Source organism: Vibrio sp. A1-b2, from assembly GCF_021726015.1.
Lineage (GTDB): Bacteria > Pseudomonadota > Gammaproteobacteria > Enterobacterales > Vibrionaceae > Vibrio > Vibrio diazotrophicus.
The window spans coordinates 1-57,671 of the sequence record NZ_JAKKCI010000009.1; the positions used below are offsets into that span (position 1 = coordinate 1).

At 43.2% G+C, this 57,671-nt stretch carries 52 protein-coding genes and 2 pseudogenes (1 of these 54 running past the window's edge); 32 read left to right on the top strand and 22 right to left on the bottom strand.

Annotated elements, in window-relative coordinates; translation table 11 throughout:
* Both L3V23_RS16780 and L3V23_RS16785 read left to right on the top strand, forming a co-directional pair.
* A pseudogene (locus L3V23_RS16780) lies at positions 1–120 on the top strand (IS5/IS1182 family transposase); the annotation flags it as partial.
* A gap of 338 nt (positions 121–458) precedes the next feature.
* Positions 459–793: pseudogene (locus L3V23_RS16785) on the top strand (ISNCY family transposase); the annotation flags it as partial.
* Positions 794–992: 199 nt separating this feature from the next.
* Here L3V23_RS16785 and L3V23_RS16790 read toward each other — a convergent pair.
* Positions 993–1,199: a helix-turn-helix transcriptional regulator gene (locus tag L3V23_RS16790; RefSeq protein WP_237292600.1), complete on the bottom strand. Its 207-nt coding sequence runs from the start codon at positions 1,197–1,199 to the stop codon at positions 993–995.
* A gap of 126 nt (positions 1,200–1,325) precedes the next feature.
* On the opposite strand from L3V23_RS16790, the gene L3V23_RS16795 reads away from it, so the two are divergent.
* The 7 genes from L3V23_RS16795 (at position 1,326) to L3V23_RS16825 (ending at position 5,192) form a co-directional block, all read left to right on the top strand.
* A complete protein-coding gene (locus L3V23_RS16795) occupies positions 1,326–1,562 on the top strand; it encodes a hypothetical protein (protein WP_102942297.1) in 237 nt (78 codons plus the stop codon).
* A gap of 49 nt (positions 1,563–1,611) precedes the next feature.
* Positions 1,612–2,766 carry a tyrosine-type recombinase/integrase gene (locus L3V23_RS16800; RefSeq protein ID WP_237292601.1) on the top strand — a complete coding sequence of 385 codons (1,155 nt, stop codon included), beginning with the start codon at positions 1,612–1,614 and terminating at the stop codon, positions 2,764–2,766.
* Entirely contained in the window at positions 2,763–3,101 is a 339-nt protein-coding gene (locus tag L3V23_RS16805) for a hypothetical protein (protein WP_237292602.1), read from the top strand. Before L3V23_RS16800 ends, L3V23_RS16805 begins: the two co-directional genes overlap by 4 nt.
* A gap of 8 nt (positions 3,102–3,109) precedes the next feature.
* Positions 3,110–3,580 carry a hypothetical protein gene (locus tag L3V23_RS16810; RefSeq protein ID WP_237292603.1) on the top strand — a complete coding sequence of 157 codons (471 nt, stop codon included), beginning with the start codon at positions 3,110–3,112 and terminating at the stop codon, positions 3,578–3,580.
* Positions 3,577–4,266 carry an ATP-binding protein gene (locus tag L3V23_RS16815; protein WP_237292604.1) on the top strand — a complete coding sequence of 230 codons (690 nt, stop codon included), beginning with the start codon at positions 3,577–3,579 and terminating at the stop codon, positions 4,264–4,266. Before L3V23_RS16810 ends, L3V23_RS16815 begins: the two co-directional genes overlap by 4 nt.
* A 75-nt stretch (positions 4,267–4,341) precedes the next feature.
* On the top strand, positions 4,342–4,713 hold the full coding sequence (locus L3V23_RS16820; RefSeq protein ID WP_237292605.1) for a hypothetical protein: 372 nt from the start codon (positions 4,342–4,344) through the stop codon (positions 4,711–4,713).
* Positions 4,714–4,907: 194 nt separating this feature from the next.
* Complete coding sequence (locus L3V23_RS16825) at positions 4,908–5,192, top strand: hypothetical protein (RefSeq protein WP_237292606.1); 285 nt, start codon at positions 4,908–4,910, stop codon at positions 5,190–5,192.
* A gap of 841 nt (positions 5,193–6,033) precedes the next feature.
* Here the strand turns inward: L3V23_RS16825 and L3V23_RS16830 are convergent.
* From L3V23_RS16830 to L3V23_RS16840, 3 genes are read right to left on the bottom strand one after another with little or no spacing between them, the layout of a single operon-like run.
* Entirely contained in the window at positions 6,034–9,210 is a 3,177-nt protein-coding gene (locus L3V23_RS16830) for a tyrosine-type recombinase/integrase (RefSeq protein ID WP_237292607.1), read from the bottom strand.
* A gap of 1 nt (position 9,211) precedes the next feature.
* Positions 9,212–11,710, bottom strand: a complete 2,499-nt coding sequence (locus L3V23_RS16835; RefSeq protein ID WP_237292609.1) for a hypothetical protein — start codon at positions 11,708–11,710, stop codon at positions 9,212–9,214.
* A 20-nt stretch (positions 11,711–11,730) separates the two neighbouring features.
* Complete coding sequence (locus tag L3V23_RS16840) at positions 11,731–12,285, bottom strand: hypothetical protein (protein ID WP_237292611.1); 555 nt, start codon at positions 12,283–12,285, stop codon at positions 11,731–11,733.
* A 698-nt stretch (positions 12,286–12,983) separates the two neighbouring features.
* On the opposite strand from L3V23_RS16840, the gene L3V23_RS16845 reads away from it, so the two are divergent.
* The 3 genes from L3V23_RS16845 (at position 12,984) to L3V23_RS16855 (ending at position 15,521) form a co-directional block, all read left to right on the top strand.
* Positions 12,984–13,310 carry a PilZ domain-containing protein gene (locus tag L3V23_RS16845; protein WP_146029431.1) on the top strand — a complete coding sequence of 109 codons (327 nt, stop codon included), beginning with the start codon at positions 12,984–12,986 and terminating at the stop codon, positions 13,308–13,310.
* 295 nt (positions 13,311–13,605) lie between these two features.
* Positions 13,606–14,565 carry a response regulator gene (locus L3V23_RS16850; RefSeq protein WP_102967039.1) on the top strand — a complete coding sequence of 320 codons (960 nt, stop codon included), beginning with the start codon at positions 13,606–13,608 and terminating at the stop codon, positions 14,563–14,565.
* The gene (locus L3V23_RS16855) at positions 14,565–15,521 is read left to right on the top strand and encodes a GGDEF domain-containing protein (protein WP_102967040.1); all 957 of its coding nucleotides are present in this window, start codon (positions 14,565–14,567) and stop codon (positions 15,519–15,521) included. Before L3V23_RS16850 ends, L3V23_RS16855 begins: the two co-directional genes overlap by 1 nt.
* 69 nt (positions 15,522–15,590) lie before the next feature.
* On the opposite strand, the gene L3V23_RS16860 is transcribed toward L3V23_RS16855, so the two are convergent.
* Positions 15,591–16,493: a DMT family transporter gene (locus L3V23_RS16860; protein WP_102967041.1), complete on the bottom strand. Its 903-nt coding sequence runs from the start codon at positions 16,491–16,493 to the stop codon at positions 15,591–15,593.
* Positions 16,494–16,719: 226 nt separating this feature from the next.
* Here L3V23_RS16860 and pxpB point away from each other — a divergent pair, with 226 nt between their 5' ends.
* The 4 genes from pxpB to L3V23_RS16880 all read left to right on the top strand — a co-directional run bounded on the left by pxpB (position 16,720) and on the right by L3V23_RS16880 (position 22,774).
* Positions 16,720–17,409, top strand: a complete 690-nt coding sequence (pxpB, locus tag L3V23_RS16865; RefSeq protein WP_102967042.1) for a 5-oxoprolinase subunit PxpB — start codon at positions 16,720–16,722, stop codon at positions 17,407–17,409.
* A complete protein-coding gene (locus L3V23_RS16870; protein ID WP_102967043.1) occupies positions 17,406–18,341 on the top strand; it encodes a biotin-dependent carboxyltransferase family protein in 936 nt (311 codons plus the stop codon). The genes pxpB and L3V23_RS16870 overlap by 4 nt, the downstream gene beginning before the upstream one ends.
* Positions 18,342–18,617: 276 nt before the next feature.
* Complete coding sequence (locus tag L3V23_RS16875) at positions 18,618–20,858, top strand: EAL domain-containing protein (RefSeq protein ID WP_102967044.1); 2,241 nt, start codon at positions 18,618–18,620, stop codon at positions 20,856–20,858.
* A complete protein-coding gene (locus tag L3V23_RS16880) occupies positions 20,855–22,774 on the top strand; it encodes an ATP-binding protein (protein ID WP_102967045.1) in 1,920 nt (639 codons plus the stop codon). Before L3V23_RS16875 ends, L3V23_RS16880 begins: the two co-directional genes overlap by 4 nt.
* A gap of 81 nt (positions 22,775–22,855) precedes the next feature.
* Here L3V23_RS16880 and L3V23_RS16885 read toward each other — a convergent pair whose 3' ends face one another.
* Positions 22,856–23,791 (bottom strand): DMT family transporter, encoded by a 936-nt coding sequence (locus L3V23_RS16885; protein ID WP_102967046.1) that lies wholly within the window; start codon positions 23,789–23,791, stop codon positions 22,856–22,858.
* A gap of 386 nt (positions 23,792–24,177) precedes the next feature.
* Between L3V23_RS16885 and kduI the strand changes: the two genes are divergently transcribed.
* The 7 genes from kduI to L3V23_RS16920 all read left to right on the top strand — a co-directional run bounded on the left by kduI (position 24,178) and on the right by L3V23_RS16920 (position 29,869).
* On the top strand, positions 24,178–25,014 hold the full coding sequence (gene kduI / locus L3V23_RS16890; RefSeq protein WP_042482701.1) for a 5-dehydro-4-deoxy-D-glucuronate isomerase: 837 nt from the start codon (positions 24,178–24,180) through the stop codon (positions 25,012–25,014).
* A gap of 33 nt (positions 25,015–25,047) precedes the next feature.
* A complete protein-coding gene (locus L3V23_RS16895) occupies positions 25,048–26,037 on the top strand; it encodes a TRAP transporter substrate-binding protein (RefSeq protein WP_102955409.1) in 990 nt (329 codons plus the stop codon).
* Positions 26,038–26,112: 75 nt separating this feature from the next.
* Positions 26,113–26,640, top strand: coding sequence for a TRAP transporter small permease (locus L3V23_RS16900; protein WP_042482693.1), 528 nt, complete (start codon positions 26,113–26,115; stop codon positions 26,638–26,640).
* A gap of 9 nt (positions 26,641–26,649) precedes the next feature.
* Positions 26,650–27,957: a TRAP transporter large permease gene (locus tag L3V23_RS16905; RefSeq protein ID WP_042482691.1), complete on the top strand. Its 1,308-nt coding sequence runs from the start codon at positions 26,650–26,652 to the stop codon at positions 27,955–27,957.
* Between the two features lie 194 nt (positions 27,958–28,151).
* Complete coding sequence (locus L3V23_RS16910) at positions 28,152–28,919, top strand: IclR family transcriptional regulator (protein ID WP_042482689.1); 768 nt, start codon at positions 28,152–28,154, stop codon at positions 28,917–28,919.
* 125 nt (positions 28,920–29,044) lie between these two features.
* Positions 29,045–29,482 carry a hypothetical protein gene (locus tag L3V23_RS16915; RefSeq protein WP_042482686.1) on the top strand — a complete coding sequence of 146 codons (438 nt, stop codon included), beginning with the start codon at positions 29,045–29,047 and terminating at the stop codon, positions 29,480–29,482.
* A 144-nt stretch (positions 29,483–29,626) separates the two neighbouring features.
* On the top strand, positions 29,627–29,869 hold the full coding sequence (locus tag L3V23_RS16920; RefSeq protein ID WP_102967047.1) for a hypothetical protein: 243 nt from the start codon (positions 29,627–29,629) through the stop codon (positions 29,867–29,869).
* A gap of 339 nt (positions 29,870–30,208) precedes the next feature.
* Here the strand turns inward: L3V23_RS16920 and L3V23_RS16925 are convergent, their stop codons facing one another.
* The 10 genes from L3V23_RS16925 to L3V23_RS16970 all read right to left on the bottom strand — a co-directional run bounded on the left by L3V23_RS16925 (position 30,209) and on the right by L3V23_RS16970 (position 40,971).
* On the bottom strand, positions 30,209–31,720 hold the full coding sequence (locus L3V23_RS16925; RefSeq protein WP_102967048.1) for a tripartite tricarboxylate transporter permease: 1,512 nt from the start codon (positions 31,718–31,720) through the stop codon (positions 30,209–30,211).
* A gap of 9 nt (positions 31,721–31,729) precedes the next feature.
* A complete protein-coding gene (locus L3V23_RS16930) occupies positions 31,730–32,167 on the bottom strand; it encodes a tripartite tricarboxylate transporter TctB family protein (RefSeq protein WP_102967049.1) in 438 nt (145 codons plus the stop codon).
* Positions 32,168–32,261: 94 nt separating this feature from the next.
* The gene (locus L3V23_RS16935; RefSeq protein ID WP_102967050.1) at positions 32,262–33,218 is read right to left on the bottom strand and encodes a tripartite tricarboxylate transporter substrate binding protein; all 957 of its coding nucleotides are present in this window, start codon (positions 33,216–33,218) and stop codon (positions 32,262–32,264) included.
* A gap of 54 nt (positions 33,219–33,272) precedes the next feature.
* Entirely contained in the window at positions 33,273–34,205 is a 933-nt protein-coding gene (locus L3V23_RS16940; RefSeq protein ID WP_102967051.1) for a dihydrodipicolinate synthase family protein, read from the bottom strand.
* A 32-nt stretch (positions 34,206–34,237) separates the two neighbouring features.
* Positions 34,238–35,470, bottom strand: a complete 1,233-nt coding sequence (gene rbsK, locus L3V23_RS16945) for a ribokinase (RefSeq protein WP_102967052.1) — start codon at positions 35,468–35,470, stop codon at positions 34,238–34,240.
* A gap of 260 nt (positions 35,471–35,730) precedes the next feature.
* Positions 35,731–36,357 carry a bifunctional 4-hydroxy-2-oxoglutarate aldolase/2-dehydro-3-deoxy-phosphogluconate aldolase gene (locus tag L3V23_RS16950; protein ID WP_042482680.1) on the bottom strand — a complete coding sequence of 209 codons (627 nt, stop codon included), beginning with the start codon at positions 36,355–36,357 and terminating at the stop codon, positions 35,731–35,733.
* A gap of 9 nt (positions 36,358–36,366) precedes the next feature.
* A complete protein-coding gene (locus tag L3V23_RS16955; protein WP_102967053.1) occupies positions 36,367–37,296 on the bottom strand; it encodes a sugar kinase in 930 nt (309 codons plus the stop codon).
* Positions 37,297–37,507: 211 nt separating this feature from the next.
* On the bottom strand, positions 37,508–38,146 hold the full coding sequence (locus L3V23_RS16960) for an RpiB/LacA/LacB family sugar-phosphate isomerase (RefSeq protein ID WP_102967054.1): 639 nt from the start codon (positions 38,144–38,146) through the stop codon (positions 37,508–37,510).
* A 209-nt stretch (positions 38,147–38,355) separates the two neighbouring features.
* On the bottom strand, positions 38,356–39,117 hold the full coding sequence (kduD, locus tag L3V23_RS16965; RefSeq protein ID WP_112404019.1) for a 2-dehydro-3-deoxy-D-gluconate 5-dehydrogenase KduD: 762 nt from the start codon (positions 39,115–39,117) through the stop codon (positions 38,356–38,358).
* Between the two features lie 363 nt (positions 39,118–39,480).
* On the bottom strand, positions 39,481–40,971 hold the full coding sequence (locus L3V23_RS16970) for an alkaline phosphatase (protein WP_237292613.1): 1,491 nt from the start codon (positions 40,969–40,971) through the stop codon (positions 39,481–39,483).
* 201 nt (positions 40,972–41,172) lie between these two features.
* Between L3V23_RS16970 and L3V23_RS16975 the strand changes: the two genes are divergently transcribed.
* On the top strand, positions 41,173–41,718 hold the full coding sequence (locus tag L3V23_RS16975) for a DUF3299 domain-containing protein (RefSeq protein ID WP_102987280.1): 546 nt from the start codon (positions 41,173–41,175) through the stop codon (positions 41,716–41,718).
* 80 nt (positions 41,719–41,798) lie between these two features.
* Here the strand turns inward: L3V23_RS16975 and puuE are convergent, their stop codons facing one another.
* Positions 41,799–42,728 carry an allantoinase PuuE gene (puuE, locus tag L3V23_RS16980; protein WP_237292615.1) on the bottom strand — a complete coding sequence of 310 codons (930 nt, stop codon included), beginning with the start codon at positions 42,726–42,728 and terminating at the stop codon, positions 41,799–41,801.
* A gap of 41 nt (positions 42,729–42,769) precedes the next feature.
* Positions 42,770–43,432 (bottom strand): GntR family transcriptional regulator, encoded by a 663-nt coding sequence (locus L3V23_RS16985; protein ID WP_042482665.1) that lies wholly within the window; start codon positions 43,430–43,432, stop codon positions 42,770–42,772.
* Positions 43,433–43,731: 299 nt separating this feature from the next.
* Here L3V23_RS16985 and L3V23_RS16990 point away from each other — a divergent pair, with 299 nt between their 5' ends.
* From L3V23_RS16990 to L3V23_RS17010, 5 genes are read left to right on the top strand one after another with little or no spacing between them, the layout of a single operon-like run.
* Positions 43,732–44,727, top strand: a complete 996-nt coding sequence (locus tag L3V23_RS16990; protein WP_102942072.1) for a bile acid:sodium symporter family protein — start codon at positions 43,732–43,734, stop codon at positions 44,725–44,727.
* A 25-nt stretch (positions 44,728–44,752) separates the two neighbouring features.
* Complete coding sequence (locus L3V23_RS16995) at positions 44,753–45,955, top strand: amidase (RefSeq protein ID WP_237292617.1); 1,203 nt, start codon at positions 44,753–44,755, stop codon at positions 45,953–45,955.
* On the top strand, positions 45,952–47,517 hold the full coding sequence (locus L3V23_RS17000) for a gamma-glutamyltransferase family protein (RefSeq protein WP_237292619.1): 1,566 nt from the start codon (positions 45,952–45,954) through the stop codon (positions 47,515–47,517). The genes L3V23_RS16995 and L3V23_RS17000 overlap by 4 nt, the downstream gene beginning before the upstream one ends.
* Position 47,518: 1 nt before the next feature.
* Positions 47,519–48,769, top strand: a complete 1,251-nt coding sequence (locus L3V23_RS17005) for an alanine--glyoxylate aminotransferase family protein (RefSeq protein ID WP_102955021.1) — start codon at positions 47,519–47,521, stop codon at positions 48,767–48,769.
* A 10-nt stretch (positions 48,770–48,779) separates the two neighbouring features.
* On the top strand, positions 48,780–50,021 hold the full coding sequence (locus tag L3V23_RS17010) for an allantoate amidohydrolase (RefSeq protein WP_102966622.1): 1,242 nt from the start codon (positions 48,780–48,782) through the stop codon (positions 50,019–50,021).
* Positions 50,022–50,090: 69 nt separating this feature from the next.
* Here the strand turns inward: L3V23_RS17010 and sbmA are convergent, their stop codons facing one another.
* Positions 50,091–51,362, bottom strand: coding sequence for a peptide antibiotic transporter SbmA (gene sbmA / locus L3V23_RS17015; RefSeq protein WP_102964297.1), 1,272 nt, complete (start codon positions 51,360–51,362; stop codon positions 50,091–50,093).
* A gap of 318 nt (positions 51,363–51,680) precedes the next feature.
* On the opposite strand from sbmA, the gene L3V23_RS17020 reads away from it, so the two are divergent.
* A complete protein-coding gene (locus L3V23_RS17020) occupies positions 51,681–52,679 on the top strand; it encodes a branched-chain amino acid aminotransferase (protein WP_102966621.1) in 999 nt (332 codons plus the stop codon).
* A 93-nt stretch (positions 52,680–52,772) separates the two neighbouring features.
* On the opposite strand, the gene L3V23_RS17025 is transcribed toward L3V23_RS17020, so the two are convergent.
* From L3V23_RS17025 to L3V23_RS17035, 3 genes are all read right to left on the bottom strand, one after another.
* Positions 52,773–54,158 (bottom strand): TRAP transporter large permease subunit, encoded by a 1,386-nt coding sequence (locus L3V23_RS17025; RefSeq protein WP_042482646.1) that lies wholly within the window; start codon positions 54,156–54,158, stop codon positions 52,773–52,775.
* Positions 54,145–54,687, bottom strand: coding sequence for a TRAP transporter small permease subunit (locus tag L3V23_RS17030; RefSeq protein WP_042482643.1), 543 nt, complete (start codon positions 54,685–54,687; stop codon positions 54,145–54,147). Before L3V23_RS17030 ends, L3V23_RS17025 begins: the two co-directional genes overlap by 14 nt.
* Positions 54,688–54,754: 67 nt before the next feature.
* Positions 54,755–55,825: a TRAP transporter substrate-binding protein gene (locus L3V23_RS17035; RefSeq protein ID WP_102955026.1), complete on the bottom strand. Its 1,071-nt coding sequence runs from the start codon at positions 55,823–55,825 to the stop codon at positions 54,755–54,757.
* Positions 55,826–56,029: 204 nt separating this feature from the next.
* Between L3V23_RS17035 and L3V23_RS17040 the strand changes: the two genes are divergently transcribed.
* Positions 56,030–57,415: a cache domain-containing protein gene (locus L3V23_RS17040; protein WP_102966619.1), complete on the top strand. Its 1,386-nt coding sequence runs from the start codon at positions 56,030–56,032 to the stop codon at positions 57,413–57,415.
* A protein-coding gene (locus L3V23_RS17045) for a response regulator transcription factor (RefSeq protein ID WP_042482636.1) crosses the window boundary here: on the top strand, positions 57,412–57,671 show its start. 370 nt of this gene lie beyond the right edge of the window; only the first 260 of its 630 coding nucleotides appear in the window; it begins with the start codon at positions 57,412–57,414; the stop codon falls past the right edge of the window. The genes L3V23_RS17040 and L3V23_RS17045 overlap by 4 nt, the downstream gene beginning before the upstream one ends.

Consider the following 57,671-nt stretch of genomic DNA (forward strand, 5'->3'; position numbering starts at 1 on the left):
CTCGGTGGGACATTAAGTTTAAGAAATTACAATGCTCAGGTTGGTGAGACTTACGCCATGATAAAAGCGTTAAACAAGCTCACAGGGCTAGGTATGCCTGAAACGATGGTAATCGCCTAACAATTAGCCATGTTAGGGGCGTTTTTAACTGAAAGCGAATTAGGAAACAAAGCCCATGCCTCGCATTTTTAATGTGGTTAAAGTGGTTGTTTATTTTTGTTCAAAGTAACAACTTTGTACTTACCCTCTTTAATTGCCAATTTACAGGCTTGGGTCAATTTACGCATTGATTCTACCTTGCGGTGATTTGTGATTATGGTTTTTCGTGAACCCATGCTTTTACCTATATAAAATAACCACTTTATTATTGAATAATACTAGATGATCACAAGCTGCCTTACCAGATATTTATAGCGCTACAAACTTTAGGTGGTTTGTAAGCTTTGTTTGTCGAACAGTTGGGGAGTATATCCAAAGCAGCCCGTATCCTTGGTTGCTCCCGTCAATCCCTTTACACCTAAAAATAATGACAGAAGAAGAGCCATTATGTCTGAAGCGGATTAATAAGCCTCTGAAACGCAGTAAGAATCGTATCCCAAAGCACGTAGAAGACAAGATTATAAAGCTGACGTTACAGAATAAACACTTTACATTGATGCAACTAATGATGGAGTTAAAACAACACGGCATCAATGTGAGTATCGGCACGATTAAAAATATCTGGAAGGAAGAGAAACTCAATACCAGAGAGTTTAGGATTATGAAATCACAATCGCTGAATATCGATGTGTAATGAGAGAAGTATTAATCCAGACCAGAATGTAAAGGCATGGCAGAATCGGCTGGTACTTATCCCGTAATCTTCCCTCAGTAATGCCAGTACCGTTGATCAGATTTGGTCATCCGATAGGCTGGGTTTATAAGCTGAAATTTTCTTCTAGAAGAAGACAGGGAGAACTATTACGACAATGCAAACACTGACTTCTGGCAAATCAAAACTCATCACTATCGGGTAAATACTCGATCACATCTTCAATCTTACAGTCAAAGAACTTACACAAGGCTTCAATGGTGGTGACGCTGGTATGGTATCCGGTATTATTAGCAATTTTTGACATAGCTGAACTTTGAATACCTACTTGCTCAGCCAAAAAAGATAAAGTTATACGTCTCCCTTCGCGCTTAGACTTCTCTGCCACTAATTCTCTAATCTTATATCTAATCAAATTCTTATTACCAAATGTTCGAATAAATGTCTTGATAAGACGAAAAATGACCCGTATATTTGTCTTGAGAAGACGAAAACAAGTCAAAAGGAGGTCTCTATGGACCAGACACTATTAACGGTGAAAGAGCTCGCAGTTCGGATCAAATTTAGCGCCAACTACATTAATGCAAAACTGCGAGACTCAGTATTTATCGAAGGTAAACACTACATTCGACCTTTCCATGGTAGAAAAATTCTATACATATGGGAAGAGGTAGAAGTGGAATTATACCAGAGTGCGACACGAAATGCGGTTTATATTCCGATGGCAGCAGGGAGAGTATGTTATGGGTAGCGTTAATGTAAGGGGAGACAAGCTATATATCGATTTTCGGTATTGTAACGTGCGGTGTAGAGAACAAACGTTACTCAATAATACTGCTGCTAATCAGAGGAAACTCACCAAACTGTTAAATCAGATTGATGCGGATATCAGGTTAGGGTGTTTCGTTTACAGCGAATATTTTCCTGAGTCGAATCTTGCATCTAAGTTCGTCAAGCAAGACATCCTGGCTCGGCGGAAGAAAGAAGAGTTGCTCGGTGCTTATAAAACGGTTTCTCAGGAGCTGCAGGGAATTACCAGTATTCCCTTTGAAGATTTTGCCCACGAATGGTTCGGTGAAAATGAGGTTCGATGGAAAACCAGTTATGTGAACAGCATGAAAGTGTATTTGTTTGGTTATCTCGTACCTGAGTTCGGCGATGTGAATGTCGATCAAATTCAGCGGCCAGATATCCTCAAATACCGAGCAAAGTTAATGCAGACCAAACCGGATGGAACGAAGCTCTCAACCGATTTTGTCAATCATGTCATGACACCTCTTCGCATGATATTACGTGAAGCGGCTGACCGCTATGGGTTTCGGTGCCAGTTTGAAAACATCAAACCATTGCGGGTAGAAAAGCGCGATGTGAATCCGTTTACTTTGGAAGAAGTGATGGATTTCTTAAATGTGGTGAAAAACGAGTATCGCAATTACTTTCTGGTACGTTTTTTTACCGGCATGCGCACCTCAGAAATCGATGGTCTGAAATGGCGATATGTGGATTTTCGTTTAGGGGTAATTAGTGTCCGTGAAACCTATGTTCAGGGGAAGATGGATACCACGAAAACCTTGGGTTCTGCTCGTGATATTCATATGTCGAGTATAGTGGTGGAAGCGCTCAATGCTCAGAAAGAAGTGACTGGTGCAGGAGAGTATGTCTTTTGTAATGCCGAAGGTAATCCTTTGGATAAAGGTAACATTCGCGACCGGGTTTGGAAGCCAACCTTAAGGAAAATGGGCTTACCTTATCGTCGCCCGTACGAAACTCGTCATACTGCCGCGACACTCTGGTTAGCGGCTGGTGAGGCACCGGAATGGATTGCCCGTCAGATGGGGCATTCCAATACCAAAATGTTGTTCGAAATCTACAGCCGTTATGTTCCCAACCTAACTCGTCAGGATGGCTCAGCATTTGAACGCTTACTGACCCAGGTGAAGGAGAAAAAACAATGAAATACAACACCATGACCGTTCATTGTGCCAGCTTATGTCTAGACGTATTAAATCAGGGACACTTCTTTCGTTACACCACGCCCGATATTCTGGCGTTTAAGTCGGAAGTGAAAATGCAAATTCGTGTGCGACTAGAGCCGGTATCCAGTGTCATACCGGATGAAGAGGGAATGATTGATGCGTTGGCGTCAGGGGTGATGAATGTACTGCTTCATTATCACTTCACTGCGGGGCGTGTATCACCGGATTTAATTTTGGGCTTGATACAACATCGATTCGATGATTTTGTCAAAGAGCGGAAAGCTAGACGTGATACTCAGGGTACTTTGGGATAGGTGAACGCATGTTGGACTACTTAGACCGTCCTATTGCTTTCCATCGTGCGTTTGTTCAGTTGGGCATCGGTATTACCGGTGCTTTACTGCTCAGTCAGGCGTTGTACTGGTCAAAACGGACTAAAGACGCTGAACGATGGTTTTATAAATCGATTGAAGAGTGGGGTGAAGAAACGGGTATGACCCGCAGAGAGATTGATACGGCTCGTTCAAAGTTAAGAAAACTGGGTATCCTGGTGGAGAAAAAACAAGGGGTGCCGTGCCGAATTTACTACCGGATTAATGAGCCAAACTTGATTGGCTGTTTGGGGCAAACTAGTATGGCGGATTGCGCCAATCCAGAGTTTATCCATCCGCCAGACTGTAGTGGCGAAATCCGCCGACCTATTACAGAGAATACACAGATATTACCAAAGACTACAACAGAGACTGCTTCGCCGAAGAGTGAATTTGGTTTACCTTGGAGGTTAAAACGATGAGTCACTTCACGTCGATTCTCAAACATATTCCTGCTCATATCACGCCAAAGACGGTTGAAGAGATGGAGCACATTCGTCGCCATAGTCAGTCGAGTGTTGATATTACAGCCTCATCACGTTCAGTGATTGGTGAGGTAAGAGGGGTAGGTGCCCGTTTTAAACAATGCCGTTTGGAGAACTATAGGAGCCACACTCCAACTCGGGCAGACGCGGTCAGTACCATACAACGTTGGATTGAATGGGTTAACCAAGGTATGGATACCAACTTGGTATTGGCTGGTTATCGTGGATCTGGAAAGACGCATTTGGCAACGGCGGTGATGTATTCACTGAGTGATTTGGGACTAAGCAGTGAAATTATTTCTTTCCATGATTTGATACTAGAAATTCGCAGTACTTATCGCTCAAGTACCACCCAATCAGAATGGCAAATACTTCAGCGTTTAACTCAGAGCGATGTGCTGGTGGTGGACGACTTAGATAAATCCCGCCATTCAGCCAGTGAGCAGCAGACGCTTCAGACATTAATCGATAAACGATACCGCAATCAATTGCCTACGGTGTTAATTACTCCGTTACCAGGTCAGGCATTTTGCTCTTTGGTCGGAGAAGTGGTGTTAACTCGATTACGACAAGGTCAGTTAGTGTGGATTGAGTGTGTTTGGGAAAATCATTATTTCCCCTGATAAATGAGATAAATTTTTTTACTCCTGTCCATCTCCTTGCTATCTTTTAACTGTATAAATACACAGGTGCTGTAAATGAACGACGATATCATTGAAACGTATCTTCCTGGTTATACCCAAGCGGATGAAGCTACTCGTCAAATGCTTTGGGATGAAGCTTCAGCGGATACGCTCTATCAACTCAACGCTGAGATTCAACTGCACCGGGGAAATGGGGCGGATAAACTGTCGATGTGTGAATGGGGTAGAGAAAAGCAGGAAATTGGGCTATATGGCGACTTGCTCAGCTATGACATTGAGTTTTGGCATCAACAGCAGCGTGCTATAGACAACCAATATACCCCTGATGAACCTGAGCAAAATCCACAAGGGTTGCGGGTTATGTCAACTACTCCCCACGATTATCTGAGTTTGTATCGTGGAGATTGGATCCGCTTGTTTTACTAGGGCCAGTTTACTTACGGTAATCTCTATTCCACCACCAATTTTATTCTCGAAGAAATGGAAGAGCGGATCGAGCAGTGGCTGGAAACGCACTATCCCTACCAGGTTACTATAACGGTAGAGCAGGGTAGTCAGGCACATGATATCGAGCAACGTTCTCCAATGATAATCCAGTTCACCAGCGACACTACTTGGATGTGAAACGCTATCTTCAGGATCATCATGCCCAATTTCAACACCAATTAACGAGCAAGCTAAACAGAGAACCGGTAGCGACGTACCTTATCGAGCGCAAAGATGACGGTGGGCATCCAATTGTGGATTTTATCTGCCATAACGATACCACTTTACGTTTAGTCCGGCCGTGTAGTTTTGTGAAGGATATGATGCGCTATCAGAAAAACGTTGATACGCTGACTCCTTACATCGACGAGCTTGAACGTACGTGTTTGCAATGGATTGATGAGCAGAAATGGTCTTAGCAGCAGAACGACTATGAAAACCGTAGAAAATGGCGCTAAGTTTATTGAGCATCCCGAATCCAGCGGTGATTGACCGAGCAATTTTATAGCGTTCCCCATGATAACTTGACTTGAATTCATGATCTCATTTGTTTATTTGGAGTGTTAATTAATTATAAGTTCTAGGAAGTATTAATCGTCTGAGATACACCCTCGAATTTTTCACTGTCATTAACACGTTCAAATATCAATGCAGTATCGGTACTCTCAGCAAGACTCACCTTAAAGATACCTACATATCTCAGCAAATTAAATCCAAGAGCACCCCGTCCTTTTGCAAAGACAATCATCTTTCCGTTAGGGCATTTACTAACATCTTCTTTTTACTTAATTATTGATAGCTTGGCATCCTCATTATCATTTAAGGCCTGCTCATGAATTCTTAATCCATCCGCACTCAATTCGTTATGCCAAATACCGTTTTCGTAAAGTCTTGGAAACCAAATTTACACACTCCATGTATGCCGTTTGGATAAATGGCCTGAAGAAGTTGTTCGTACATTTGATGCTATGGATGAAGATCCAACGTTTTATCATGCCATGAATGGTCCCAATTAGTTCCACGTTATTGGTTCGATGAAAAATTGGGATGTGATCCCCCGTTTAGGCAAAATTCAGGTACCAACACTACTTATTTCGGGGCACTACGATGAGTCGGCCCCTGAGTGCGAACAACCGTTTTTCAACCATATTCAAGATTGGAATGGACAGTATTTCCTAAATCGTCTCACATGCCTCATGTTGAAGATTCATGATATAGGCAATGTATTTTATGCAAGCAAACTGCAAATCATTGGCGCCATCATTCGATAGTGATTGAACTGTCCTTAGCCTCTTTGGTTTTTGTATAAATTGCTAACAATCGTAAAAATGTAACAAACGCCCTGGTTCTTTGCGGCGTTTCAATGATGTTACCTTCACTATCAATGCGTTGATTATCAAATTTGCTTTGTAACAGGTGAATACTGACTGTGCCTGGTGGATAATATTTGAGGAATCTACCAGCATCACTGAGAGTGGTTGTAAATTTGGCGGATGTCTTTATATATTGCTCCAGAGCTTTCGGTACTAGGACTTCAACCGTTATATTGGGGAAAATTCGACTTCGGATAGTATCGTCCCAGAATAATAGATGTTTTTTGTACGTATCTATCTCATTCGCATCGAAGTAGGCCTCGCTCGGGAAATACCACTTGAGTTTGACGTGACGTTCTTTTAAGCCAATCAGTTGGATTAGCTTAAGTAGGAGTAAGGCTGCTTTTTGATTATGGGTTCGGATCAACGAATCTTGTGCCCCTACCAGATCGTTTAGTATTTCACTAAGCGTCGTAAAATTGAAATCTTCTGGAATCGCATTGTTTTCAATGGCGTTTTCAAACATCTTGATAAGACTTTCAATCGTTTTTACATTCCCTCGGTTTAGTTTGGCATAGTTAGCCAGTGGTGGAAGTGTATACTTTGATCTGCACAATGATGATCGCACGATAGATTCATCGGATTTGACGATGGCCTCGACCGCTAATGTATCAATACCGGTTAAGCTGGCGACATCAGAAGATTGTTGATCCTCGGCTAATAATTGAATGATTTCCCAAACTGCACTTAAAGAAACGGTTTGTTTCATTTCAATCGACTTAGTTAGCCCGAGTTGTGTGATTGCTTCATCAAGGCTTGAAACCAGCGATGCTGGTTCATACGTGTCTGGAACGGCGGCCATGAGATTGTGTTTTGATGTGGGTACCGACTGGAGCCTACCTTGATCACTAATTCGTATCCCTTGGCCCCAATATCGACGTAGCAAAGTATCGGATGGTTGGTGGTTGGAAAATTTAGTTCGTTGAATAAATTCACTCAGATGAAAATATGATGAGGTAGTGACTTCTGGTGAAGAATGACCTAGTAAGCCGGATAATGCCCAGAGCTTTTTACGTGAGAACGGAGCGATGGCGAGACGTTGACATAATCGTTGGTGATTGTCTTGGGCGAAAAATTTATGCTGGCTGAATGAAAAATCGGCTAATTGTGAATGATCGGCATAGTTGAGGCGAATCCAGGTCCAGTTGCAGAAGGAATGGCGACAATGGTGGTATCGAATTTCAGGTTCACCGGTAACAATTTTCATAATTTCTGTTAGCAGCGAAAATGCTTCATTTAATTGCCTGGTATCTTTAAAAATGAGTGATTTCTCCTGGGTAAATTTGGTTTTGGTCACGTTGAGATAGCCAGTTAACTCAAGTAGAGATTTTTCAGGCCATAGACAATCAAGCGGTAGGTTTCTGGAGCTTTCACTTGATTTGAGTTCTCGATATTTGTTGGGCCGTACGTGAAGATTGGCATACCGAACGCCCTTAATCGTGAAATCGGCAAACTGCAGTCCGGCGACTTCACCGCGGCGTAATCCGCTATAAAATCCTAGGTAAAAACACAATTTGGCGATTTTGGCCGTAGGAGTACCGATTGAATTACAGGCTTCAATGATACGCTCGGCTTCGTAGTGAGTGATTAAATTGGCATTAACACGATGGCCAATTGAGGGAATATCGATATCAGATAAACACAGGTTTGTAACAATGTCACTTTCAATTAAGAACTCAGCGAAATAGAGAACGAAAGATTTTTTGGTTGAGGCTATTTGTTCCGCCACAATATTGAGTTTTTCCGCCCAATCCAGGCTCTCCATTTTTTTTGGTGCACAACCGGAAAACTCTTGAATGAATGGAGCTGCAACATAACTAATATAGGATTTGATAGTAGTTAGACGTAGACGCTTTTTATGTTTTCCACCAAACTTAAGTAGATGATACATCCATGAAAGCACTATCCAGCCCCAGGGGGCACTTGCTGCTATATCATTACTTTCTAACCTCGGTCGAAGTTCATTTTGTAACTTGGTACTGATCCGAATGCTTTCGCTTAACGAAGTTTTAATGAGTTTGCCAGTATAATGTTCGATTACCTCAATTTGCTCAGCAGTAGTGAGTTCTTCTTGTTCTAGAATGGCTTTCTTTCTTAATTTTTCAGCCGATGTCGAACCAGTTGAAAGCCATGCGACCTTTTGCCGAATCGGCATTTTTCGTTGTTCATAGTCCTCTTCATCTTGTTTAACTCGTTGGTCGGTCAGTAGCCTATAGAGTGATGTCTGAGTTAATGAGGTTGTGGGTAGTGCTGCTTGGCAAATGGAGTATTCTGCCGGACTGACAGTAAGGACGAATTCATTTTTAAATGCGGAGCGAAGATCGACAAACCGTAGGTTGTATATTCTAGGCAATAGTCTGTACGCATGAAGTAGAGCATTTATCTCTGACATGACATTGATCCTGACTTTTGAGCTGTCGTTCCAATAAGCGGTTAAGAATAATTCCGCCATTGGGGACAACCAGTAGCGTTGTCCCTTGGTTTCAACTAACCAGTGTTCACCAATTCGATAGAATGTGCTCTTTTTCGTGAGTAACTGCTCTATATCTTTTGATTTTCTGATTCCTTCTTTTAGTACTAGCCATAACATAAGAACGGCTTGGTTTTGCTTTGGATGATCCAAATAGCGGGCAGTCAATGATTCATTTTCAACCAGCTCATAGATTCTGACCTGCAGTCGCGACATTAAAAAGTCATCGGGCTTGAGCAGCGGAAAATCTTGCCTGATATGGCAAGTCTGGCTAATCGGTGGGGCGGTGATGCCTGTCTGTTTTTCTATGATACAGAGTAAAAGTTCCAACAATTTAAGCTGGAGATTGTGATCTTCGAACCCTTTGCGAAAGGTCTTCTGAATGGTATTTAGTGACTCGGATTGTATTTTTCCGTTTTCGACCAAACCATGTTTCTGGGTCAATGAATAAACATCATTAGTAATGTTTAGTTTGCTGGGCAAATCAAGCTTTTCATTGTTGGTTAACTTGAGATATTCGCCCGTTTCTGATTGAGCCGCCCGTAAATAAGCGTTTTGTATCTCCAAATTGAGTACGTCACTTAATCGGCGCATATCAACCTCTCTTACGTGTTATTAATGACGGAATGGCCTCCCAGCTGAGTTCTTCCAGCATTTCGTCCAAAACCGGTAGGAGCTGTTCTATTGCGACTTTATGGCTTAGAGAGGAACATTTTTCGAGTGGTGTTTCACCGTTTACCCAATGGCCCAATTGGAATTTTACTAATTCCTGATGGACATTCGATAGTTGTAGATAACGGCGCACGTAATGTCGCCCGAAATTCAGTGGCAAATCGATATATTCACTGAGGTAAGATGGTCCTGAATTTTTCGTCCGGAAAAAGGTGGGATCATCTTTATCCTGGATAAATAAAAAGAATAGTCCATCATTTGCGTGTGAATTCTTCGCGGTAAGGAACCATTCGATTCGGTCGTTTTTATGGGGAAGATCTATTAATTGGTGATCGCAGGTTTGCGCATAAAGTTGCGTTGATTGAGCCGGGTATAAATGGCTAATGAGATTTGCCAGTGTTTTCGTATGCCGTTGATAGTGCAGTAACTGCGATTTGAGAACGGTTGGGCACACGACGACTCGGGTATGAGAAAACGTCTTTGATGAATCTTTATCTGAAATACATAGGGCATGATAGCGCAATAGCAGCAAGTCAAAACTGGGAAGCGGATTGTAAACTGCTCTATAACCTGACGCATTCACTAACATGATCAGCGTATAGGCCGAGTATTGATTATGATAGTCGATCAGATTACTTAAATTTTTGACCACATCAAATGCAGAGAATTGTTTCAAGTGGGCTAAACGATGGTTAACCCAATCTTTTATTGCTGCTCTGGTCGGTGTGAATTGAGATCCAATTCCGGTGGTATCTAAATCTAGTTGTAATTCAGGCAATACTGGTATTTGAATGTCAGTATCGTAGCCCTTCATCTGATTAAACATATCCAACCATATTGCTTGGATTCGGCGATTAATTTCAGTTTCAGAATACCAGGCATAATGGCGAGGTGAACGACTATAGTAACTTAGCTCTCCCCTTAACATTTCCAGGATAACTGGATCGTGTTTTTCTGTAGCGATTAAGTTGTTGATGAGATAGTTCTCAATCCGCTTTAGACTGATTTGGCAACGATGGCGCTGATTGAGCTTTTTTAAATAGAACTCTATGGCTTTTCTATAGGCATTGACTGATGGCTTTCCTGAGAACTTTGCATGGCCACGTAAGTTGCTTTTGATAAACATATTATAAAAATATTGGGGGAGAGCTATGGCGGCGACGGTTTGGTTTTTTAGTAGGTTGGGGTTATCTGAATGCTTGCCTCTTTTAGCTGTAGGCTTTGGAGCAATTTTTAAAATTAACTCCGATTCAGTAACGATAAGCCCGAGGTTGTCATTACTAGTACTGTAGTGTACGTCTAAGTTGCAGACGTCGCACAGATTTCGCCCTGTAATCAAGATGAGGTGCAGAATGCATTGAATATCGGTTCTGGGGATTTTGTTTATGAGCGTGGTACGTTGAGAACTGCTGTCATGCCATAGGTAACTGAGTTCACTAGGCTGTAGAAGGTTACGCGCAAGCGGCGTAATGTTATGACTCCTACTAACACTCTTCGATATCCCACGGTTCTTGTGATTGATTTTGGCCTTGTCTTTAATGACGGATACATCGGGTAATTCGTGTTGTGGCTTAGGTAAAACTGGCTGTTCAGTTTTGATAATGCAAAGTTCTGGATAATCTTCATCAGCGGATACTCCAGCATCAACAAGTGGTTTACTCAAACCACGTTTGAGTAGTGAGGCGGTAAATAAGTTATCCGAACCGATCACTCGTTCTATTTTTTTTCGGCTGTAGGATGAACGGATACTTCTTTGAGATATACGAGAAAAGCTCTTTCGTTTTTTCCAATTGAGCCGGTAAAAATGTTCTAAGTCTCGCAGGTAACCAACACGACTTGATGAACCTGACTCTTCGTCATTTTCGCGTTCTTGATCCATCAGAATCTCACGAACCTGAAGGATCTGATTGGCCGTATCATCTATTGAATTTGAATTAAAACATCGTCGGTCGATGACCTCATCGGTATAAAGAAGCCTGAAAGAGCGAATCGAAGTTTCGGTGCGGTCTTCCGTGATTATTTTTAATTCATTATTGTAATAATGACTGAGAAAAAATAATAATGCCGAGGCGGCTTGTGGCGTCTGGTGGTCATCAAAAATAAATAGCAATGAATACAGTGGGCGTCGACTCATCCATCCTTTTGCATGAGTTGTATTGCTGTATTTCTGAAAGAAGGCTTCATTCACTTCTGAAAATAATTGGAGTAATTGACTGGCAATATCTTGTTGGATGTCGAACAACTCACAGAATTTCTGAGGATGAGTATCAAAAAGGTATTCAAGCAACGAATGTACTTTTTGTAAGCCCCGGAAATCTTCAGGGCAATCGATGGCTTCAAGTAATTTTTCGAGTGGGTTAAGAAGATGACCTAGAGCAAAAGGTAAAAACGCTTGTATATCTTCGACGGTTGGCGTTGACATGAATCTATATCCTTAGCGAGCTACAAATCGGCTTTAGAAATGGATAAAAAGTTTGCCACTTTCTCTGCTGAGTTAAGTTCAGGAAAAAAAGTTAGCCACTCATCTGATTGGTAAATACTGCGTTTGCCTTCGTCCTTTTTGAACCATGACCGTAGATAAAAGCTAATTTTTTTTGTGTCACTGATAAAGCATTTAGAGAGCAAGTCGTTAGTCAGATCGAATAAAACGATTGCTCGTTTTATGCTTGAAGATGGTTTCTTTTTAAGTGCAAATACCAATATAGAAAAGTCATCGGGTAGGTAGTGTTGAGCAATCGCACTGCGGAGTCTGGTGAGGGTAAATGAACCGGTCAGAGCTTTAAATTGTTTACGGTACCGATAACAAATAATCGGCGATTGCAGAGATAGCAAATTGAATAGGTATGCAGATTTATCATTTGCTTCATTTGAGGTTCTTAATCCACTTAAAGGATTCGCTTGGGCAAACAGATCTTGAATTGTATCGTCAGAGATGAGTTCTTTGACCGACACTCGGATGAGCTCTACATTGTCGAGTAGGGTAGCATCAAATCGCATAATCTCGTCTTTCAAAATCGCCTCACATCAAAAATAATCTCCGATATAAGAACTTTAATTTTATGGCCGTTTCGTGTCCACATTGCGCCATAAAGTTGAGATCTTCATCAAGGGTAGGAGTCATTTTTCTTGTTAAAACGAGGAAGTTCCGTTAGAGTGTATGAATAAAGTTTATCATTAATGTCTTGACATGGTAGGGGTCGGCAGTTCGAGTCTGCCTAGACCCACCAAATTCGTTCCTTCGTGAACAAACAATAAAGCCCGCTTTTTAGCGGGCTTTATTGTATCTACGTCCCTGCGATTTTCCCCAAAGTTAAATTTAACGTGAAAACAAACCTATTTAACTGGGTGGTTCCAAATATCATTTCTTTGACTGCCAGTTTTGGTATTTCTAGCCGAAAGAAAAATGAAAATCTGGATCAACTGTATATTGCGAAAAGTCGTGGATGAAATCGTGTTGAGCTACGTAGCGACAGTTGTTCCATATTTTCTCTTATCAGTTAACGTTTTCTTTTATTTGGATTACACTCTTTGCCCTTGTTCGGATGCTTCCGACAAAAAGAGTAGAACATTCACCTCTACATCCTACACTTTGATCTATATGGTGTAGCGCCTGTTTAAACAAACAACTAAAGTTTATTAAGTGCAGAGTGAAAACTTGTTGTTTAACTTTAATTGCCCAAATCTAGAGTAACGCCGTGTCAGTCACATCTTTTACCAACCGTCGAAAATCGTCCCGCATTGAACTTAAAGCAATGATTCCCGCCTCTTGTTTGTTTAACCGCTGGTTTAAGCCTGTAATCCAAGTTCAAGTTGTTGATGTTTCTAATCACGGTATGAAGCTTTTTACTAAAGACTATTTAAAGTTATCGAACGCGACTATTCGCATTGATGCATTAAATGAAGGAGTGAAAGGCAAAGTGGTATGGCGACACGAAAGGGATGGTGGCTATATGTGCGGCTTTATGGTGCAAGAAGGAAATGAAATTTCTGAGGAAGACATCTCGTACTTAAGTAATTTATAAAAGAATCAGATTTGGTTCGATATTTAGTTGCGCTGGTTGGAAATATCGCAAAGAGTCTGTCTTAAAAATGATACTCGATGCAAATTTATTCAATTAACGAAAGCGAAATGCTGAACAATTTCAGCTCGCTAGATCCCTTTGACAGAAGGACTTTAGTTCATTTTTTGTCTAATTCCATAGTTTAAATTCAGCAATTTCTGATTGTTGACGACGGCGTTTTGGCATTGAAGATGACTTTCTAATGTGAGTATCATTTAACAGTTTTAACGAATGGCCCAATGTGCAACATTAAACTATGAACGTTCTAATCTGTGATGACTCTGCATTAGCTAGAAAATCCTTAAGTCGGACTCTTGTTAATTTTTACGATATTGAGATTTTTTTTGCGGAAAATGGCAGAGAAGCACTAAGTGTACTCGCTCATAACCGAATTGATGTTTTGTTCCTCGATCTGACTATGCCAGTGATGGACGGCTATGATGTATTGGGCATGCTACCTGTTAATTCATATCCGACCAAAGTCGTTATTATCTCTGGTGATGTACAAAAAGCGGCGAAAGAACGTTGTTTTGCATTGGGCGCGTCTGACTTCATCGAAAAGCCTTTTAAAATAGAGCAGCTAGAGGCCGTTTTCAAAGGTTGCCATGTTGGAAATTCCATTCATAAAAGCATAACTTCAGAACCTTATATTGATTCAGATTCGAAATTTAGAGAACTGACCAATATCGCGTTAGGTCGTTGTGTTGCGCTTATTTCAGATAGCGTAGGAGATTTTATCAACATGCCTTTACCTACGGTTGGCATATTAGAGCCATCAGAGCTGGAGATGGCCGTTCACGATGTCTTATATAGAGACAATGTGAATGCCGTAACACAGCGTTTCACAGGCGCAGGTATTCACGGTGAGTCTCTGGTGACTATCAGAGGCAAAGAATTCGCCAAAGTGGGCGAGCGTCTTGGTTATCCGCTGCAAGATGCAAACAGCAACGAATCATTACTTAACATTTCCAACCTAGCGGTTTCTACTTTTCTGCGTGTATTGGCAGAACTCATCATGGTCAGCTTTACTCTACGTCAGCCAGTTTTAATTAACAGCTACGAAAAAGAGCTGCTTTCACAGCAAAAGATAACCAAGTCTGCTTTTACGGTCGAGTTTTCTTATTCCGCTGAAAATCTCGATTTCCAGTGTGACATCTTGCTGTTGATCGACATGGAATCCGTAAAAGTAATAGATAAATTGATGGAATCTTTTTAATGCCGAGATTGACTGTAAATGTGCGGGATTTCCATTGGGGGATCCAAGCGTTAGACACTATAGACGTTGGGTTAGTGGTTATCGATATCAACTATGAAGTGTGCCTATGGAACAGTTTTATGCAAAACTATTCGGGCATTGTTTCTACCAAAATAATGACCAAAAATCTATTTGAAGTCGTTCCGGATCTTCCTGAAGAGTGGCTCAAAGCCAAAATAGATGCGGCAGTCAAATTAGACACAAGAACCTTCTCCAGATGGGAAGACAGACCGTACGTCTTTCATTTTAAAAACTACTCACCTTACACCAACAAAAGCACAATAATGTATCAGAACATGGTGGTCACTCCGTTGAAATCACTCAATGGCGATGTTTCTCATGTGTGCATTATGATTCAGGATGTCTCGGATATAGCGAAGAATAAGCTGCATTTAGAACAATCAAATCAGCATTTATCAAACATGAGTCGCACCGATGGTTTGACGCAATTACTCAACCGCTCTTACTGGGAATCGCTACTGATGAAAAAGTACGAGAAAATCATTGCGACTGAAGCACCTGCGTCATTAGTTATTTTTGATATCGACCATTTTAAGAAGGTCAATGACACGTTTGGTCATGCTGCCGGTGATGATGTTATTCGCAAAACCGCGGAGGTGTTGCGTAAGACAGCGAGAGCTTCTGATCATTGTGGCCGCTATGGCGGTGAAGAGTTCACAGTGTTATTACCAAACACCACTGTTGACCAAGCGAGGTACTTTGCTGAAAGGTTGCGTAAGCGTATTGAAGCTGAGGTTGTCAGTACCGAACAAGGTGAAATCCGATACACCATTAGTCTCGGAGTTTGCGCATTTGATAAGAGGTTCCGTACACATTCGGAATGGTTAGAGCATGCAGATAAAGCGCTGTACGAGTCAAAAGGGCAAGGACGAAATCAGACAACAGTTGTGGCGTAAAGCCATTCTTCAAAAGCCAAACCGGAACTACAGGAGAAGTAAGATGCGATTTGGCTTTTATTCTTCTCTTTATCTGGACATTAAACTGAGTCGTTTTGATTTCTTCTGGGATAGAAGTAGCCCAATGAATATCAGAGTTAGCGCGGAATAAGTTGACGAGTTTATTGGCTCTCCCAGCAAAATCACACTGATGATCATGCCAAATACAGGCACAAGATAGTTATTGAACGAAGTGAAAGTCGCACCTACTTGCGCCAGCAAATTGTAGAGTAAGAAGTACGCAAAACAGGTACAGGCGAGCGCCAAAACCAATAGTGCGGAAAGAGAGCGAACGTTAAAAGTGAAGGTGCTGACGTCATCAACCAATAGCGCAATCGGCAAAGAGAACACCGCAGAGCAAATTAAAATACCAGCCGCATTTGCGAGAGGGTGATATTGGGTAATTTTACTTCTGCGAGCGTAAACAGCCGATAAACCATAACAGCAAGCCGCAAAGATAACCGCCAGTTGTGCCAAAATATGCGCGCCAAAACCTTGCAGAGCATCGACACCGATCAGCACCACCACACCGCCGCCGCCGAGTACTACGCCGAGTAGTTTGTTTAACGACATTTTCTCATCATCCGTCAGGTAATGAGCAAAGATTAAGGTCGCGAGAGGAATCAACCCCATCAGCACGGAAGCTAACGCGGCATCTATGTATTGCTCTCCCCACGTAATCAAAAAGAATGGAACAATATTGCCGATAACCGCCACGACAGCATAGTGTTTCCAAACCTTTAACTCGGCCGGAATACGCAATTTAAAAGCCCAGATAAATACGGACATAGCGATGGCAGATAGAGTTAAACGTATAGCAACCGTCAATATGGGAGAGTAGCTTTCTAGAGCTATCTTAAGGAAAGGGAACGAACTTCCCCAAATCGCCGCTAGAAATAGAAGCATCAGATAGTGCTTTGCATGAACCTGCATCTTATTAATCCGTTAATTCACTTATAAAGAGCGTACTGCTCGTGAGGCTTGTCACGCCAAAGACTCTGCGTCTTCGTATTCACAATAACCATATCTAAACAAATTGACAACATGTTAAAAGTCATTACGATTTTGAAGACATACAGCACGTAAAGAACTAATCTGACGAGTTTTTGAGATAGGGAAAATCTGTAATGAAGTTGGAACTGACAAGAGTAAATGACCAATGAAGGTAGAGGTTTGTCGGGTTTCCGAAACAAGTTTAATTATCTACTTTGGGCACTCCATAGATTTGGAATTGATCGAGCGAATTGCTACGTTTAGTCAAATGGTGCAGGAAAGGTATCAAGGAAAAATCTATGAAGTGGTTCCTTCATACACCACGCTGTTGATCGAATACCATCCTCCGAAAGTCGATGTTCAAGAGTTGACCCAGTGGTGTCAAAGGGAAGCGGACAAAATCGCCAACAGCGATATCTTGTCATCGAAACAAAAAACAGTGACTTTTCCCGTTTACTACCACCCTGAAGTTGCGCCGGATTTGCAGAATTTAGCTTCAGAAAAGCAATTAAGTGTCGAGCAAGTCATACAACTTCACAGTCAGAGAGAGTACACCGTCTGCGCAATAGGTTTCGCGCCGGGCTTTGCTTTTCTGGGAACGGTTGATGCGCAAATCGCAACGCCTCGCCATGCAGAACCGCGTTTGAAAGTAGCGAAAGGCAGTGTAGGAATTGCAGACCAACAAACGGCCATTTACCCGCAAGAAACACCGGGCGGCTGGAAGATTATTGGTAATTGTCCAGTTGAGTTGTTCAATATCAACAGCGAACCAATGATGCCATTTGAAGTGGGGGATAAAGTGCGTTTTGAACCTATTTCAAGGGAGAAGTTCTTGGATCTCGGAGGTGTTGTATGAGCGGCTTGCAAGTTATGTCGTCAGGTATGTTAAGCCTTATTCAGGATTTAGGCCGATACGGTGTGGCTCGTCATGGGTTAAGCGCTGGTGGGCCGGCAGATCTTCATGCGCACTGTTGGGCGAATCAATTGCTTGATAACCCAAGCAATGCTTCCGTGTTAGAAATCACCATGGGCAATGCCTCGTTTTTAGCGCTCGATGACATCCTAATATCGCTAACTGGTGCTGACACCAATCCGCAAGTCGATGGAGAGTCTATTGCTACTTGGCGAAGTTTTTTGCTGCGTAAAGGACAGACACTTAAGCTTGGTTATGCAAAAACGGGTTTCCGTAGTTATTTAGCCGTTGCTGGTGGAATTGATGCGCCGAAGGTTTTTGGCAGTAGTGCCACTGTAGTGCGTAATCAACTGGGCGGCTTAGGAGTGCAATCGGGTAGAGCAATACAGAAAGGTGACATTTTGCCAGTTTGCAAAACATATACAAATGACGGCAAGCCATTTAATTGGGTACCAAGGCTTTTTATTCCCAAATATTCCGATGAAGTGAGCTTATCTGTCATTGAATCTTATCAGTCGCACCTTTTTAGCCGCCAAGCAAAGCAGACGTTTTACGCCAATCCTTATCAGATAAGCGATAAATCTGACCGCATGGGCATTCGATTACAAGGAAATCCCGTTCAAATGGATTTAAGTGGCGTGATATCTGAAGGCATCGCCTATGGTTCCATCCAGTTTCCTTCTAACGGTCAGCCTATTATTTTGCTGAACGACCGCCAGACTCTTGGGGGATATCCAAAGATCGGCTGTGTTTCAAGAATGAGCTTAATGAAACTCGCTCAGGCAAGACCGGGTAGTTTGATCCACTTTTATCGCGGTGATATTGAACGTGAGACAGAGGCGTACTGCGAGTTTATGAAGTTCTTCTCTCTTTAGTCTAATAGCATTACCTGAATCCTTTTCTTTACAGTGATAGCTTTGAGTGCGAAGCCATTCTGCACCCTAAAATTTTCCCTTTTATATCAGCGGGATTGAGGTTTGGATAGAACCAGAAAATCCGCTCTGTGTTAAATAAGTGTTACACCTAGCATATGACTATTGATACATATTTAGTCGTAATTACTTGCAGCCTTAAAAAATTGGAACTAGACGTTTATAGATACAGAACTAAGAAACCGCACACCGGTTCATAAACTAAAGGCTTTAAAAATCATGTCAGATGGTCGCTTCGTCTTTGTAGACGACTCAAGTAGTTCTATGTCTATAAATGCTATTGAGTACGACATGCAACCTAGTTGGAAGGTACTCACGGTTGATGATGATCATGGTTATCAGCAATCACTTATCTATAGCTTGAGTGACTTAGAGGTAAACGGACGTCCGGTTGAAGTCCTTTCCGCTAGTTCAGCGGCAGAAGCCGCTTATGTCTTAACCCAACACAATGATATAGCACTCATTCTGCTTGATGTGGTGATGGAACATGATGACGCCGGTCTTCGTCTTGTAGAAACAATTCGTAATGTTCAGGGCAATTCACTCATCCGTATTATTTTGCTCACTGGGCAACCAGGTTTTGCGCCGCGCAAAGATGTTATGTTGCAGTACGATATCAATGAGTATTGGAATAAGTCGGAAGTTGACCATGAAACCTTAAAGTCGATTGCAGCAGCCAATTTCCGCTCTTGGCATTCTATGTATGAACTGGATAAAGCAAGAATGGGGCTTCAATTGGTGGTGGATGCTTCTCGTAATATCGCGAGCAAATACGATACCAATACCTTTATTCAGGTTGTTATCAAAGAGATCGTTGGGTTATTTGGTGGCTTTGGTGAACCTATTCTTTGTGTGTTACGGATGGATAAGGGTAACACTATCGATAGCGCACCCATCGTTGCCTCATATGGAATACCCGACGTTGAACAAGGCGATACTCTGCCAGATAAGCTGAAATTGGAGTTTGAAGAGCTTATTCAAGAGTCTATTGCTCATCAAAACCATAAATTTAGAAGTAATCTATCCGTCCTGTATTTCTCCGGCGACAACCACGGTAGCTATAACTATCTAGTGCTAGCTGAAAGCAAAAAGTGCTTAAGTGACTACCATGTTCGCTTGTTACAAGTATTTAGTGAAAACATCAGCTCTGGGTTTATGCAAATTGCGCTGGTGAATCAACTCTCCAAATTGGCATATCAAGATGTTGATTTAGACGTGAAGAACCGCAACTGGTTGCTACGTGAACTAGAGATGATTAACCAAGAAGAAATGGCTCAGTTAGAAATGCTGGTGGTAGAGTTGGATGACTACGACACCCACGCTATCTCATTTAATCAACAAGCTCTGATGGCGCTTGTGAACTCTGTTTGCCAGCGCTTAATTGAAACGTTCCATACTTCATCTGTGGTTACTCGTGTAGGGTCAGATCGTTTTGCGATTTTGTATAACAAAAGTTTTGCTTTGTCAGACGATGAATTGATCAACCTTTCGAGCGTTTCACACAGCGTAGGGGACTATCAGGTGCGCTGTACGTTGACTTTTGCAAGAGTGGAGTTGAGTCAACTGTCGGACTATCCCGCTCAACAAATCCTGCATATGGCTAGAAGCTTACTGTGCTGTGCAAGAGAGAATAAAGTTAAGATCATGGCGTACGAGCCATCTTATCGAGAAAGTCTGATGCGCGATTACCAAATCCTCGGGGACTTAAAAGCAGCAGTAGAAAACGATGAGTTTTATATCGTTTTACAACCGAAGTGCGATCTTAATACAGGGCGTGCTGTGGGTTTGGAAGCGTTGTTACGCTGGAAGAAGCAAGAAACCATGATTCCCCCGAATATTTTTATTCCCATTGCTGAACGCAGTGGTTTGATTAACAAGTTGGATGCGATTGCGGCGAAACTAACGTTTCAAGCACTTCATAGGCTAGAAGACGCGGGTTACAACCTGCCTACCTCAATAAATGCGACGGTGAAAGATCTCACCGACCCTGAATATATCGGTTTACTGCTGGATTTAGTGCGCGGAGAAAACCTGAACCCTGACCTAATTGAAGTGGAAATTACAGAAAGTCAGGCTATGGAATCTTATCTCGAAATTAAGCCTGCTCTTGAACACCTGCATCAGGCAGGTATAAAAATCAGTATTGATGACTTTGGTACAGGGTATTCTTCGCTTTCTCATATTTCTCAACTTGCTGTCGATACAATAAAAATTGATATCTCGTTTGTTCGACATTTGAATGAAGATATGGCGAGCCAACAGGTGGTTGATTTGGTCATGAGCCTTGCGAGCCTGTTTAATTTCACTGTTATTGCTGAAGGCGTTGAGACAGATGTGCAGCGTGATGCTTTGATAGAGAGAGGTTGCACCCTTGGCCAAGGATATCTGTATGCTCGACCTATGGGCGTTGATGAGTTATTGGATTGGCTCAAACAAAACAGATCTGATTGCAGCGAATGAACGTCAATAAATTAGAACAGTCGGCGCGACGAAATATCTTAGTGTTGTTCTTATTTGGTCTGTTCATCAGCGGATTGTTGGGTGGTTTGTTGTATCAAAATGACATAAATAATCGCCTAGATTCGGTCGCTGTCGAACAACAACGGAAAATTGCTCAGGCAGAAGTTCTCTGGGGGCAAAAGATTGGCGATATAAGAAATACCATACAGATTCTATTTCGCTCTCCCGCATTTACCTATGCTCTTGCTTCGGACTCTCCACTAAACAGTGATTTGATACGTCGGATCTTCATCTCGTTTGTAGAAAGTGTTGATCCGCTCATGCAGGTCCGTTGGCTGGATGAAAATGGAATCGAGAAGGTCAGGGTGGATGTCAAAGATGGAAATATCATCGTAGCTGACAATAATGTATTGCAAGACAAAAGTAGTCGTTATTACGTCGAGCAAGGTTTGAACGCCGGTGATGGGAGAATATATCTCTCAAATGTTGACCTTAACGTGGAGAACGGCGTGATCGAAGTACCGTTCCGACCTACGATCAGAGCCACGATTAAAACCGGAGCAACTCACGGCCTTCACTCGGGTTTATTAGTTCTTAACTATGATGTCGGTGGCCTGCTTGACGTCATCCGCTCCTTTGACTCCGACAGAGTGAACCTGCAGCTCATTGATACCGACGGGTACTGGCTAAAGAATGTAGATCACACATTGGAATGGGGGCGCGATCTAAAAGAGACGACCCACAATATCGCAGTCCATAATCCAGAAGTTTGGTCTCAAATAAACAAGCAAAAGTCCTTGAGTCGTTTCAATCACCCTTTGGGTTTTGCCAGTTACGAGTGCAATAACGTAACGGGCAACCTTTTATCCGAAGATATAGTACGTAGTCCCACGTTATGTTTTGTCGCCACCACATCGGTGTCTGTATTGAATAAGTTGAAGATTGATGCACTGATACCCTCGCTTGCTCTCTGCGCAACCATTGTTTTGTTTGGTATCTTTATTCTTAGACGAGAATGGGATTTGAAAATGCAATTGATCAAGCTTTATCGTCAGCAAGAGAAAGATAAGAAGAAAATTGAACAGTCTTCTGAGTACAATCGGAACTTATTAAATCAGCAGCAGTTACTACAACATGACCTCGTGGAGTCACGTAAACTCTCGGCATTAGGCATGATGGTGGCAGGGGTTGCCCATGAACTTAATACGCCGATTGGTACTGCAATATTAGCGGCATCACGGCTTAGGGCTGAACATAAGCGATTAACACAAGCGGTCGAGGAAGGGTTGAGCAAAAGTGCGTTAGACCAATATTTAATCTCGACGGAAACAGGTTTGGAGCTCGTGGAAAACAGTCAGAAAAAAGCCGCAACACTCATTCGAAGCTTTAAACGCTTAGCAATAGATAGAGTCAGGGAAGATGTGGTGTCATATCGTTTGGATGTGGTAGTTGGCGATCTGCTTGCCACTTTGTCGCCACGCTTCAAAGAGAGCCAAATTGAATATGACATTCAGGTTGATCCGATAGAGATGGTTGGGCGACCGGGGAGTGTCTCTCATGTTCTGCAAAACTTGCTGGTAAATGCTATGCAGCATGCTTTCAAAAAGGAAATTGGCGGAAAAATCTCGGTGAAGGCACAGCTTTGCAGTAATGGGCGTGATGTTGAAATACGCGTGTCGGATAACGGTAAAGGAATCGCTCCTGAGGTATTGCCAAATATTTTTGACCCATTTGTTACCACTAATCGAGCGGAAGGAAATACCGGTCTGGGTATGCATTTTGTCCATCAATGGGTAACCAACTCTTTGAACGGCTCAATTAAAGTGGAATCTGAGCTGTTAAAAGGTACGACTTTTATCATCAAAATGCCTAAACAATGCCAACAAGAACGGCAAGCGAGTGACGCGAGTAATTAAAAAAGAGCAGCACCCGCATTCGCCAGTGCTGCTCTTTCGTGTCTTGTTCTGAGGCTGTACTTAGAGGACTGAAGTCGATTATTACGAACTTGGTTTTTTACTCTTTGTCACTAAATAGATGCCGCTACACACCAGTATCAGTGCAACCATGTTTTTCCATTCTAAAATCGTTTCGCCCAGAAATATGGAAGACAAACTGCTACCAAAAACAGGGATCAGGAAGTTAAAAATGGTCACCATGCTCACAGGGTTATGTTTTAGCAATACGCTCCACAGCGCAAACGCAGCAGAAGACAAACAAGCAAGGTAGATCAGTAGTGACAGGCTGGCAAAATCAAAGTCGCCAGAGTGGCCGCCGAATAGATACCCCACACACAATAGCGCCAATCCACCGATAGCCAATTGCCATGCAGTCATAACCATAGCATCAATGCCTTGTGATATTTTCTTTCCGTATATAGAAGCAGCAGCAAGAATGAAAGCAGCAAAAATCACAGAGCCTTCACCCAATAAGCTGAACTGAAAATCGAGCAATGATTGGTTGAAGTTGACAATGAACACACCTAAGAAGCCGACCGTACAGCCAATCGCTTTTCTTTGCGTTAAGCGGTCATTGTTATAGATGAAGTGTGCCAGAAGAACGCTAAAGAACGTGCCCGTTGCGTTCAAAATGGACGCTTTTACACCGGTTGCAAATGCCACACCCAAATAGAAGAAGATGTACTGCAAGCTGGTCTGAGTCAGGCCCAGTACAACAATTTGACGCACTTTGGTTTTGGTGATGGTTCCAGTGTGACGTCTAAACAATACCGACAGAATAATCAGGAAAATCCCCGCCAATAGAAAGCGTTGCCCCGCAAACACCATTTGCGATGCAACATCGTGTGCTTCGATGTTGAGCAGAGCATAGCCGGTTTTAATGGCTGGATAAGCGCTACCCCATAACACAGTGCAGAGTATAGCTATGGCATATACGACCATTGGTCGCGAGAAAAAATGGGTTGATTGCGATGGCATATGGCAGGTTACCTAAAGGCTAAAAAAATCAGAAGTTTGTTTTTGAAACGACAGTTTGTATTTTTTGAATAATGGATTCTATACCATATTGTGTACTTTTTTAATCACTGTTGCATAAAAGATGTTCTTTTCATTTGTTAGTGGCTAATTGCACATCTATTTGCATATCAATCAATGATTCCTGAATGGGGGAATCATTTGTCTTGCGTACTACTAATCAGATTTCTCCCTTATTTGCCTTCATCTATCTGCGTTTTGTTTGCGTTAGCTCAAAAAATAACAGGAACAGTGTTTCAAAAGTACCTAAAGGATCACAAATCAAATATGAATGAATTTATTCAAATATAAACGAGTGTTAGATTTGCCCCATCTTAAAGGAGGGTGCTATGCACATTAATTACAACAACAATCCAAAAGACGCTAAGTCGTACGATACGGATCGTTTAAGAGAAGAATTCCTAACTGAAGAATTGTTCAAACAAGGTGAAATCACGCTTGTGTACAGTCACATCGACCGTGTTGTGGCGATGGGCATCAGTCCTAGTAACGCAGCCCTTAAGCTGGAAGACTTTGTTGATAACAAAGCATTTGGTACTGACTATTTCTTGCAACGCCGCGAACTGGGCATTGTGAACTTAGGAGAGAAAGCGGAAGTTCGTACTCAAAACGGTGTTTACGTGTTAGAACACTTGGATGCGGTTTACCTAGGTAAAGGCGAGCAAGATATCGAATTCCGTGCATTGGAAGGTGATTTCGCAAAACTTTACTGCCTAAGCGCTCCTGCTCATCACACATATCCATCACGCACCATTTTGCGTAGTGAAGCTCGCCTTGTTGAATTGGGTTCACTAGAAACCGCTAACGACCGTGTGATCAATCAATACCTACACCCAGATGTACTCCCTACGTGCCAACTTTGCATGGGCGTAACACATCTGAAACCAGGAAGTGTTTGGAACACTATGCCAGCCCATACTCATGAGCGCCGTATGGAAGCTTACCTCTATTTCAACGTTCAGCCATCTCAAGTGGTATTCCACTTCATGGGTGAGCCAACAGAAACGCGTCACATCGTAGTGAGAAACCATCAACTTGTGCTATCGCCAAGTTGGTCAATTCACTCTGGTTGTGGCACGCAAAACTACAGTTTTGTGTGGGGAATGTTGGGTGAGAACCAAACATTCGACGATATGGATTTCGTAGATATGAACGAAATTCGATAATAAGAACCTATTTGTATTTCATGGAGAAACATGATGCTTAAGAAATCTGCCCTAAAATTAGCTGCTATCGCCACTGTTGTTGGTAGCGCACTGAGCTACTCTTCAATTGCGTCAGCAGCAACTGAGATCAAAGCTGCTTTCAACCAATCTGACAAGCACCCACAATACCTAGCGCTTAAAGAGTTTGGTGAGAAGCTAAACAAAGAAACAGATGGTCGTTACAAGCTAAACATTTTCCCTAACGAACTATTGGGCGACCAACGTGCAGCACTAGAGCTTGTGCAAAACGGTGCGATTCAAATGGCTGTTGTGGCTAACCCACTGGTTGAAAACTACGACAAAACATTCGCTGTAATCGGTATGCCTTACGTGTACACAGGTTCAGCACACCAAGAGAAAGTATTTACTTCTGGCGTACTCGATAACCTATTTGCATCGACTCAAAAATTCGGTTTTGAAGTACTAACAGCTTACACAGCTGGTGCACGTAGCATGTACACAAAAGGCAACTCTGTAGCAAACGTTGCAGACATGAAAGGTAAGAAAATCCGTGTAATGCAATCTGACACTATGATCAAGATGCTTTCTTGCATGGGTGGTACTGGTGTACCAATGAGTCAAGGTGAAGTTTATACTGCAGTACAACAAGGCGTTCTTGATGGTGCAGAAAACAACGAAATCACTTACGCTGACCTTAAGCAATACGAAGTGGCTCCATACTTCTCTGCTACTCGTCACCTAATGGTTCCAGACCTAGTAGTAGCAAGCAGCTACTTCCTATCAACTATGTCTAAAGAAGACCAAGCGACGTTCAAAAAGCTAGCGAAAGAGAGCACAGTAAGCGAATTCGCTCTATGGAATGCTCAAATCGAAACAGCTAAGAAAACAGCGATGGATAAAGGTGCAACGTTCGTAGAAGTTGATATCAAACCTTTCCAAGAGTCTTGTAGCGCTCTACAAAAAGACCTAATCAAGACTCCAGAGCAAAAAGATCTATTCGAAAAAGTTGCAGCGCTGCAATAATTTTCATCGGTAATATGGCCGGGTATTTGCCCGGCCTCATTAGCCTTCGGCCTAGCCATATAAAGGTAAGATGTTATGTTAGACCATACGCCAAGTGGCTTATTTAAAGTTTTTTCTGTCGTTAAGCATTGGTTAGACAAGATTGTTTCTTGGTTTTGTATTTCCATAATCACCTTAATGACCATTCTTGTGACTTATCAAGTTATTGTCCGTTACGTATTCAATGATCCAAGCGCGGTGAGTGAAGTACTTTCTCGCTACCTGTTTATCTGGTTAGTGTTGTTCGGTAGTGCGCTTGTTTTCGGCTTGAAAGAACATATGGCTATCTCTTTTATCAAAGAGAAGTTCTCCCAAAAAACACAAATCATTGTTGAAGCGTTTATCGAACTAGCGATTGTCACTTTTGCTCTATCCATCATGATTTTCGGCGGTTACAGCAGTGCAACGCGCCAAATGTGGCAGTTAGATTCTGCACTACAAATTCCTATGGGAACGATTTACGCAGCGATTCCAATCAGTGGAGCGTTAATGGTTTTTTATTTTATTTACAACGAATTGCAGCTAGTCGAACGCTGGAAGCAATTACGTTCTTCGGCAGAGTAGGAGTGAGTCATGGACTTAGCATTAACAGCTGCCTTAATTATGTTCGCCGGTGTGGTCTTCTTCCTAGTGATTGGCGCACCGATTGCTATCGCAGTAGGTATTTCCTCTTTCGGCGCAATGATGGTTATTCTGCCAACTCAGGGGGCAATGGTAACCTCTGCTCAACGTATGTTCGTAGGCTTAGACTCCTTTGCTCTGCTCGCCATTCCGTTCTTTATTCTTGCTGGTAACATCATGAATAACGGCGGTATAGCGATACGGCTGATTAACTTCTCTAAGATTGTCAGTGGTTTCTTTCCGGGTTCTCTTGCTCAAACTAACGTTGTATCGAACATGCTGTTCGGTTCAATCAGTGGTTCTGGCGTAGCCTCTGCGGCGGCTATCGGCGGCATCATGTCACCAATCCAAGAAAAAGAAGGTTACGACAAGCGTTTCAGTACTGCGGTAAACATCGCGTCAGCACCAACTGGTATGTTGATTCCACCAAGTAACACATTGATCGTCTATGCGACAGTAGCGGGTAGTGTTTCTATCTCTGCATTGTTCATGGGTGGTTACATCCCAGGTATTCTTTGGGGTCTAGGTGTCATGCTTGTTGCGGGTGTTATGGCAAAACGCCGTGGGTACATCGCTAAACACCGTATGACGCTAAAAGAGTGCGGTCAAGTAACGGTGGATGCCATCCCAAGTTTGTCTCTGATCATCGTGGTGATTGGCGGTATCTTAGGTGGTGTGTTTACAGCAACAGAAGCTTCGGCCATCGCGGTTGTTTATTCTCTGCTTCTGAGTGCAATGTACCGTTCTTTGGATTTCAGAAGACTGCCAGAAATCTTCTTACAATCAGCAAAAATGACGGCTATTGTTATCTTTATGCTGGCAACATCGTCAATCATGTCTTGGGTAATGGCATTTACACAAATCCCGGGAATGATTGCAGATATGCTATTAGGCTTGACGGATAACCCTATCATCATCCTATTGATCATTAACGTGATCTTGCTATTTGTGGGTACATTTATGGACCCAACGCCAGCAGTACTGATCTTTACACCTATCTTCCTGCCAATTTGTATGGGCTTAGGTATGGACCCAGTGCAGTTCGGTATCCTATTAGTCTTCAACCTTTCACTAGGTACGATTACACCGCCAGTAGGACCGATTCTGTTTACCGGCTGTAAGGTGAGTGGTATCAGCATTGATTCAGTAATCAAAACATTGCTACCGTTTTTCTTCGTGATTTTTGCGGTACTGATGTTGGTGACTTACATTCCAGCCATCTCAATGACGCTTCCAGAAGCGATGGGTTTGATTAAGTAACTAGTATGATTTATCAAAAACAACCTCAGCTTAGCCTGGGGTTGTTTTCTTTTGGCTATAAGCGAGTGCGCTTGTTAACAAAGTGAAATTATACCCATGTCAGTTTCAAAATAGCGGGCATCGGTATGAGACAAACAAACTTCATTTCGAGTATTATCGGCTCGTTTTCATGCACATGTATTGAGTAAAAAGTAATGGAATCAGTTAAGAAAACTGAATATAGAGCGCCTGCGCTTGAAAAAGGCTTAGATATTCTTGAACTGCTTGCTCAGCAAGATGAGCCACTCACAAAAAAGCAGATAGCGGAAAGCTTAGATAGAAGTATCAACGAAATCTTTCGCATGTTGTCTGTGCTGGTGGAAAAGCAGTTCATTGAATATGACAGCTACACGTCAACTTATGCGTTAACGCTGAAAATGTTTGCGCTATCGAACCAGCATCCACCCATCGCTCAGCTTTTAAAGCGTGCTACGCCATTGATGGAAGATATCTGCAACAAAGTAAATCAGTCTTGCCATATGTCGGCATACAGCAATGGTGAAATGACCGTTATCGCACGCCAAGAGAGCCCCTACAAAATGGGTTTCAGCTTAAGACTGGGTTCTGTCATTGATATCTGTTCATCGGGCTCGGGCATCGTTTTCTTGAGCTTCCTGAGTGAAGAGAAACGTCAATCTGTGTTAGACAGATTGGATGCAACGCCAGAAGAAAAAGCGCATGCGCTAAGCCATGTAGAAGCAACGAGAGAGCGTGGCTATTACGTAGGCGAAAGTCCGCAAATTATGGGAGTGACCAACATCAGTCTGCCGATTTTTGGCGTGCTGGGTGATGTGTTAGCAACCATCACAATTCCGTATATGACGCTGAACTCCAACACTGTTCACCATCATATTGAAGATTTAGAAAATACCAAACGCGAATTAATTGAGCTAGCGAGCAAGTTGAATCAGAACTTGTCGTAAATGGTACGTTTTTATTCATTTCAAATATAAGCTTTCCCTTTTACAGCTCTGATATAGAGGGTGGCTTGTTTTTAGCTCACTTTACTGGCTGAGTTTAGGGATTATTAATCAAGGAGATTTAACATATGAAAAAGCTAGCAATGTTGACGTTGTTTTCTTTAGCTTTCTTTTCTACTAACACTTTTGCTAGAGACGATATCGGCTCTTATTCAATTGAAACGGCGTTGAATTCAGAAGTCGCTAAAGCGAAATTGGGTACGGACATTAAGTTTTATTTTGGTGAGCAGAAACATCCTAAAGTCCTTTCAGATTTTGGTGAGTTCAAAACCAACAAAAAAACCAACGCTTTCAACAAAACTGATCAGGAAGCCTGTGACTGGGTCTTTTTGTCAGCCATGATTGCATTGAAGGACAGAGCGGTAAAAGAAGGCGGGAATGCCGTCATTGATATCAAATCGAACTATAAGAGCAACCTAACTTCAAGTGAGAAAACCTTCCAATGTGGCGCTGGTACTATGGTTGCGGGCGTAGCTCTAACAGGTAAAGTTGTGAAGCTAAAGTAAGCACAATTAATGGTTAAGGTCGCTTAGTTTTCTCATTTCTAAGGTTACAAGGCAGACATATTCGGCTCAGATGCAACTCAGTCTGTTACTCGCTTTACAAGCGTATGAGTATTTTTTATGTGTGCCTTATTTTAGGGAGAGTATATGAACACTAGATTTTGTGAGCAATGCGGTGAGGAAACAACGCACAAAGAGGTAATGAAACAAAAGCCATCTAAGTACGGGAAATCTAAAAAAGAGCAGTTCAAAGCTTTTCTGGAAGGTTTTTTCAGCGGGTCTGCTGCCTCTTTGCCAGCAGGGGCTTCTTTGGAGTTAACAGACAGGTACATAGTGTGTACTAAGTGTGGCAAACAAACTCTGGAGAATCATGGTAAAGAGTTTCAGTAGCTGAGCTGAGATATTGCGTTGTGACTACCTTATGCTGTTTATTTGTATATAAAGCATTAGAACAAATCGAAACTAAGTTCGGCCAAAATATGTTGTCTGATAAATGCATAACTGGACTGGTGTTAAATGAATAAAAACGTCCATTTAGGGTAATGTCGATCAGCTAGTCGCTTTATTTAATAATTAGTTTTAGTTTATTCAATATCTAACTAGGATTGCAAAGTTACAGAAAATTAGTCGAAGTGTAGATACAACAAGGGCTGCAGAATGATTGTAATAAATCGGTCTGCAGCCCTTAGTTTTATTGATATTTTCTTAACTACCCATTCAGGACGTTTTTTAATGAGATAAGGAGTGCTGTTTGGTATGGCTAAATGATTTAATAATTGAACGAATTTGAAGCACAACTACTAACGCAAAGAATGAAGCAAGTACCATAGATACTGGTCTTTCAACAAATTCCAACAGGTTGCCATTCGACTTAATCATTGAAGACAACAAGTTTTTCTCAAGCATAGGCCCCAAAATCATCCCGAGGATAATTGGTGATATAGGGTACTGAGCCCGTTGAAGCAAATATCCTACGACGCCCATTCCCAGCATAACAACAATCGATGACAGGGAATTATTGATAGCAAAAGATCCAACGGTACTAAATATGATAATAATCGGGTAAAGGATTGCCTTATCGATAAAAATTACACGTTTTATAAAGTTAACCACTAATGTAGCTAATGGAATAAGTGCCAAGTTAGCAATAAAGAATAGAATAAATACTGCATACAGTTTTTCTGGCTGGAACAAGAACAAGGTTGGTCCTGGGTTCATATCCTTCATGTAAAGCACACCAATAATTATCGCTGCCGCTGAGTCACCAGGGATGCCAAAAACTAACGAAGGAATCCAACTACCTGCCAAACTAGCGTTGTTACTTGAAGATGAATCGATAATAGCTTCTTCTGAACCTTTCCCATAACGCTCGGGATTTTTAGAAAACTTTTGTGAGATTGCGTAAGATATCCATGCGGCTATATCTGCTCCTGCGCCAGGAAGGGCTCCAATTAATGTTCCAAGCACGCTACTACGGCAAATATTAAATTTGTATCTCCACATTGTTCGAGGTACACCTTTAAAGAGATTGAAACTCGATTGGGTTGGTATTACATCTTGCTTTTTAGTGGTGATCTTTCCTGCGTAGTATTCAATTGCGCCAGAAATTGCGAATAGACCAATCATAGCAGGGATAAAACTGATCCCTTGCAACATACTGACTTCGCCAAAAGTGAATCTAGGTACGCCCGTAATTTGGTCATAACCTACACAAGCGAGTAGTAAGCCAAAACAGAGAGTGACCATACCTTTAAGAGGTTGATTTCCAACGACCAACGTTGCGCAAGTTAAACCCAGTAGAGATAGCCACGTGTATTCATAAGAGCTGAATTTTAGTGCGAACTTTGCCAGCATAGGAGCAGCAAGCATTAAGATAATGGCACCAATTATGCCACCAATAACGGAACTGCTTAAACCAATTCCTAGAACGCGGTTTAGTTTCCCTTGTTTAACCAGTTCATTTGAATCAGCCACATAAGCTGCAGATGCAGGTGTCCCTGGAATTCTCAATAGTGCACCTGGGATATCACCGGCGTATATCGAAGACGCTCCAATAGAAATCATAAGAGCTAGTGCTGGGATTGGATCCATAAAGAAAGTAAATGGAACCATGAGCGCGACGGCCATAGTTGCAGTTAAACCGGGAATTGAACCCACAACTAACCCAAATAGACCTGCAGCGGTCACTGCTAATATGGCATTTAGGTCGATGTATTGAAAAGCGCCGATAAGTACAGACATTTTTGTCTCCTATGACCATATACCGTTAGGTAACGCTACCATGAGTAGGTGACCAAAAACGTAATAGATAATGCCGGATGAAACTAACGAAAATACGGCATTTACTATGAGTTTCTTAGGGTTGCGAAGACTAATAAGGACAAAAAGCATCAAAGCTGCGCAAACTAAAAAGCCTAGATAAGAAATTAGATATGTAAATAGTCCAATAGTAATAACAATCAGCAATAGTGCACCGATTTCCTTTGAACTGAACTTTTGCTTTACTGGCTGCTGGCGAAGATGGATAACACCATCCAACAATGTAAATGCAAGCAACAAGGCGCTTAGAATAGTTGGCATAAACCCTGCGCCATATTCGCTCACTCCTCCATATTGACTCAAACTAGTAATCAGAATAAGCAATGAAAAAATGGCGATAAGGAATTGCGATAGTGGTAATGAACGCATATAACACCTACGAGTTCCACAGAATAAATAAGTGTGACGATTCGCCACATTGTAATCGGTAAGTGGGTGGAGGGCTGAACTCCACCCCAAGTTACTATTTACTTAACTTACCAATAAGCTTGCCATACTTATCATCTTCACTTTTCATAAACTTAGCTAGCTCATCACCATATAGAGGGTAAACTTCAAACCCTTGCTTGGTCGCGAATTGTTGAAGCTTTCCTTCTGCAAATACAGTTTTCATTGTTGCGATTAACTTATCTTGGATTTCCTTAGAAATACCAGCTGGTGCAACTAGTGTGTTCCAAGTAGAGAAGCTGTATGAATAATCAGTTGCTTGTTGGAAGACTGGTATGTCTTTGTATAGTCCAGTGTTCGTTTCAGCCATTGTTGCAAGATTTTTTACCATTCCTGCATCTACCATGCTTTTCGCTTCGCCTGGCGATGAAGTTGTAAAATCGATGCCACCAGAAACAAGTTCCATAAGGGCAGAGCTTGAACCCTCAGAAGGTACATAAGTGACAGCATTTGAAGCAACTCCCATCGCATCTAGCATACCAACAAGGTTAAGGTGCCAGCCTGAGTTCAAACCACTACCAGATGCTTTAAGTTCACCTGGGTGCGATTTGATATAGTCAGTTAGCTCGCTAATTGTTGAAAATTGAGAGTTTGACGCGACTTGAATACCACCAAGGTTCACAGCTAATCGAGTGACAGGCGTATAGTTTTCATAGTTTAGGTCAGTCATTCCTTGGTGACGCATCATCGCGATTTCCACTGTGGCTACACCCAGTGTGTAACCATCTGGTTTAGCTTTTGCCATAGCGTCGTGACCAACGACTCCTGCACCGCCAGTTCGGTTGATGACGTTAACATTAACACCCAGTTGCTCTTGTAGACCTTCAGCTACAAGGCGAGCAACTGTATCTGTATTACCGCCAGCACCCCAAGGAACGATGATTTGAATTGGTTTTTCTGGCCACGCTGCCATTGCAGAAGATGAGGCAACCATAGCTGCTGTTATTAGGCTGAGTTGTAGGACTCGTTTCATGTTAAAACTCCTGTAATAGTTTTAGTTGTTATCACTGAGGGGGAAGTGTTTTGGTTATTTATTTAAGTTTTTTATTGTGTCTCGTTCTGACTGAGCTGCAGAAGCAATTTGATCTAGGATGACACTAAGTCCCCAGAATTTTTCTAGCACATCAGCGTCTGTTACGCGGCTTTGTGTTGAACTAAACGTGCCAAGACGCTGGTGGAACACTTTTGCATTTTTGGGATACCCTAACGTTTCTGTTACTGCACTTAAAGATAGGAATCTAGAAAGCTTTTCCGCGTATTCCGGAGCTTCAGAAGCGTGATGGTATAGCCAGTTATATAAATCTGGGTGGAAGTTTGTAAATACACCGCTAAACCCTTTTGAACCATTTTGCATCGCTTCATAAGCAATAGCAGCATTAGCATTGATAATCGCAAATGGTGTGCCTTCAACAAGTTTTACTCGTCGTTTAACGGTTTCCAAATCGCAACTTACGTCTTTTAACACTACAAATCGTCCAGAATTGGCACAAAACTCAATCTCTTTATCTGTCAGTAATCTACGATATGGAGCAGGGCACTCATAAAGGCCCAGTGGCATATCTTTAGGTAGAGCTTCCATAATAGTTGTCAAATTGTGTAGGAACTTTTCTGTACCTTCGTTGTTAGGATCTAAACGATTTGAAACCAGAACTAATGCATCAATGCCTGTTTTGGCGATTTCGTTGAGTTCAGTGATCTGATCATTAATATCTGGAGATATATGGCCGGAAGAAATAACAGGAACTCTTCCATTGGTGTAATCAACGACGAATTTCGATAACGCGACACGCTCTTCTAGTGACAAGAACAACATTTCGCTTGATTGACATACGGCGAATAGAGCATCAGCACCATTGTCAATGTACCAGTCAATTAAATTTTCTAAGCCTTTGTAATCAATTTTGTTCTCGTTAGTGAATGGCGTCAGCATTACTGGAACGATACCTTCGATTCTTTTCATTTTCTCAGTCCTGAGTTAAGCAAAATGTTGTATTAAATTGCTTTGATGGAAACTTGTTGTTGAAGCATTCGAGCTGCAACTAACGCATGGTTTGGCATATTGGCGGCCCCTTCTCTTTCCACAGCAAGAGAAGCAAAAGCTGTAGCATAAAGAGCTGCATGCGAAAGCGTTTCTCCTTTTGCTAAAGAAGCAGCAAGTGCGCCGTTAAATGCATCGCCTGCTCCTGTAGTATCTACAGCTACAGCATTGTACGCAGGGATATGAGTGAATTGTTCACTATCAAAAAGTACCGAGCCCTGGCGTCCCATAGTAATAATTACTGATTTCGCGCCTTTCTGGTGAATCACAGCGGCTGCTTGTTTTGCCGTCTCAATATCAGTTATCTCGATACCAGAGATTTGTGAAGCTTCTGTTTCATTTGGAGTGATAATATCGGCACTGGCGATAAAATTATCGACTTCAGGAGAATAAGGAGCTGGGTTTAATATAACTTGAACATCTAAACCTTTTGCCAACTTAATAACGCCATCAATAGCATCAAAATTGTTCTCTAATTGCACGAGCAGGACTTTAGATTCACTAATGTATGGGATAAGCTCCGCTACTTCCTCACTGGTCACAAGGTGATTGGCACCGGGGCAAATTGCAATAAAGTTCTCGCCGTCATCGTTAACATAGATTACAGCACTACCAGTTGATGTTTTATCTGCTTCATAAAGGGAGAAAGACTCTATTCCACTCGAATCAAAATGGTTACGGGCGAATTGATTAAATTGATCTTTCCCAACTTTTGTTGCGAAGTGAACCCGTGCACCAGCGGAGTGTGCAGCTAGTGCTTGGTTTGCCCCTTTACCACCAGGGCCAAAAGTTGTTTCTTTTGCAACTAGTGTTTCCCCATTTTTAGGAAATCGGCTAACTTTTGCGACGATATCGACGTTAAAAGAGCCAAAAACACATACTTTCCCGACCATAAGCCTTGAAGCTCCTCTTTGGTTATGCGTTGAATGTGTTAGGTGATGAGTTTGCATTAAATGGCTGATATCTAGGTTGCTGTCGTCTTGTAATAGCTCATTCTGCATAAGATGTTTTTTTAAAGAGACGCCACCATGATGTCTAACGACTAAGCCGTCATTCTGAAGTTGAGATAAGTCGGTTCGAATCGTCTCTTTAGTCACTCCGAAATGCGAAGCTAGAAAGTTGACACTCGCTTGGCCTTCAATGCGTAGCAACTGAATTATCTTTTCTTGGCGTGTTTCTTTGTACATAGCTCATCCTTACTGTATGACTGAATTCTATGGATTAGCGGAAAGTGTTGGTGAGAGTGGAATCAAACAAAAAACAGACAAACAAAAGTAAACAAAAATCTGCAAGATGATTATGTTTTTGTGTGATCTGTTTAACAAAAATTTGGGGTTTTACGTAATCTAACGGAGAAACTGACAGTTGGACTTTGATAAATACGAAAAAGCACCTGAATCAGATGATTAGGTGCTTTTTTATATTTGATAACACAGAGAAGAACTAACTACTTTGCAATAACGTTCGCTACGTCTTTAACTAGTGCTGCTAGTTCGTCCCATTTTTCGCCATCGATCAGATCGTTTGGCACCATCCAAGTACCACCACAAGCTAAAACGCTTGGGATAGCTAGGTAGTCGTTAACGTTTTTAGGGCTAACGCCGCCAGTTGGCATGAATTTAATTGGGTAAACGGCTGTTAATGCTTTAAGCATGTTAACGCCGCCTGAAGGTTCTGCTGGGAAGAATTTAAGAGTACGTAGACCCATTTCCATTGCTTGTTCTACTAAGCTTGGGCTGTTTACGCCAGGTACGATTGTTGCACCACGTTGTTGGCAGTATTTAACCGTTGTTGGGTTGAAGCCTGGGCTTACGATGAAATCAACACCAGCGTCGATAGCTTCGTCAACTTGTGCAGTTGTCAGAACGGTACCAGCACCGATCAGCATTTCTGGGAAAGCTTCACGCATGTTTTTGATTGCTTGTGCTGCCGCTTCAGTACGGAAAGTCACTTCTGCACATGGAAGACCATTTTCAATCAGAACTTCCGCAAGCTTCACGGCTTTGTTTGCATCTTTAATTGCAATAACAGGAACGACTTTGATTTCAGCAAGTTGTTGGTTTAAATCTTTCATCTTTTTTCCTTAAAGTGTTGGCATAGCGCTAGAGGGAATGATAGCACCACGGTACTGAATAACGGTTCCAGCCACTAAGTGGCCAGCAGAAGCAGACTGTTGTTCGCTGCCTCCAAGAATTCGCTTTGCTAGATAACCCGCACTGAACGAGTCACCAGCTGCTGTTGTATCAATCACGTTAGAGATCTTGTTCGCTGCCACAGTGTACAGCTCACCATTCGAAATAACGAAACAGGCGTCGGCACCGCGTTTAACAACGATTTCTTCAACGCCGAAGCCTTGAGTACGTTCGATGGCTTGCTTCTCTTCGCTGTCGCCCCAAAGTAGCACTTCGTCATCGAAAGTAAGGAAAGCAATGTCCGTGATTTTTAGGATCTCAGTGTACACTTTCTTCGCATTTTCAATAGAAGACCACAGAGCAGGGCGGAAGTTGTTATCAAAGGCAATCTTGACGCCTTTTGCTCGGCATTTAGTGAGAGCTTCGATAAGTGATTTCAGGCAATCTTCAGGAAGAATCGCAACACTGATACCGCTTAGGTAAATCATTTGATGTTCGCAAAGCTGAGCTTCTAAAGCTTCAAGTTGCACATCACGTAGCCAGTACTTTGCTGCCGCATCATTGCGCCAATAGAAGAAACTTCTTTCGCCATCTTCACGAGTCTGGATGGTATAAATACCCGGTAATTTCTTCTCAGACAGGAAGACCATATCGGTATTCAACCCTTCTTGTTTCCAAGCAGATAGCATTTCAGCACTGAAAGGGTCTTTACCAAGGCCTGTGACGTAAGATGTCGTCACGCCAGCAGACTGAGTAAGACGAGAAAGGTAAACAGCAGTATTTAACGTATCACCACCAAATCCTTGTTCAACTGTACCTTCGTTTTTTCTAAGCTCGACCATGCATTCGCCAATGATCGCCACTTTCTTGATTTGGTTCATAGGAAAACTCCGTATGTATTACATGCATGATTTTTAAGAGGGCATCGCACGTAATGAAACAAGGCGTAAAAATAAAACAACTATTCATATGGTTATATAAAACAGCCGCTTTATAAAAAATTATAATATTTCGACCATATTTAACTGAAAAAAGCCAACCAGAGCTGGTTGGCTTCAAATCATCTATTCCCGATAAACGATTTGCATTCGATTAAGCAATAAGAGACTTAACGTAAGCTTCAATTTCTGCGTCTTGGCAGTTATTGAAGAAGCACTCTTGGAATCGAGCACCGCCAACTGCAGTTTTCACTAGCTCTTGGTCGATAGAACGTAAAGCTTCAACAATGCTGTCTTTTGCTACTGCCGCTTTAACTTGGCTTAGAATGCCAGCGTTACGTTGTTGTGGTTCAGCACGCTCTTTCGGGTAGCCTTCGCCACGTGGGCCAGTGAACGCTTTTTCGAACATGTAACGAACGTTCAGTTCGCCAGCCCAACCGAAGCCTTTCGCGAATGCCAGTGCAATAGCGTTACCGTTGTTGATTTGGTTGAACAGGAAAGCGTCAGATGGCTCTAAGCAGTAACCACAAACCACACCTGTGTGTAGGTTTAGAGACATCATTGCGCCTTGACCAGTACCACAACCTGCCACAACGAAGTCAACCGCTTTAGAGTTAAGAAGGATGCTCGCCATGATGCCTAGGTGGATGTAAGTCAGGTGGTGATCCGCTTCATCGCTCATACCCACGTTGAAAACATCGTGACCAAGAGGGCCCGCAACCGTATTCAGTTCATTAAGAACCATTGCGTTTTTGCCTGCTTGGCTGTTTTCCATCATCAATGCAATTTTCATCAGAATCTCCTGCAACCGTAGTTGCTTAAATTATATAAACTGTTAGCACGCTTCAATGAAGCTCACTAACGTTAACGTAATCAATACTGTTAGTTCTAAACACCGAAATACAATGTTCACAACTAACACTCTTAGCCTCTAACTCTATGATGTTGATAGAGTATAGAGACTAAGAAATCAGATGGGTTTATTTGATAAGGTCAGTCGAATTAACGCGCTAACCAACCACCGTCAACAGCGATAGTGTAGCCGTTGATGTAGTCTGAAGCTTTAGAAGCTAGGAACACACATGGACCCGCTAGGTCTTCTGGCGTACCCCAACGATCAGCAGGGATGCGCTCAAGGATAGCTTGGTTACGTTCTTCATCAGCACGTAAAGCAGCAGTGTTGTTGGTTGCCATGTAGCCCGGTGCAATCGCGTTCACGTTAATGTTGTGCTTGGCCCATTCGTTCGCCATCAGACGAGTAATACCCATTACGCCGCTCTTAGAAGCCGTGTATGAAGGAACACGGATACCGCCTTGGTAAGAAAGCATAGAAGCGATGTTGATGATCTTGCCGCCGTTGCCTTGAGCCATGAATTGCTTAGCGACTGCTTGAGACATAAAGAATACAGACTTGATGTTGATGTTCATCACGTCGTCCCAGTCTTGCTCTGAGAAGTCGATAGCGTCGTTACGACGGATGATACCTGCGTTGTTTACTAGGATGTCAATGCGGCCACACTCTTCAACAGCACGGCTAACGATAGAAGGGATGTCGTCCAGTTTCATTAGGTTGGCGCGAATGTCGATGAACTTTTGGCCAGTTGCTTTGATAAGTTCGATGGTTTCAGTTGGTTCAACAATGTTTACACCAACGATGTCACAACCAGCTTGTGCAAGACCTAAAGCCATACCTTGACCTAGACCAGTATCACAACCGGTTACGATGGCAACTTTACCTTTTACATCAAATGAATCAAGAATCATTACTTTTCCCTCAACGTACCTAATTAAATATGAACAGGAACGCCCTGAACATCATGGCAAGGAATATAACAAGAAAAAAACTCTTCAACAAATAAAAATGAAAGGGTGTTTCAAAAAATATGGCTAATCTCTAATTTTTACGGTGATTTGACTGTTGTTAAAAAATCAAAAATGCATTTTAAAATCAATTTTCGTGAGGGTTTGAGCGCTGTTATTGAGGATTAGGGAGTCTTTTGGTGAGTGTAAGAGAGTTAAAATAGAGGGCTAGTTTCAACCAGCAAGATCTTTTATAAACAAAAAAAGCCACCTTCTTGAGATTAAGAAGGTGGCTTTATACAACTTGCCAGATGAAGAATCAGCGTATTACTTCGTTAAACTTAATGCTTCATTCATTACGTGGAAGATGTAGTTTTGCTCAACTGCACCTTGGAACAGGTAAGCCTGAGGACCACGAGCGAAGATAGCGACGTCTTCACCTGAGTGAGTTTCTGAATCAAGTTTGATTAGAGACTGTTGCAGGTAATCAATGTTCATCACTTCTTCTTCAGTTGGGTTAGGGCGATCTGCACCGCCTTTTTCAACCGCACCAGGACCATTACCGTAGCTCAATGTAGTGTAGTTTTTGCCATAAGCATCGACACTCAATTTACCGTTTGATTTAGACAGACCAAGAATTGGATTGCCGCGCTCTGCGTAACCGTTTGAAATCAGAGTGTGCGCATGGTCAGCAGTGACAATGATCAACGTATCTTCAGGGTTTGTTTTATCAAGTGCAGCTTTGACTGCTTCGTCATAAGCAACGGTATCCCAAAGTGCACGAGCTGCGTTACCAGCGTGGTGTGCGTGGTCAATACGACCCGCTTCAACCATGAGTACGTAACCTTCTTTGTTTTGAGAAAGAAGATCAATCGCTTTGGAAGTCATTTCCGCCAATGATGGCTCATTGCCACGGCGATCCGCTTCATACTTCATGTGGCTGCTTTCAAACAGACCGAACACTTTTTTCGCGTCTGCTGGAATGCTTTCGAAACCTTTTTGATCGTAAACATATTGACCATCTGGGTGTTGAGTTTGCCATTTTTCAACGAGGTTTTGACCGTCTTTACGTTTACCTTTTTTACCTTCTGGGTCAACAACATCGACAGGTAGGAATTCACGGCGTCCACCACCGAACACCACATCCATACCTTTACCTTCGTTGAAGCTAATCAACTGCTGAGCGATATCAACACAACCTTGATTCTTGGCGATGTTTGGAAGCGAAGCATCGTTCTCCCAGTTACGATCGGCTGAGTGAGCATAAGCGGTTGCAGGTGTTGCATGAGTGATACGTGCAGTAGACACAACACCTACAGACAGTCCTTTCTCAGCGGCCATTTCCCAAGCTGTTTTTGCTTCGTTGCCTTTTACTGTGTTACAGAAACCACGTTTAACGTTGTCATCAACACTGATGACACCTTGCTTGGTTTTAACACCTGTCACGATTGCAGAGGCAGTACCCGCTGAATCCGGAGTTTGAGCGTTGGTATTGTAGGTTTTAGCCAAAGCCATATTTGGCATGGTTTCCATATTCAGGCGGTATTCTTCGCCCATTAAACCGCGACGTTGGCCTTCAAAAATACGCGCTGCGGTAATGGTACCTACGCTCATACCGTCACCAACAAATAAGATCACGTTCTTAGCGGGTTTATCGATAGGCATGTTCGCTTTTGCTTTTGCGATATTTTCCTGTGCTTGTTTGAACCACACGTCATCTTTCTGTGGTGCATCGACACCAGTGGTTTGGCTCTGTGTAGAACAGCCAGCTAGGGCTGTCAAAATACCACTGACTAATAGAAGTTTTTTACTTTTCACGGGCATAGGCTCCAATTGTTTTTTCGAATTTCCATGTTGCTCAAAGGCTTAACGGGGTCTAATTACCCAACATATATATGAATAATGCGTTACTGATGGATGAAGTTTTTATTATTGTCATATTACTGTCTTATGCTGCAGGTACTTTTATTAGCAACAATGAATAACGTATCTTTTTGATATCAATAGAAATTACAACTTATGAAACTGACTTTGTTAAAACGTTTTGGCCGCATTAGCGCGTTAGGAATATTACTGGCACTTGGTTGTGCTTCTGGTACTTATGCTCAAGAAGACATCAATATCGCAAGTTCTGATGTTGTCACTTTGGATTGGTTCGATCTGATCCCAGAAAGTGAACGCAACGCGGCACTACTGCCAAATAAAGCGCCGCTAAATCATGACAGTGATACTCCACCTCAGAATATGGCTGGAGGATTTCGTCATGATTTAGATGGAAAACAAGTGCGTATTCCGGGCTTTGTTATTCCGTTGGAAGGGGACGATAAAGTGGTGACAGAACTACTTTTGGTTCCTTATTTTGGTGCTTGTATTCATGTTCCGCCCCCGCCACCGAATCAAATCCTTTATGTAAAATTTGATAAAGGCGTACCTATTCAGGGACTTTGGGATGTGGTTTACATCGTGGGTAAATTAAATGTGGAAATGGTTGAGTCTGATTTGGGTCAAGCGGGCTATCTGATTAACGGTGTAACTGTTGAAGCTTATAACGACTCAAGCTCGTAGTATTGGAAGCAAGAAAAACAAGCCGCTGAGAATAAGGTGATGCTCAGCGGCGATAGAACCTATATATCAATATTTAATGATTACTTAGGCGGATGGTGCTCGATCCAATGGCGGGCAATTTGTTCGCGGGTTGCAACCCAAACGCCTTCGTGAGATTGCACATAATCAAGAAACTTCTTCAGTGCCATAAACCTGCTTGGTTTGCCTATGATTCGGCAGTGTAAGCCAATCGACATCATTTTGGGCTTATCTTTTCCTTCTTCATACAAGCAATCAAAGTTCTCTTTAAGATACTGAAAAAACTCTTCACCGTGGCTAAATCCGTAGGGCGAGGAAAAACGCATGTCATTGGTATCTAACGTGTATGGGATCACTAGGTGTGGCCGAGTTTCTCCGGGTTTCTGGCTATTGGGTATTTGAGTCCAGAAAGGCAGGTCATCACCGTAGTAGTCTGAGTCATACAAGAGTCCATCCTGTTCTGCGACTAACTCGCGCGTATTAGGTGAATCTCTTCCCGTATACCAGCCAATAGGGCGCTTACCTGTCAGGCGTTCGATGATATCGAGTGCCTGTTTCATGTGTTTGCGTTCTTTCTTAACGGGCATGTTCTGGTAGTGAATCCACTTTAGTCCGTGGCACGCGATTTCATGTCCATCTTCCATGATCGCTTTGGTCACTTCTGGATTACGCTCTAATGCGGTGGCCACACCAAAAATGGTTAAAGGCAGTTCGCGTTTTTTAAATTCATTAAGAATGCGCCATACACCCGCACGAGAGCCATATTCATACAGTGATTCCATGCTCATATGGCGGGTAGGGTAAGCCTCTGCGCCTGCTATCTCAGACAAGAAAATCTCAGAGTGTGAATCGCCGTGCAACACGCAGTTCTCGCCACCTTCTTCATAGTTAAGAACAAACTGAACGGCTATTTTTGCTTTTTTTGGCCAGTTGGCGTCTGGGACATTATCGCGTCCGTAACCGATATAATCGCGAGGATTAAAATCTTTCATTCGAATTCCTTATCTAATCGTCCACGTTTTTATGTTATTTGCTAGGTGAAGAGTTTGCTGAAATCAACATGCGTTTCTTGCTTGCTGGTTAAAGAAATAGAGGCCTTTAGCTGTTCCAGATGATGGCGCATCCAATTTTGGGCTTCGCTGATCAAATTTCTATCGAGCAAATCTATTAAGTTCGAATGGTCACCACAGTCGCAATTCACACTCTCGCGAGTACCATAAGCGGCAATAACCAGAGATGAGCGGTAACACAATTGCTCGACAAACTCAGCCAGAACCAAGTTGTGACCGACACGCGCAAGTTCATAATGGAACTTAGCGGTAAGCTGAATAGCTTGCGCCATATCGCCGTTATGATTGGCTCGCTTTTCCAGTTCTACCATTGATCGAAACTGCTGTGACAGCTTGTCGTTCCAGTTCTCACTGATTGAAGGGATGAGCAGAGGCTCTAGCATGATTCGGCTATCCCAGACTTCAGAAGCTTCTCTGCGACTAGGGCGGTTAACCTGAGCCCCTTTGTTTGGCTGAATAACGACAAATCGCTCCAACGCTAACCTTTGTAGAACTTTACGAATACCAGTGCGACTGACACCGAAAGCTTCAGACAACTTGTCTTCTGGCAAACGTTCACCCGGTGGAATTTGGTGTTCAACAATAGCCTTAAGCATTTTTTGATAAATGATTTCGTCGTTAGACATGCGGAACTCTCTAATTACGTTTGTATACAAAGCGGTAGTGCAATATGTATACCAAACAGACTTTTATTGTTTTCCGTAAGCACCAGTCAATCTCTAGCTGCCAACCTTCCAACTTCTTGCACTAAGATGCAGCATTTGTTCGACTCTGGTGCACAAAACTGTGTGTACAATATTCGGTAAGCTAGTGATATGGTAGCTTGTGAGTTTGGCACACTACTTGTATTTATAATTGTATACAATTAATGCGAATAAAAGCTTACATGGGAATGTAGGGAATAATTAAAGAGCAGACACGATCTATGAAAGTATTAGAAAAGTTGAAAAAGGAATGGTTTCTTGTTGGCATGGTGGTCGCTATTGCATTAGCAACAGTGAGCTCAGATGTGGGTAAATCTGGAGGATGGATTCACCTAGATCAACTGACGGGCATTGGTGTGGCCATTGTCTTCTTTCTACACGGTTTGGGGCTTTCTCCTCAAGCAATCAAAGCGGGCATGACCAACTGGCGTCTTCACTTGTACATTCAAGCGGCGACCTTTGTTGTTTATCCACTATTGTGGGTCATCTTTGGTGAAGCATTTATGGCGTATATGCCAGCGGCTTTGGCTTTTGGTTTTTGCTATCTGCTGGTGTTACCAAGCACAATTTCTTCTTCTGTTGCGATGACCAGTGTCGGTAAAGGTAACGTTCCGGGCGCGATTTTCAACGCATCACTTTCAAGTATTATTGGTGTCGTTATCACACCGTTCCTTATTCAGCTATTTATGGGCGTGGAAGGGGTAGAGCTTGATCTGATGGCTTCTGTTCTTTCAATCGCTAAGTTGCTGCTGTTACCAATGATTGTTGGACAAATCCTACGTCCATACCTTGTTGATTGGATTGCTAAACACAAAGGGGCGGTGGGTAAAGTTGATAAGTATGTCATTTTGGCAATCGTCTATAACGCATTCTGTGATTCAGTAGAGAACGGCATCTGGCATGAATTCTCTATTGGTTTGCTGGCAAGCTCTATTGCTATTTGTTTAGTGGTTCTTTTGTTTATGGTGCATTTCATTCAATGGGGTGCACGTCGTGTGAATATGAATCTGCCGGATGAAGTGGCGGCGGTGTTCTGTGGAACTAAGAAAACGCTGGCAGCGGGTATCCCTATGGCGAAAGTGATATTTGGAACCGATCCTACACTTGGTATGATCTTGTTACCTATCATGCTTTACCACCCAATTCAGATTTTCTACTGTGCAATATTAGCGAATCGCTATGCTCGCCAAACAGAAGGTGCAGCAGTAACAAACTAAAACAATTAAAAAGTAAGGAAGCGAAATGACTAAGGATAGTCGAGTCTATTGCTCTCAAGGGCCAGAACAGTTACCTGCCAAAGAACGAGGAAGCCTAAGCGGCACACAGTTTGTATTTAAAGACTTGTTTGATGTTAAAGGCTTTAAAACAGGCGCAGGAAATCCACAATGGTTGGCGACTCATCCCTGTGCGCCAACCACATCTTCATTGATATCAAAGTTGCTGAACAATGGTGCTGAATGTGTCGGCCGTGTACAGACTGACGAGTTGGCATACAGCCTAAACGGACAGAACATCCATTACGGTACGCCAGTTAATCCTGTCGCTCCCGATTGTATTCCCGGCGGTTCGTCGAGTGGCAGCGCAGTCACAGTTGCAAACGGCGAATGTGACTTCTCAATCGGAACAGATACCGGAGGATCGGTTCGCGTTCCCGCCAGTTATTGTGGTTTGTTTGGTCTTCGTCCAACACTCGGTTCGCTTGATCTTCACGCTTGTTTTGAACTGTCGAAAAGTTTCGATACCGCAGGCATTTTCAGTCGCGAATTACCATTACTACGCAAAGTTTGGCGTGTGTTGTCTGGGTCAAAATCAGAAAGTCGCAGTGCCACACATCTGTATTTGGACAATCAGTGCGCTCACGTGCTCAGTGAAGAGCGATTAGCTCGCCTGAAACACTGGTGTAAACAAGCTGATATTGAGTTGATATGTGGCGATCTGTTGCATGAGAACGGATGGCAACTGAGTGACCTAAGCTTGCTGTTCAGAACCATTCAAGGTTTTGAGATTATTCAAAAGCACGGTTTATGGCTTGAGCAGCATGGCGAGAGTTTAGACCCAGCCATTTTCGAGAGAGTGAAATGGTCACGTACCATCTCCGAGCAAGATTACTTACAAGCCTTGGATAAGCAAGCGAAGTTCAAAGAACTCATAACTTATCATCTGACTGAATACGCACTGGTTTGGGCGATTCCGACTACACCATCAGGACCACCGGTACTCACTATGTCTGGTGAGGCATTAGCCACTTACCGAACTCAGCTTATGGGATTAACCAGTATTGCGGGCTTAAGTGGCTTACCTCAATTGCATTTACCCATGCGAGGATTGCAAGAAGGGCCATGCGGCATTTCCGTTATGGGCTTAACGAATCGTGAAGAAGACCTGATTACGACCGGCGAAGCGCTGATTCAAGGAGAAAAGTTTGTTCAAGGAGATAGTAAATGAAATATCAAACCGCTTTCACAGCTCCGCATTATATGGCCGCTCAAGTAGGTCAGAAGATTCTCGACCAAGGCGGAACAGCGAGCGAAGCTATGGTTGCAGCCGCAGCAATGATCGCTGTGCAGTATCCACATATGAACAGCATCGGTGGTGACAGCTTTTGGTTGATCGCCAAAAAAGGCCAAACGCCCGTCGCCATTGATGGTAGCGGTGCTGCTGCGTTGGAGGTTGATGTTGAACACTATCGCAGTCAAGGTGAAGAACTTCCTGAGTTTGGTGGTGAAGCGGCAATTACCATGGCTGGCACTGTTGCTGCGTGGCAAAAGGCTCTAGAACTGGACTCAACCGATATCAGTTTACACACGCTACTAGAACCAGCCATTGAAGCAGCGCAGCAAGGCGTCGAAGTGACTCAAAGCTTAGTCAATGCCAGCGAAAAAACCTTCGGCAGATTAGCTCAGCTCAAAACGTTTGCTGAACATTTCCTGAAAGAAGGAAAAACACTCACGATAGGTGACATTGTCACTAATCAGGCGTTAGCCGAAACGCTCAGAACTCTAGCAGAAAACGGGCTGGATGATTTTTATCGTGGCGAAATCGCCAAAAGTGCGGCAGAAGAACTTCAGCAGGCAGGCAGCCCGATTACTTTAAAAGATTTTCATCACCACCAAGCCAAGGTAATGGCACCACTGAGTGTCATTACCTCGAAAGGTAAACTGTACAACTTCGGTGCTCCAACTCAGGGGGTGGCTTCGTTGTTGATTCTGGCGATTTATGATCGTCTCGCTTCACAAGCACAAAGCGACGTTGATCATATTCACCTGTTAGTGGAAGCAACCAAGCAAGCCTTCATCATTCGCGATAAAGAAGTATGTGATGAAGAGTATCTGACTCAGCCTTTGCAAGAGTGGCTCAATGAATCAGTGATTGATCGCTGCGCTGAGCAAGTGTCTATGGAACAGGCGCTACCTTGGCCACACCAAGCACAACCGGGAGACACCATCTGGATGGGTGCTACCGATCAGTACGGCACTATGGTGAGCTTCATTCAAAGTATTTACTGGGAGTTCGGCTCAGGTCTTGTGCTGCCAAGTACTGGCATATTGTGGAATATCCGTTCGAAAAGCTTCTCTTTGGATGCCAAACATCACAACGTGTTGGCGGGTGGTAAGAAACCATTCCACACATTAAACCCAGCTTACGCAGAGTTAGATGATGACCGCCGTATGGTTTACGGCACTATGGGCGGAGAAGGCCAACCACAAACGCAGGCATGTTTGTTTAGCCGATATCACTATCAGGGCTATGGGTTGGATGAAGCGGTAGCATTACCGAGATGGTTGTTGGGTCGTACATGGGGTGATCCAACCAACAACTTACGTCTAGAAGAGTCTTTGTATCACCAGTACGGAGAACAACTTAAACAAAAAGGTCACGATGTTACTTACGTGGCTGATAACAATGAATTAATGGGACACGCTGGCGCAATCATTATTGATTCGCATGGAAAAGCCTTGGCGACCAGTGATCCTCGTAGCGATGGAACTTATTTACTTGGAGAATAAAATGACAGCCCATAATGAATTGCATTCAACTGGCAATCTGTTTGAAACGCTCAACCCGCCACAACGACTGCTTATGGGGCCGGGCCCAATCAACGCGTATCCGCGTGTACATCAAGCTATCTCTCAGTCATTGATTGGCCAGTATGATCCTGTGATGACAGGTTACATGAACCAAGTTCAGTCGCTGTATCGCGGCGTGTTTTTCACTAATAACCAACAAACCATGTTGGTGGATGGCACTGCGCGCTCTGGGATTGAAGCGGTATTAGTGTCGGTTCTTCAACCGGGTGACAAAGTGTTGGTTCCGGTGATTGGCCGATTTGGTCATCTGCTGTGTGAAATAGCGCAACGTGTCGGTGCTGTTGTTCAAACCATTGATATCGAATGGGGGGAAGTGTGCCCAGCGGAGAAAGTCGAGCAAGCAATTAAAGCCTTCAAGCCCAAGCTACTTGCCACCGTTCAGGGTGATACATCCACAACCATGAATCAGCCGTTGCAAGAGATGGGTGAGATTTGTCAACGTCACGGTGTTCTGTTCTACTGTGATGCCACAGCATCGATTGCGGGTAATGATCTAAAAGTCGATGAATGGCATTTGGATGCGGTATCGGCCGGTTTGCAAAAATGTCTCGGTGGCCCTTCTGGCTCGGCACCTATTACCTTAAGTGATCGATGTGCTGAATTGATTAACCGACGCAAACACGTTGAAGCAGGTATTCGTGCCGAGCACCACACACAAGGTGAAGATGCGATGATTCAGTCGAACTATTTCGACTTAGCAATGATCATGGATTACTGGGGCCCAGAACGTCTTAACCACCATACAGAAGCGACCAGCATGCTTTATGCCGCTCGTGAATGTGCGCGACTCTTCCTTGAAGAAGGCCCAGACAAGGTGATTGCGCGCCACAAACAGGCAGGTGATGCTATGGCGGCAGGTTTGCGTGCGATGGGGCTTGAGCTGTTCGGCAATCAAACATACAAGATGAACAACGTTGTCGGTGTTTATATCCCCGCAAACGTGAATGGTGATGCGGTTCGACTCGAACTGCTAAACCGCTTTGGTATCGAAATTGGTACTTCATTCGGCCCGTTACATGGCAAGATTTGGCGTATTGGCACAATGGGTTATAACGCTCGCCAAGAGTGCGTACTTTCAACTTTGGCTGCGTTAGAAGCGCTGCTGATTAAGCACAAAGCGAAAATCGATCCGGGTCAAGCTGTTGCTGCGGCAATGGCATTTTATCAGTAGTAGGAGTGTTATGACTGTTCTTAATGAGATGGAAGGACAAAGTCGCGCTGCACGACTTATGGAGCAAGCGGATGTACTTGCTTCATTCAGCGAGAGTGAAACGGGCTTAACGCGTGCGTATTTAACACCACAACATCGCGCGGCTCATGATCAAATATCGCTCTGGATGCAACAAGCAGGTTTACAAACATGGCAAGACAGCGTTGGTAATCAGTGGGGAAGAAAAGTATCACCCAACCCGACCAAGCCAACGTTGATTTTAGGTTCTCACAGTGACACCGTTGTAAACGCTGGCAAATATGACGGCAACTTAGGTGTCTTACTCGCCATTGAAACACTGGCGGCGCTTCGTGGGGAAACCTTTCCTTTTCATATTGATGTTGTTGCCTTTGCTGATGAAGAAGGTACACGGTTTAACACCACGTTAATTGGCTCAAGTGCGGTCGCTGGTTGCTTTGATTCCAATTGGTTAGAGGTGACTGATGCGAACGGTGTCACCATGGCACAGGCGATGCGAGAGTTTGGTCTTGACCCTGCAAAAGCGGGTAATGATGCGCGTCAGGCGCAAGAAGTACAAGCCTATCTGGAAGCGCATATTGAGCAAGGACCAGTACTTGAAGCGGAGAATCTCGCTGTAGGTGTGGTGACGGGTATTGCTGGAGCAAAGCGTTTTCAATGTGAAGTGACAGGCATCGCTGGGCATGCGGGCACGGTACCTGTGCATTTACGTCAAGACGCGATGACTGGCGCTGCTGAAATGATTTTGTCCATTGAGAAATTGGCGAAAGATGAGGGCGTTGTGGCAACCGTTGGCAAGTGTGAAATTGTATCCGGCGCGGTAAACGTAATTGCTGGCAGAGTAAGATTTACGATTGATATCCGCAGCGCTTCTCAATCAGCATTAGAGAATGCGACCTATGAGATGCTGGAGCAACTCAAACATATTGCGCAGCAACGTAAGCTCTCTTTTGAGTATGAGAACATCTACAAAGCAAAAGCGGTTCAATGTAACAACAAGCTGCAACAGAAGTGGGCCTCTGCGATTGAAAAAGTCACCAATTCGTCCGCCCGTTTTCTGCCAAGTGGCGCTGGGCATGATGCAATGGTAATGGCTGACTTGACTGATACAGCTATGCTCTTTATTCGCTGTGAAAAAGGCATCAGCCACAACCCCAAAGAGCAGGTGTTAACCTCTGATGTTGAGATTGGTTTGGCGTGTTTTATTGAGATGATTCGCAGCTTTAACGCTTGATGAGAATTGCTTTTTGAACCCTCGACAGGATAAATAAAGAACCCCATATGAGTGGGGTTCTTTTTATGCTTAACTGATTTCTTTTGCTTCAACCAAACTTGCAGTTTTTTCTTCATAAGCGTGTTCAAACGCTTTAAGACGCTTGTAGATAGACAGCAGTTCTACAATCGTGGTCCATGAGTTCACCAAGTACTGGAATGAGTTTTCAACTTGGTTGAACGCGTTCATGATTCGTTGCATCACGCCAAGCGTAAACGCACCAGCAACAATCGATGGTGCAAGAGCAATGAACGGGATAAATGCACCGAACTGCAAGTAGCCATAGCGAACCACGTTGAAGTACACATAGTGCATGTAAAGCTTGAAATAGTTTTGGCGAACATTGCCGAACAGTTCTTCCAAAGTCAGTGGATGCGCGCGATCTTCATAGTCTTCACCGTAAACCAATTCTTTACGATATGCCGCTTCTACTTTCTGGTTGTTAAATTCCAGACCCGGTAGTTTGATACCCGCAAACGCAAGTAGCACAGTACCAAAAATCGACCAAATAATAGCAACGAAAACCAGCGCTTGAGGTACTTCTCCGACAAACGGAAGCGTCGTGACGTAACCAGATAAGCCCCAAAGAATCGGCAGGAAGGCTATCAGCGTCATTACGGAGTTGAGCAAGCGAACGCCTAAGTTTTCCATAATGCTGGCAAAACGCATGGTGTCTTCTTGAATACGCTGCGCAGCACCTTCAATATGGCGAACATGTTCCCATCTTGCGGTGTAATGCTCGGTCATTGCGGTGCGCCAACGGAAGACAAAATGGCTGACAAAGTAGGCGTTACCAACTGCCACCATAATCGCTATCATCAACAGCACCATTACCGTTGATAGCTCAGAATAGAACTCAGTTAGGGTAATACTGTTTGGTGCGGTCAGTGCTTTTTGAATTAGGTTGTAAAAGTCACCGTACCATTCGTTAAGCATGACGCTGACTTCCACTTGGAACCAAGTAATGAACACAATTAAGCCAGAACCAAGTACCGACCATTTCGCCCATTTTTGTCCACCAAGCATCATCCAACCACCAATGAACAACGCATAGCACACTGTCATAAACTGATAGAGCCAAGCATTGATTGCAGACTGTGTCGCCGCTTGAAATTCTGCCGTAGCCGCCTCACTTGCGCCTTCAGCTAATGCTGGTGGGTAATCGACACCGAAAATATGAGCCAGACTGAGGTGAGGGCCAAGATCCTCAATAACGGTATACCAGCCAATAACACAAACGAGAGCCCAAAGAACGAAGCTCAGAAAAAACAATTTGGGTTTTGGAAAAAAAGAACTAAACACAGCATCTTCCTTTTGATGACAACACGCATACCCATCCTTTAAGAGTTTGAGTCAGGGTATATTTGATTTCAGTATATTACTGACCGCATAAAATACGATTAGTTTTATACACATCCTAATTTAAACCATTTTAGACATGGCTTGATTTGTAAAAAAACTATTAATTGGTGTTAATGAGTATTTAATCCAACAAACCTCTTTTCTTACAGGTTCAACTTGTTTTAGTATCAGAACACTAAGTATTGGACATGCATCTCACATCGCCAGCCCAGACTTAACGGACTTATCTTTAGTAGTAATTTATTTGTAGGAAAACATATGGCGGCTTTTGGTACTGTATTTATGCCTAAGATGGCATTAGCAACATTCGAAAATAATCAATGGTCAGACGCAGAAATCGTAGCTTCTGACAGCATCTCGCTTCATCCGGGTGCTCACGTCTTGCATTACTCAAGTACGTGTTTTGAAGGTTTAAAAGCATTCCGTCACGAAGACGGTAGCGTGCACGTCTTTCGAATGGACCAAAACGTCGAGCGTTTTGCTCAAAGCAGCCGACTACTTTCTCTACCAGAAGTGAACAAAGAACAACTTTCAAAGATGATCGTTGATGTTGTTGCTGAGTTCGCTTCAGAAGTACCAGCGCCTCCGGGTTCTATGTACATTCGTCCAACTCACATCGGTACTGAAGCGGCGGTTGGTAAAGCGGCAGCGCCATCTCTTTCATCTATGATGTATGTACTGCTTTCTCCAGTGGGTGACTACTTTGCTGGTGGCGCAAGTGCGCTGCGTCTTCTACTTGACGAAACAGGTCAACGTTGTGCGCCGCACATGGGTATGATCAAGAGTGGCGGTAACTACGCAAGTGCGCTTTCTCCGACACTAGAAGCAAAAGCAAAATACAAAGCTGACCAAGTTCTGTTCTGTCCAAACGGCTATATTACAGAAACAGGTGCGGCGAACTTCCTGTTGGTTGATGGTAACGAAATCATCACTAAAGCATTGGATTCTAGCTTCCTACACGGTGTTACTCGTTCGAGTATCCTGACTATCGCAAAAGATCTTGGCATGACAGTAAGCGAGCGTGAAGTATCTGTAGAAGAACTTCTAGAGCGTGCAGCGAAACCGGGTGTAGAAGCAATGCTTTCTGGTACAGCTGCAGTTCTGACTTCTGTTGGTACTTTGATTCACAACGGTGAAGATGTGAAAGTAGGCAGCGGTGAAGTTGGCCCTATTGCACAGAAACTTCGTCAAGCACTGAACGACATTCAGTGGGGTAAAGCACCAGACACACACAACTGGCTAACTAAGATTGCTTAATTCAATCAAGTAAATAGTTAGAAAGAGAACATAGAAAAGCCAGCGATGATCGCTGGCTTTTATGTTTATCGATGTCAATCTATTGGGGGCTAACTACCCATAAGCCACACTTGGGAACCACAATACCAGTTGTGGCCAAGCGACGAGACAAACCAGAGCTATCAACTGAATCACAATGAAAGGTACTACGCCACGGTAGATATCTTTCAAGGTTACGCCTTCTGGGCAAACACCTTTGAGATAGAACAGCGCAAATCCCACTGGCGGTGTTAGGAAGCTGGTTTGAAGCGCCATAGCCACTAACATTACAAACCAAACCAACGACGGGTCATCAACCACGCCGTGACCATCCAGTTCGATACCTAAACTTCTCACCACAGGCGCAAGTAATGGCAGCGCAATTAAGGTTATTTCTATCCAATCTAGGAAGAACCCAAGGAAGAAAACAATCATCAATATAAACGCAATAATGCCGTATGGACCAAACGGTAATCCACTTAGGAAACTTTCAATCAGTTCGTCGCCACCCAGTTCGCGCAACACTAGCGCAAAACAAGAAGCACCTAAGAAAATCATAAAGATGTAAGCTGTTGTGCCGTAGGATGCCAACACCACTTCTTTGACCACTTTCAGGTTGAGCTTCTTGTTGTAAGCCGCAAGTAATGTTGCTCCTAGCGCACCAATACCGGATGCTTCGGTCGGTGTAGCGATACCCGCGAAAATAGAACCTAGTACAACAAAAATCAGTAACACAGTTGGAGTGATATCTTTAAACACTTGCAGAATCAAGTTCCACTCTACTGGCTGAATGTTTTCAGGAACCGGTGCTTTGACAGGGTTCATCTTACCTACAAACAATATGTAGAGGATGTAAAACAGACCTAACAACAAGCCTGGTATTACAGCGCCCATAAACAGGTCGCCAACGGAAAGCCCAAGTTGGTCAGCCATGATAACCAGCATGATTGAAGGTGGAAGAAGGATTCCCAGAGTGCCAGCAGAGGCTACTGTACCAAGTGCGAGAGGTAAGTGGTAACCTTGGCGCATCATGGTGGGCAGTGACATTACCGCTAACAGAACCACTGAAGCTCCGATGATTCCTGTTGACGCTGCGAGAATAATACCTATAGCCATAACAGTGACGGCGAGTCCACCATGCACTTTTCCAAACAGAGCTTGCATGGACGCCATCAGTTTTTCGGCAATACCGGATTTATCGAGCATGTTACCCATAAAGATAAACATCGGAAGTGCCACCAAAATCCAGTTATCCATGATTTTGTAAATGCGATTCACCACTAAGCCGAGGCTAGTGAAGTTCAATCCGGTAAAAGTATCGAGATAAATATCGGCTAGGTATCCAACACCCGCGAAGAATACGCCAATGCCACCTAAAACATAGGCTACAGGAATCCCAGTAAATAGAAGCAGGATAAACGAGCCAAACATCGCGATTACAATCCACTCATTTGGTTCCATGGCTATTTCCTTTGTAAATGATCTCTAAATTGCGCAGCACTTTTGCCAGCATGGAAAGCAGCAACAGTGAGAAGCTGATTGGGATAACACTTTTGATTAACCAGCGATAAGGTAAACCAGAAGGTGAAGCGGAGCTTTCATTGACACGCCAAGACTCATAGGTGAAGTCGTAGGAATGGATGATCACCACAATCACAAAGGGTGCGGCCAAAAATAGCAGACCTAAAAGGTCGATCATCGCTTTTTTGCGCTCGCTAAATTTGTGATAAAAAAGGTCGACCCGCACATGCATATTGCATATTTGCGCGTACGCGGTGCCAAACATGACGGCAGTAGCATACAAATGCCATTGCAACTCTTCTAAGGTAATCTGACCGTTAGAAAACACTTTGCGCAGAATGACTTGAAGAACAATGACACCGATAAGAATGACGTTGGTCCAAGCGATAAATTTGCTTGTGGACTTAACGAATCTTTCGATGTGGTAGTAAACAGGGATAGGTGGGGTTGAGCATAACACCTTACTCATAGCTTTCTCCTTGCCTGATTAGGGCTGGATGACCAAATCCAGCCCATATTTCCGATGTATGTAAGGATCACTCTAGAGTTGCGCGAGGTAGGAAACCGTTCGCTTGCCACAATGCATATCCCTGACGGAATGTGCTTAGGTCAGCCCACACCTTATTGAAGAAAGGATCCGCAGATTTTTTCTCTTCAACTACTTCTAGCCATGTTTTCTTGAACAAATCCAGCATCTCTTTGTTCCAGTAGCGAATTTCTACGCCATTCTGCTTCGCTTTTTCCATCGCTGTGAATTGAATTGCTTCACCTTCGGCGATCGAGTAGGTCATCGATGCCATACAGGTCGTTTCGATGGCGTCATGTTGCGTTTCGCTCATTTCGTTCCACGTATCTTTGTTGATCAACAGTTCAAAGATGGTGGATTGTTGGTGCCAGCCAGGGAAATAGTTGTATTTCGCAACTTTGTGGAAACCTAAACGCTCATCGATGGCTGGTTGAGAAAATTCAGATGCATCGATAGCCCCTTTTTCCAGCGCGCCAAAGATTTCCCCCCCTGGAAGTTGTACGGTACCCGCACCGAGTTTCTCCATCACGGAAGCACCCAAGCCGAAGAAACGCATATTCAAACCTTTCAAGTCTTCTGGCTTTTCAATCGGCTTTCTAAACCAACCTGAAGATTCAGGTGAAATGATCGCACAAGGCAGAACTTTTACGTTGTAGCCACCTTGGTCATACATTTCTTGATAGAGCTTCAGACCGTTACCGAAGTATATCCAAGCCATGTATTCACCCGCTTCAGGACCAAAGGGAACCGCAGAAAATAAAGCAGAGGCAGGCAGCTTGCCTTGCCAGTAGCCTGCTGTTGAATAACCAGAATTTACTTTACCCGTCGATACTGCATCCAAAATTTCAGCAGGATTCACCAGTTTACCTGGTTCATAGATTTTCATTTTTACCGTGCCGCCAGACATCTGTGTAATGTGGTCTGCATACCACTGGATTGGTGTACCTAGCGCAGGTAAGTGGCTGCCAAAAGCAATCGGAGTTTTCAGCAGAATCTTCTTGTCCTCAGCGTGTGCACTTATCGAGAGTCCAACTGACGTTAAAGCAATGGCAGTTGCAATGGCAGCTTTTTTCAAATTCATAACGTAATCCTTGTTTGGTTTTTATGTGCGAATAAATGTGAACATTTCGTATTTAACGATGTTAATTTGATGTTACATTCGGGCTGAGTATAAGCAGGGGTAAACAGATGCTCTATTGGTGAAATTGCGCAAATTGTGTCGGTAGTATGTGCAGTTTTTGACAGGACGAATCAGTAAAACTACGTACAAGTATTGGAAGCAAATATGGGCTTTGCCAGGAACAGAAAGCTAACGGTTAATATCATCTTACTGTCGATTGTCCCCTTGATTATTGTGGTTGCGATTGTCGCTGCCATCCTATTTAGCCAAGCAAAACAATTAGTTGAAGACCAAGTTCAACTCACCAGAAATAATATTCTGGCGGCCAAAAAACAAGAACTGAAACAGTACGTAGAAATGGCAGTGAAAAGCATCACGCCTTACTACCTAGACGAGTCGTTAAGTGATGAGCGCGCGAAGCAAATAGTTGCTGAAAAGTTGAGCCAGTTAACATATGGAGTAGATGGTTACTTCTTTGCCTATAACTGGCAGGGTGATGCGATTGTGTTGCCTTATCAGCCTGAACGTATCGGTCTTAATTGGTGGGAAGTTGAGGATGTCGAAGGTAAAAAACTGCTGCAAGAACTGATTCGCGTAGGCAGGGCTGGCGGCGGTTTTGTCGATTATTTATGGCACAAACCGTCTACCAAAGAACCACTACCTAAACTCAGTTACGCCATTTCATTGGACAGATGGCAATGGATGGTTGGAACTGGTGTCTATCTCGACGATATAGAACATCAAGTTGCCCACATGCAAAACGGCTACGATCAAAACGTAGGCAGAACCAGCAGCGCGCTGTTTTTTGTCATGCTGATCTCTATCACGGTTATTGCTGCTCTAGGTGCTTCTTTGAACTTAAACATACGACGCTTAGCGAATGAGCAGTTGAGTGTGTTGAATCAGCAGATCATCGATTCTCAGGAAAACGAACGTCAGCGCGTATCGCGCGAGTTGCATGACGGTGTGAACCAGCTTTTAGTTGCTGCCAAGTACCGTTTGGACAACGTTGGTAAAGAGCTCAATCAGGAAAAACAGGTGAGAGAACTCGATGCGAGCAAGCAAGTGATGGAACAAGCGATTGTCGAATTGAGAAGGATCTCACGAGACTTGAGACCACCGCAATTGGACGACTTAGGGTTGGTGGCAGGTATTGAAGCCTATATCAACGACATGCGCCAACGCACCGAGCTTGAACTGGTATTCGAGCATGACATTGAAGGTGTGGAGATGCTGCAAGAGGTTGAGACTACCTTGTATCGAGTTATTCAGGAAGCAGTGCACAACGTGGAAAAACATGCTCAGGCGCAAGGCGTGGACATCATTATGCAGCGCGAAGGACAACTACTGATTTTAACGGTGAGTGATGACGGAATTGGCATCGCACCCACCATTGCAAAACCGGGTAAACGCAATAAACCAAATTTGGAACATATGGGGTTACAGAATATGAAGGATCGTATTCATGCCATTGGAGGTACGTTCGCCGTATCAAGTATACAGGGCGAAGGTACTGAGATTCGCGTCAGCTTAAATATGGAGTTCGTATGATTAAGTTGGTACTTGCCGATGATCATCGCCTGATGCAGGACGGTTTAAAATCGCGTCTAGAAAGAGAAGAAAACCTTGAGATTCTGTCTTGCGTCGGCACAGGAGCTGATGCACTCAAAGCGACACTCACTCTCAAACCCGATGTGCTTTTGTTAGATATTAATATGCCCAACATGAACGGCATCGAGATGCTGGAAAAACTTTCCCAATCTAAGTCAGAAACCGCAGTGATTATGCTGTCGATGCACGACAGCAA

Excerpts from the sequence above, each read along its gene's own strand:
- L3V23_RS16795 (WP_102942297.1), top strand. The coding sequence starts at position 1,326 with ATGGACCAGACACTATTAACGGTGAAAGAGCTCGCAGTTCGGATCAAA.
- L3V23_RS16805 (WP_237292602.1), top strand. The coding sequence starts at position 2,763 with ATGAAATACAACACCATGACCGTTCATTGTGCCAGCTTATGTCTAGAC.
- L3V23_RS16810 (WP_237292603.1), top strand. The coding sequence starts at position 3,110 with ATGTTGGACTACTTAGACCGTCCTATTGCTTTCCATCGTGCGTTTGTT.
- L3V23_RS16815 (WP_237292604.1), top strand. The coding sequence starts at position 3,577 with ATGAGTCACTTCACGTCGATTCTCAAACATATTCCTGCTCATATCACG.
- L3V23_RS16820 (WP_237292605.1), top strand. The coding sequence starts at position 4,342 with ATGAACGACGATATCATTGAAACGTATCTTCCTGGTTATACCCAAGCG.
- L3V23_RS16830 (WP_237292607.1), bottom strand. The coding sequence starts at position 9,210 with ATGCGCCGATTAAGTGACGTACTCAATTTGGAGATACAAAACGCTTAT.
- L3V23_RS16835 (WP_237292609.1), bottom strand. The coding sequence starts at position 11,710 with ATGTCAACGCCAACCGTCGAAGATATACAAGCGTTTTTACCTTTTGCT.
- L3V23_RS16840 (WP_237292611.1), bottom strand. The coding sequence starts at position 12,285 with ATGCGATTTGATGCTACCCTACTCGACAATGTAGAGCTCATCCGAGTG.
- L3V23_RS16850 (WP_102967039.1), top strand. The coding sequence starts at position 13,606 with ATGAACGTTCTAATCTGTGATGACTCTGCATTAGCTAGAAAATCCTTA.
- L3V23_RS16855 (WP_102967040.1), top strand. The coding sequence starts at position 14,565 with ATGCCGAGATTGACTGTAAATGTGCGGGATTTCCATTGGGGGATCCAA.
- L3V23_RS16860 (WP_102967041.1), bottom strand. The coding sequence starts at position 16,493 with ATGCAGGTTCATGCAAAGCACTATCTGATGCTTCTATTTCTAGCGGCG.
- pxpB (WP_102967042.1), top strand. The coding sequence starts at position 16,720 with ATGAAGGTAGAGGTTTGTCGGGTTTCCGAAACAAGTTTAATTATCTAC.
- L3V23_RS16870 (WP_102967043.1), top strand. The coding sequence starts at position 17,406 with ATGAGCGGCTTGCAAGTTATGTCGTCAGGTATGTTAAGCCTTATTCAG.
- L3V23_RS16875 (WP_102967044.1), top strand. The coding sequence starts at position 18,618 with ATGTCAGATGGTCGCTTCGTCTTTGTAGACGACTCAAGTAGTTCTATG.
- L3V23_RS16880 (WP_102967045.1), top strand. The coding sequence starts at position 20,855 with ATGAACGTCAATAAATTAGAACAGTCGGCGCGACGAAATATCTTAGTG.
- L3V23_RS16885 (WP_102967046.1), bottom strand. The coding sequence starts at position 23,791 with ATGCCATCGCAATCAACCCATTTTTTCTCGCGACCAATGGTCGTATAT.
- kduI (WP_042482701.1), top strand. The coding sequence starts at position 24,178 with ATGCACATTAATTACAACAACAATCCAAAAGACGCTAAGTCGTACGAT.
- L3V23_RS16895 (WP_102955409.1), top strand. The coding sequence starts at position 25,048 with ATGCTTAAGAAATCTGCCCTAAAATTAGCTGCTATCGCCACTGTTGTT.
- L3V23_RS16900 (WP_042482693.1), top strand. The coding sequence starts at position 26,113 with ATGTTAGACCATACGCCAAGTGGCTTATTTAAAGTTTTTTCTGTCGTT.
- L3V23_RS16905 (WP_042482691.1), top strand. The coding sequence starts at position 26,650 with ATGGACTTAGCATTAACAGCTGCCTTAATTATGTTCGCCGGTGTGGTC.
- L3V23_RS16910 (WP_042482689.1), top strand. The coding sequence starts at position 28,152 with ATGGAATCAGTTAAGAAAACTGAATATAGAGCGCCTGCGCTTGAAAAA.
- L3V23_RS16915 (WP_042482686.1), top strand. The coding sequence starts at position 29,045 with ATGAAAAAGCTAGCAATGTTGACGTTGTTTTCTTTAGCTTTCTTTTCT.
- L3V23_RS16920 (WP_102967047.1), top strand. The coding sequence starts at position 29,627 with ATGAACACTAGATTTTGTGAGCAATGCGGTGAGGAAACAACGCACAAA.
- L3V23_RS16925 (WP_102967048.1), bottom strand. The coding sequence starts at position 31,720 with ATGTCTGTACTTATCGGCGCTTTTCAATACATCGACCTAAATGCCATA.
- L3V23_RS16930 (WP_102967049.1), bottom strand. The coding sequence starts at position 32,167 with ATGCGTTCATTACCACTATCGCAATTCCTTATCGCCATTTTTTCATTG.
- L3V23_RS16935 (WP_102967050.1), bottom strand. The coding sequence starts at position 33,218 with ATGAAACGAGTCCTACAACTCAGCCTAATAACAGCAGCTATGGTTGCC.
- L3V23_RS16940 (WP_102967051.1), bottom strand. The coding sequence starts at position 34,205 with ATGAAAAGAATCGAAGGTATCGTTCCAGTAATGCTGACGCCATTCACT.
- rbsK (WP_102967052.1), bottom strand. The coding sequence starts at position 35,470 with ATGTACAAAGAAACACGCCAAGAAAAGATAATTCAGTTGCTACGCATT.
- L3V23_RS16950 (WP_042482680.1), bottom strand. The coding sequence starts at position 36,357 with ATGAAAGATTTAAACCAACAACTTGCTGAAATCAAAGTCGTTCCTGTT.
- L3V23_RS16955 (WP_102967053.1), bottom strand. The coding sequence starts at position 37,296 with ATGAACCAAATCAAGAAAGTGGCGATCATTGGCGAATGCATGGTCGAG.
- L3V23_RS16960 (WP_102967054.1), bottom strand. The coding sequence starts at position 38,146 with ATGAAAATTGCATTGATGATGGAAAACAGCCAAGCAGGCAAAAACGCA.
- kduD (WP_112404019.1), bottom strand. The coding sequence starts at position 39,117 with ATGATTCTTGATTCATTTGATGTAAAAGGTAAAGTTGCCATCGTAACC.
- L3V23_RS16975 (WP_102987280.1), top strand. The coding sequence starts at position 41,173 with ATGAAACTGACTTTGTTAAAACGTTTTGGCCGCATTAGCGCGTTAGGA.
- puuE (WP_237292615.1), bottom strand. The coding sequence starts at position 42,728 with ATGAAAGATTTTAATCCTCGCGATTATATCGGTTACGGACGCGATAAT.
- L3V23_RS16985 (WP_042482665.1), bottom strand. The coding sequence starts at position 43,432 with ATGTCTAACGACGAAATCATTTATCAAAAAATGCTTAAGGCTATTGTT.
- L3V23_RS16990 (WP_102942072.1), top strand. The coding sequence starts at position 43,732 with ATGAAAGTATTAGAAAAGTTGAAAAAGGAATGGTTTCTTGTTGGCATG.
- L3V23_RS16995 (WP_237292617.1), top strand. The coding sequence starts at position 44,753 with ATGACTAAGGATAGTCGAGTCTATTGCTCTCAAGGGCCAGAACAGTTA.
- L3V23_RS17000 (WP_237292619.1), top strand. The coding sequence starts at position 45,952 with ATGAAATATCAAACCGCTTTCACAGCTCCGCATTATATGGCCGCTCAA.
- L3V23_RS17005 (WP_102955021.1), top strand. The coding sequence starts at position 47,519 with ATGACAGCCCATAATGAATTGCATTCAACTGGCAATCTGTTTGAAACG.
- L3V23_RS17010 (WP_102966622.1), top strand. The coding sequence starts at position 48,780 with ATGACTGTTCTTAATGAGATGGAAGGACAAAGTCGCGCTGCACGACTT.
- L3V23_RS17020 (WP_102966621.1), top strand. The coding sequence starts at position 51,681 with ATGGCGGCTTTTGGTACTGTATTTATGCCTAAGATGGCATTAGCAACA.
- L3V23_RS17025 (WP_042482646.1), bottom strand. The coding sequence starts at position 54,158 with ATGGAACCAAATGAGTGGATTGTAATCGCGATGTTTGGCTCGTTTATC.
- L3V23_RS17030 (WP_042482643.1), bottom strand. The coding sequence starts at position 54,687 with ATGAGTAAGGTGTTATGCTCAACCCCACCTATCCCTGTTTACTACCAC.
- L3V23_RS17035 (WP_102955026.1), bottom strand. The coding sequence starts at position 55,825 with ATGAATTTGAAAAAAGCTGCCATTGCAACTGCCATTGCTTTAACGTCA.
- L3V23_RS17040 (WP_102966619.1), top strand. The coding sequence starts at position 56,030 with ATGGGCTTTGCCAGGAACAGAAAGCTAACGGTTAATATCATCTTACTG.